We start from the raw sequence: 57,671 nt of genomic DNA, 5'->3' as shown, positions 1-57,671 counted from the left end.
TGGTATTAAACTTAATATTGAACCCACAGTGCATTCGGCAAAGGATATTACAACTAAAATAAAAGCAGAAGTTAGTACATTAGATTACTCACATGAAATACGAAATAATGAATTCACAATTCCAGCATTGCGATCAAGAGAGGCTTCAACAAATATAAGTATTGCTTCTGGAACGACAATGGCTATAGGTGGATTAATAAATTCAGAAGAAAGTAAGACCATTAATAAATTTCCGATACTGGGAGATTTGCCGATAATAGGTTCCTTCTTTAGGCACACAGCAAAATCCAAGGATAAACGTGAACTTATTATTTTGATAACACCGACATTGGTTGGTTCAGATACCCCAGTAAAAATGTCTGATGATATGCATGAATTATATAATAATACACAAAAGGATAATCGCAAAGATGTATCTTTAAATAAAGAATCTGTAGCCGCTGAAAAGTAATAATAAGAGGGTTATTATATATGAATATAGATAATCAGAAAAAAGGAATTATAGTAACGGTATTTAGCACGGCATCGGCAGTGGGAAAAACATTATTATCAATAAATATGGCAGCTCAGTTGGCATATATGGGGTATAAAACATGTTTAGTTGATATGGATTTACAATTTGGTGATGTTGGAAATTACCTGAATATAGAATCACCAGTTACTATATTTGATGCAACTGATAAACTAAGTAAGCAAGGATATGTAGAAATTGAAGAATATCTACATAATTATAGTTATAAAAATGTTAATTTTTCGGTATTATTGGCACCCAATAAATTAGAGGAAGCCTATAATATTTCAACAGAGCATATAAAAAAATGTATTGAAAATCTGCAGAAAAAATTTGAATATGTTGTAGTTGATACAACATCGGCATTTAGTGAAGCTAATCTTGCTGTTATGGATATTAGTACATTAGTTACATTTGTTGGGATTGTTGACTTTATTCCTACAATAAAAAATATGAAAATAGGCTATGATACAATGCGTAATATTGGATATGATAAGCATAAAATACGTTTGATACTCAATCGAAGTGATTCAAAAACAGATATTTCATTAGATGATGTAGAAAAATTATTGCAGGAAAAATTTTATCACATTATTCCCAATGATTTTATGCAAGCACAAAAATCAATCGCTGATGGTATTCCACTGGTAGCTGAAGATAAAGAATCTTTGATACGCGATCGTGTTAGGCAGTTGGTTACTAAATATATGAGTAAAGGAAATGAACCAAGACAGCGCGATAAAACAATAACATCATTTGTAAAAAATATATTTAAATAAAGGAGTGTATAATCGAAATCATGGCAAAATATCAGATAATTTTAGTAGAAAATAATCGATTAATGTTGGAACGTTTATCGAGTGTAATAAAAAATGCCCGTGATTTTGAATTAGTATCAAGATACACAAATGCCAATGATGCTTTAGGTCAATCTATGGTTTTTGCTTCCAATTTAATATTGCTTGATGTTGATGATTCTGAAAATATGCAGTCCGTAAAATTGTTTCGAGAGCAGTTTCCTAACAATACAATTTTATGTTTGAGTACACAATGGAATGCTCAGGCAGCTGCTCAAATGGTACGTGCTGGAGCAGATGGTTATTTGATAAAGCCTTTTACAGCAGATGAACTGAAAAAAGCATTGGAAACTTTTGGCAATAATAATGCTAATAAAGATAATAAAACAATAGCTTTTTTTAGTCCAAAAGGGAAAAGTGGAAAAACAACGCTTATTTCTAATTTAGCAATAAGTTTAGCAAGACAAACACAGGAAGAAGTCGCAATAATTGATGCTGATTTGCAATTTGGTGATATGGCAGTATTTTTTGATCTAAAACCATCAAGTACAATTGTAGAGGCAGTACGTGATATTGAATTTTTATCACCAATTACGCTTAAGTCATATTTTGCAACAATAAATAAAAATGTTTATGCATTATGCGGAACTAAACGACCAGAGTTTGCTGAACAGATAAAAATAAAATCATTTATTGAAATGATAAAAATGGCTCGTAGTTTATTTAATTATATATTGATTGATTTACCGCCGGCATTTACGGCAATATCTACAGCAGCTGCCGAAGAAGCAGACAAAGTGTATTTAGTATCAATGGATAATGGCGGTTTTGAAATAAAACATATGCAGCGGGCACTGGAAATTTTTTGTGATGCCTGGCCGGATAATTACAAGGAAAAAGTTGGAACAATATTTACTCGTATTGAGCCATGTACAAAAGACGCACAAAGGGAATTGGCAAATATTCTTGATTATCCGGTTGAAGCGATACTACCAAATGAATATCGTTTGGTATCATCAGCAGCTAATGATGGGAAAATGGCTGTTGATGTTAAACCTGACTCCAAATTAGGTGAAAGTATTGAGATGCTAAGTGATATTATCTGTAATAAAAACTATATGAGGTGGGAAAAACGATGATTTTCCCAATACTTTTTTTCGGCTTAATATTTTTTATAATAATGATGTTGCTTATAATTAGCATGAAAAATACTCATATAGTAGTTAAAGAGCGAGTACAGGATTATTTAGCTGATAGACCTGTTGCGACAATGAAACAAGAAAAGCAAAAAAAATGGCGTAAATATCTTCAAAAATTGGCTAAAGTACTAGAGCAGGTGCGCCAAACTAAAAAGTTTGATTATTTGATGCAAAGGGCTGGAATACCTTTAACTGGTGGAGAAATTGTTGCATTTACATTGATAGTAGGTTTTTTAGCCGCTGTTTTTGTAATGCTGATAACTCTTAGATGGCAATGGTCAATTATATCATTTTGTATAGCAGTAATACTAATAGTTTTATATATAAAAATAAAAATTACCCGTCGTTTGCATGCTTTTACTGAGCAGATGGGTGATACATTACTGATGATTTCCGATGCGATAAGAGTTGGTTTTAGTTTTATGCAGGCAATTGATTTTGTCGCTAAAGAAATGGAGGCACCAATTGGTGAAGAATTTTCCAAAGTAATCGCCGAAACTCATATTGGTACACCATTAGAAACGGCACTTAATAATATGGCAAAACGTGTTAAAAGTGATGATTTTGATTTGATGGTAGCAGCTGTTTTGATACAGCGTCAGGTTGGTGGAAATCTTGCGTATATACTTGATACCATTAGTGCAACGATAATGTCACGGATTAGAATGAAACGTGAAGTAAAGACATTAACTGCGCAAGGACGATTATCAGGGGTTGTATTGGCATTATTACCGATATTTCTAGCGGTAATATTATATATTATAAATCCGCAGTATTTACAGCCTTTATTGACAACACCTACTGGTCATATGGCAATTGGTGGTGCGCTTATATCAGAACTTGTTGGTTTTTGGGTAATTCAGAGAATTGTTGATATTGATGTTTAAGCATGGCTTATGCATGTTATTATATATAATAAATTTATAAGGAGATGTTTGTATTGTTTACTATTTTAACTCATTTAAAAAATCGTTATTTTACACAAAAAGGTCAGGGGATTGTTGAATATGCTTTAATATTAGCAGCTGTAGTTGTATTAGCTGGATATTTAGGTGCTAGTGGAACACTAGGAAGTGCAGTAGAAGGGGCTTTCCAAGGGGCTGCTAATGCATTGACTGGTAAGGAATAGTGGTTGATCTTAAGTAACAAGCGGGTGAAGTGATTTAAGTATAAGTGGTATTGATATATATCAATACCACTTATACTTAAAATTATATAGGAGAAAATTATGCAGGTACGCCAAAAAGGACAGACAATAGTAGAGTTTGCTCTGGTATTGCCTGTATTTATGCTGTTTTTTTGGGGAATCATTTATATGGGAATGCTTTTTTCCGATTATTTGACTTTATCGGAGATAGCAAGAGACAGTACACGTTATGCTGCTATTACAATGACTGACGAAATGAACGTGAATGAAATAAAAGAGAAATATCAAGATAGAAAATTAGTAACTACTTTATATAAATGGGATCCAAAAGCTGACAATGACTTTGCAGTTATAAAACAAGGTGATAGCGATAAATATGTGGAAGTAATATTAACAGCACATCATGATGATTCCGGTGATATTTTAGGATTTATTATTCCAAAACAAATATCGGTAAACTGTAAAATGCGTCGGGAAATTCAATAAATATGAAAATGATACAGTAAAATAAAACTGTTTGATATAAAATAAGAGGAGCGGTAATATGTCATTGCTGAAACGCTTGGGAAAAAAGAACGAAATTGACGAAATCGGGCAAATCTTTGGTAAGCGTAATCCCAATAATAATGATGACACTTATCAGCAAATTAAATCAGAAATACATCAGCGTATTGTCGAGAATCTTGATGGTGGACAGCGAATATTATTGGAAAAGGCTTTTACTGACAAAGCAGAAAAGACAAAGCTGGAGACAGTAATTGCTGAATACAGTCAGAAGGTAATGGAGGAGCATCCTTTTGCGTTGCCACGGGCGGATAGAAATTCGCTTGTAAGTGATGTAAGTGATGAGATATTTGGTTTAGGACCAATTGAACCATTTCTAAAAGATGATACAATAACAGAAATAATGATTAATGGGCCAAAAAAAATTTTTATAGAAAAAATGGGCAAATTGCATTTGACTAAAGTTTACTTTCAAGATAATACGCATCTTATGCATATTATTGAAAGAATATTAACCCCACTGGGTAGACGTGTTGATGAATCATCACCTTTAGTTGATGCCCGTTTGGCAGACGGTTCACGTGTAAATATAATAGTACCGCCACTTGCCCTTAATGGTCCGTGCGTAACTATTAGAAAATTTTCTCGTAATCCACTTACTATGGAAAATTTAGTTAATTTTGGTACTTTAGATGAAAATATGTCATTTTTTTTACAGGCATGTGTTAAAGCTAAGCTTAATGTTTTGGTATCCGGTGGAACAGGGTCAGGTAAAACGACGACATTAAATGCGCTGTCATCATTTATACCCAATAACGAACGTATTGTAACAATTGAAGATGCAGCTGAATTACGCTTACAGCAAAAACATGTTGTAACATTGGAAGCACGTCCGGAAAATATTGAGGGAAAAGGTGCGGTTACAATAAGAGATTTGGTGCGTAATGCATTGCGTATGCGTCCTGATAGAATTATTGTTGGTGAAGTTCGTTCTGGTGAAGCACTTGATATGCTTCAGGCAATGAATACTGGTCATGATGGTTCGCTAACAACAGCGCATGCCAATAATCCACGTGATGCTTTGCGCCGCTTAGAGACAATGGTGCTTATGGCAGGCGTAGAACTACCAGTACGGGCAATCAGAGAGCAGATATCATCAGCTATTGATTTAATAATGCATCAATCACGTATACGTGATGGCAGCCGTCGGATTACTTATATATCAGAAGTGCAAGGTATGGAAGGTGATGTTATAATACTTCAGGATATATTTCGTTATGTACAAACAGGAATAGACGAAAATGGTCGTGTTGAAGGTAGATTTACAGCAACCGGAATGCAGCCAGGCTTTTTAGAAAAATTTCAAATGAATGGAATTGAAATGCCATTGGATATATTTGATAGTGATGATATTTTTTAGATAACAGGAGAATATTATGCAAATATTGCTGATTTCAATAGCTTTCGGGGTAGTATTATTTTGTATTATTGCATTGTTGCTATTGGCAAATACTGATAAAACTAAAGTACATAAACGCTTAAAATCGTTTAATATACGTGTTGTTGACAGTGAATGGAAAAACAGACATAAAAAAATAAGATCACTGCCTGAAGAACAATCATTATATGAACGTGTAGTTCTGCCTATATATAAAAATATACAGGAGACTATTTTTATGTTTACACCACAGTCTATTGAAAAACTACTTACTGATCGTATCATGCAGGCGGGGAAGCAGTATAAGTGGCGTGTAAATACAGTAGCCGGTTTTTGGCTGTTATCAATAATTGTTGTGGGGAGTATTAGCAGTTTTTTTATTTTAAAAAATATAAATTTGTTATTTATTCAAAAAATGGTCATGATAATTACAGCGTTTGTTATTGGTGGTTTTTTACCGTTTATGATTTTTAATATTATTATACAACGTCGCTATAAAGAAATTCTTAGACAGCTGCCGGAAGTGCTTGATTTGCTTTGTGTTAGTGTACAGGCAGGATTGTCTTTTAATGCGGCACTTTTGCGAATAACTGATAAAATGCAGGGTGTTTTTATTGAAGAATGTAAAACTATTTTACATGATATAAAAATAGGGGCACCGCGCAATGTGGCATTACAAAGTATGGCAGAACGATGTAAAATACAGGAGATTCAACTGTTTACAACAGCGGTTATTCAAGCGGAGCGGCTGGGAACAAGTATGGGAAAGATTTTAATTGAACAGGCTGATAATATGAGGGAAAGACGTATGCAGCGGGCAAAAGCAGAGGCATTAAAGGCACCCGTAAAAATAATTTTCCCCTTAGTATTATTTATATTTCCAGCAATTTTTGTTATAACATTATTGCCATCATTGTTGGGGTTCGTTGCTAAAATGGGTAAATGAAAGGTAAGTTATGAAGTTAATAAAAGCGGTGTGCAATAATAAAAAAAAGTATCTGTACCTTCAGCTGGAGGTGGCAGATACTTTTTTTAAGAGATTTAAGGGACTGATGGGACGGTCACGCTTACCGTTGGGGCAGGGAATGCTATTACAGCCTTGTAATAGCATTCATATGATGTTTATGCGTCAATCGCTGGATTTGGTTTATATTGATAAAGGTAATATGATAATAAAAAAAGTGCCAAATATTAGACCATGGATTGGAGTTAGCATGTGCAAAAAGGCAGATGCTGTAATTGAAATGCCGGTGGGAAGTATTGAATATTATGGCTATGAGGTTGGTAATATATTAACTTTTATAAAATAAGGTTATTCGTCATCATCAACAAGTTTAATGGAAGAACCACCAGAGCTTTTATTATCGGAATACGCTTTATATACATAGGTGCCGGATACCTGCGAGTAAAATGTTTTGGCATAGATACTGCCACGAAAATCAGCCCGATTTTCATTTACCCATAATTGAGCATTAGGCGTATAAATTACACCACGATATATGCCGGAAGAACTAGGATTATAATTAACTGTAGCACCAAGATAATATATAACTAAGGGGCGTACTGTATCAGCCGAAACATGCAGATTAATCATGCCGTCTTTGTTGGCATAAACTACGTATAATGGTTTATTTTGCAGAGCAGGATCATTTGATCCGGGGAGTGCCTGATTAATATTTATGGTAAGATTAGTACCGTTTAGATAAACTATATTACCGGTTAAATCATTAGAATAAACATTTTGTGAACTAGCAACATGTTTATTATCAGCATTTTCAATTAATGAATTATAGGCATAGGGAGTATTATCAAAATCAGGCATTTTATCGAGAGAAACAATTGGGGTAAGCGAATGTTCGCTGTTACTGGCAGATATTTCTTCAGATGTATAAATGCTATTGGCAATTTCCGTATTAGAGTTACGATTATTATTATTTTGGGAAGTAATGTTGTTTTTTGATGCGGGGGGATAAATCGGATATTACCATCAAAAGTTGTATTATAGACATTATTTTGATGCCCCTGATTAACATTCATAGATTGAGAAAATGTGATTAAATCTTTAAATGGCCAACCGGATTCACTAGCGACAAGCGCAGTTGAGCGTGCGGATATTTTCATTTCATTATAGCCAAATACACGGAAAAAATATAAGGGAACATTTTCTGTTAAGGTTAATTGTAATTTTGTGGAGTTATCTTTATGAGTTATTACAGGATAAGGGTTAGTTGCAGGAATAGGATTATTAAAACCGGGATTATTTTTTAGATTTTTTTCAATGTATTCATCTGTAATTTGAGATAAGTCAGATGATTGAGGGTTGTTCTCGTATTCTTTGGCACTGGCAAGTATGGCTGCATCAGTCATATTTTGTAATTGCGATTTGTGAAAGTATACGTTGCCGAAATCAACAGAAATTCCAGCAGCTAAAATTAATAAGGGGAGTATGAACGCAAACATAACTACAGCAACACCTTGCTGTGATTTTAAAATATTACTAAATAATTGTTTCATTATATTCTCCTAAATAATATAATAAGTTTACTGCTAGATTAATTTTAACATATTTTGATTTTTAATATTAGAGGAATTTTATCAAATGGAAAAATTTATTATAATAAAATATATAATAGAATTTTTATTATTTTTTTTGTTGGCATATCTATTTGCTTGCATTGGCAATATATGGATTCAAACTTTATATACTGATAATAAAAAACTGCTTTCATTTGCTGGGAAATCGTTATATAGTAAAAAAAGAATATATTTTATTACATTGATGATGTCGATTATTTTTGTACGAGTGGCTTTTCAGGAAGATATTTGGCTGGGACTACTGAAGATATTTCTAGGCTATGTATTAATATTAATAATTTATACGGATTTTGAACAGCAGGTTATTTTTGATAAAATGATTGCAGCGGTTATTTTGGGAAGTTTTTTTGATTTTTTGTATCAACCGCCTGTATTGATGGACAGATTTATGGCAGCAATAGCTGGGGGTGGACTATTTTTGCTATTAGCAGTATTATTAAGAGGAGCAATTGGTGGCGGTGATATTAAACTAATATTCGCACTGGGCCTATTGCTGGGAACAGAACGCTTGATTTTAGTTATAGTTATTGGAATATTATTGGGTGCAATAGCTGCACTTGTACTGCTTGCGTCAAAGCAAAAAAAACGTTCAGATTACTTTGCCTATGGACCGTATTTTGCTTTGCCAGCATTAATATTTTATATAGTATTATAGCTGTTTTTGAACTTGCAAGAGCCAAGTGACTGTGCTATAATCAGGAATTGATAGTTTATGATAAGTGAGGTGCGTAAAAGTGAAACAAGGAATACATCCTGAGTATAAAGAAGTAACTGTTGTTTGTGGTTGCGGTAATACTTTTAAAACTGGATCAGTTAAAGATGAACTTCGTGTAGACGTATGTTCTAAATGTCATCCATTCTATACAGGTCGCCAGCGTGAATCTGCTGCCGGTGGTAGAATTGAAAAGTTCAACAAACGTTACGGAAAAAAATAATATTTATTATGGGCGGCAGAGCAGCGATGCTCTGCTACATTTATATATAGAGTAATTTAAAGGAGCACTATAGTGAAGGACAAAAGCTGTAATAAAATGACTATAGGCGGACAGGCCGTTATTGAAGGTGTTATGATGCGTGGCAAGGACTATGTGGCTACAGCGGTGCGGGAGCCTTCTGGTGAAATAAGCATTCAGAAAAAACCAGTCAATTCATTGGCTGATAAATATCCAATATTAAAAAAACCATTTATTCGTGGCGTATTAGCACTTGGCGAATCACTGGTGATGGGCATGAAATCTTTATCGTATTCAGCTAAAATGGCTGGTGAGGAAGAAGACGACACGTTGTCTGATAAAGAAATGATTGGGACGATATTAGTATCTTTGGCGGCAGCAATTATCCTATTTGTGGTAATACCAACGGCGGCAGCCAGATTTTTTCCTACGACTAATCCTTTTTATATGAATTTGGGCGAGGGCGGATTGCGCCTGATTATTTTTTTGATATATATTTATGGAATTTCAAGAGTAAAAGATATTTATCGTGTATTTCAATATCATGGAGCAGAACATAAGACAATTTTTGCTTATGAGTCTGGCGTGGAACTTACACCAGCCAATATCAGGCCATTTTCAAGATTTCATCCGCGTTGTGGTACATCTTTTTTGCTTATTGTTATGTTGGTCAGCATTGTGACATTTGCTTTTTTAGGCTGGCCGGATTTGATATATAGAATATTATCACGGGTGATTTTGCTGCCGGTAGTGGCAGGGATATCCTATGAAATCATAAAGTTTTCTGGTAAGTCGAAAAATCCGATAGTGCATATTGCGGTATTACCGGGGCTTTGGCTGCAAAGACTTACTACCAAAGAACCAGATGATTCAATGTTGGAAGTGGCAATAAAGGCAGTTGAAGCCGTTGTAATCGAAGAAGAAATGACAGCTAAATGCCAGGCTGAAGAAATACCCACGGATAATGTTTCTTTGGTTGAGCCATTAAATAACAATTAATCAGAAGGGGAAAAGCGTTCGTGTTAGAAAAATTAGATGCAATTGAAAATAAATATTTGGAGTTGGAGTCACTGATAAGTGATCCTGATGTTTTGACAGATATGCCGCGTTGGCGTAAATACAGTCAGGAACATGCGGCTTTAACAGAAATGGTTGGTAAATATCGCGAGTATAAACGTGTTGTGCAGGAACTGCAGGAAAATAAAACAATGCTGGCGGAAGAAAGCGATCATGAATTTAAAAAGATGCTGGAAACAGAAATAGCATCTTTGCAAAAACTTAAAGATAATTTTGAGGAAGAACTGCCAATACTACTTCTGCCTAAAGACCCCAATGATGATAAAAACGTCATTATTGAGATTCGTGGCGGCGTTGGCGGTGATGAAGCAGCACTTTTTGCTGGTGATTTATTCCGTATGTATTCCCGCTATGCTGAAACTAAAGGCTGGAAGACAGAAATTATGGATTCTAATGCTACTGAATTGGGCGGGTTCAAAGAAATTTCTTTTAGCATAGATGGCTATGGAGCTTATAGCTGTTTTAAATATGAAAGTGGTACGCATCGTGTGCAGCGTGTGCCCGAAACTGAATCAAGCGGACGTATCCATACCTCGGCAGTAACGGTTGCTGTATTGCCGGAGGTGGAAGATGTTGAGATAGATATTAAACAATCTGATTTGCGTATTGATACATATAGAGCCAGCGGTGCCGGTGGACAGTATGTAAATAAAACGGATTCAGCGATTCGTATAACACATATGCCTACAGGTATTGTAGTTCAGTGTCAGGATGAAAAATCACAGCTGAAAAACAAAGAAAAAGCGATGCGGGTATTGCGTGCCAGAATTAATGATGAAGCGCAGCAAGCCCAAAAAAATGAAGTGGCTGCTGAACGTAAGAGTCAGGTTGGCTCAGGCGATCGCAGCCAAAGAATACGAACCTATAATTTTCCGCAGGGACGAGTGACCGACCATCGTATTGGCCTTACCCTGCATAAGCTTGACAGTGTCTTAAATGGAGAGCTTGGCGAACTGATTAATGCCTTGATAACAGCAGATCAGACAGAAAAACTCAAGCAGGTTAAATAATATGCAAAAAACGACAAAAATCTGGACAATCGGTACTTTATTAAAATGGACGCAGGATTATTTTGCTAGTAAAAACATCGAATCAGCTCGTATAGATGCCGAGGTATTATTGGCACATTTACTGCAAAAAGAACGTATATACTTATATGTGCATTTTGATGAGCCTTTGCAGGAAGAGGAACTGACAGCTTTTCGTGAGTTAGTGAAAAAAAGAGCGATGCGGGAGCCGGTTGCCTATATCATTGGGAAAAAAGAATTTATGGGCATGACATTTATCGTTAATAAAAATGTATTGGTGCCAAGACCAGAAACAGAACACTTGGTAGAAGCGGTAAGTGAGCGTTTGCCAACAAATAAGAATAATGTTATTGCTGATATTGGCACGGGCTCAGGCGCGATTGCCATATCGCTGGCCAAAATATGCAAAAGTATAAAAGTATATGCCGTTGATATTTCTGAGCAGGCCCTTATAGTAGCAAGAGAAAATGCCAGCGTCTTACAAGCAGATAATATTGAGTTTTGTCAGGGTGATTTATTAACACCGTTATCTGGGCTGGAGAAAAATTCGTTACAGGCAATCGTGTCTAATCCACCGTATATTCCCCAAAGTGATATGGCGGATTTAGAGCCGGATGTGCGCGAATATGAACCGCATAATGCCTTGACTGATGATAATGATGGTTTTGATTTTTATCGGCGATTATTAGGTGAAAGTCAGGCTTTGCTGCGGGAAGATGGCTTTTTAGCATGTGAAATAGGTATAGGACAAGCTGAAGAAATAAAAAAAATAGCACAGCAGAATAATTGGGGACGCTGTGAAATAATAAAAGATTTAGCAAATATAGAGCGGGTAATAATATTATGGAAACAAAAATAATTGATGTACAGGATAATGAAGAAGCAGGTATACAAGAAGCGGCAGAGCTGATAAAAAAAGGTGAAGTTGTAGCTTTTCCGACAGAAACAGTATATGGACTTGGTGCCAATGGTCTTGATGAAACGGCTGCGGGGAAAATATATAGCGCAAAAGGACGACCATCAGATAATCCTTTGATTTTACATATAGATAGTATAAAAATGTTGTCAATGATAAGTAAAAACATACCGCACATGGCAATGGAAATCATGGCGGCATTTTGTCCGGGACCGATAACAATGATTTTACCGAAAAAGGACACTGTACCTGACTGTATCACTGGTGGTCTTGATACGGTGGGGGTTAGAATGCCGGATAATGATATAGCCAGAAAACTTATAGAGTTGTCTGGTGTGCCAATAGCGGCACCAAGTGCCAATATTTCAGGACGACCTAGTCCGACAACAGCTGCGGCTGTTTATGCAGACTTACAAGGACGGATACCGTTGATTTTGGATGGCGGTGGTTCAAGTTTTGGTGTGGAATCGACAATTGTTGATTGTACTGAAGATAAACCAATTATCCTGCGTCCGGGGGCAATAACCAAGGAAATGCTCGAAGAGATTTTTCCGGAAGTAAGTATCGACCCTGCTTTAACGCAAAAAGATAAGGTACCTAAAGCACCAGGCATGAAATATCGTCATTATGCACCGCAGGCACCGATGGTTTTATTGCAAGGCAGTCAGATGGATATGCTCGGAGCTTTTGCCAAAGAATTAGCACGCTATAAAAAAGACGGAAAAAAAGTTGGTATATTGGCTAGTCATGAGGTAATTAACCTGCTGGGACATGATATGGTATTCGATTATGGCAGCCAAAGAAAGTTAGCGGATATTGCGGCTAATTTATATAATGGATTGCGGTTTTTTGATGATAAAAATATTGATATTATTTTGGCTGAGGGTACTACAGAAAAAGGCATGGGACTGGCAATAATGAATCGTATGAAAAAGGCTAGTGGACAGACGATTATTAATGTTGGATAACGTATCTTTAACTGATAATATATTTGCCATATTGCGTAGCAGTGTGGTAAAATTAGCATAAAAATGATAGGTGGTGTACAAGCATCCTTAGGGGATGCTGATTTTTATGAAACTTGTTATTGGCTGCGATCAAGGTGCATTGGAGTTAAAAGAGCATGTTAAGGAAGTGCTAAAGGAATTTTCTGATATAACTGTTGAAGATGTAGGAACTTATACAACAGACTCAGTAGATTATCCTGATATTGCGGAAAAGATTTGTGAAAAAATAACTTCAGGACAAGCCGATAGAGGCATTGCCCTTTGCGGAACAGGTATAGGTATATCTATTGCCTGCAATAAGGTGAAGGGCATTAGAGCCGCATTATGCCATAATGTATTTACAGCTCGGATGTCACGCCAGCATAATGATGCCAATGTATTGGCTATGGGTGGACGAGATATTAGTTTTGGACCAGCTACAGAAATGGTACAAGTATGGGTTAAAGAAGAATTTTTAGGCGGACGCCATGAACGTCGCGTAAATAAGATTATGGAAATACAAGATAAATAAAAATTATTAGTGTAAAATAATCACTAATAAAACGCAGCTGGCTTAGTCAAAGTTGTGTTGCTTCATTTGGGAGGATATTAAATGAATTTAGTAGACGATTTAGCAAAAGTTGACTTAGAAATAAAAAATGCAATAAATGCAGAACTTACTCGTCAACGCAATAAACTAGAATTGATAGCTTCGGAGAATATAGTAAGCACGGCTGTAATGCAGGCACAGGGCAGCGTTCTGACTAATAAATATGCCGAAGGTTATCCAGGAAAACGCTACTATGGCGGCTGCGAATGTGTAGATGTTGTAGAACAATTAGCTATCGACAGAGTAAAAAAAATATTTGGGGCTAATTATGCTAATGTGCAGCCACATTCAGGGGCACAGGCCAATACAGCCGTGTATTTTGCGCTGCTTAATCCTGGTGATACCATTTTAGGTATGAACCTTACTGATGGTGGACATTTGACACATGGCAGCCCTGTAAATATTTCCGGTACATATTTTAATGTTATTCCGTATGGCGTTGATAAAGAAACCGAACGAATTGATTATGATAAATTACAGGAGTTGGCTGCTGAACATCATCCTAAGATGATTGTTGCTGGTGCCAGTGCTTATGCACGTATTATTGATTTTCAGCGTTTAGCAGCTATAGCTAAATCGGTAAATGCTTATTTGATGGTGGATATGGCTCATATTGCTGGTCTTGTTGCGGCAGGTCTTCATCCAAATCCTATTGAATATGCTGATGTTGTTACCTCTACCACTCATAAAACCTTACGTGGTCCACGTGGTGGGATTATCTTATGCCATGATGCTGAATTTGGCAAGAAATTTAATAAAGCTATTTTCCCTGGAACACAGGGTGGCCCATTAATGCATGTAATAGCAGCTAAGGCCGTAGCCTTTAAGGAAGCCCTCAGTGATGAATTTAAAGAATATCAGCGTCAGATAATAAAAAATGCCCGTGTTCTGGCTGACTCATTGATTAAAAATGGTTTCCGTATTGTGTCAGGTGGCACAGATAATCATTTAATGCTGGTAGATTTGCGCAGCAAAGATATTACAGGTAAAGAAGCTGAAAAATTACTTGATGATATCGGTATAACTGTAAATAAAAATACCATACCATTTGAACCATTAAGCCCATTTGTAACGAGTGGTATAAGACTTGGAACACCAGCACTGACTACACGTGGCTTTAAAGAAGCTGATATGGAAGAAGTAGCAGCAATTATTGCTTCAGTACTTGATAACCCGACTGATGAAAACGTGCATGAACAGGCTAGAGCTAAAGTAAAAGTTTTATGTCAAAATTATCCATTGTATTAACAATAGTAGGAGATAGAAAATGATAGAAGATTTAAATGTAAGTGTAATAGATCATCCTTTAGTGCAGCATAAATTAACTCTTATGCGTATGCAGGAAACAGGAACAAAAGATTTTCGTGAATTGCTGGAAGAAATATCGATGCTTATGGCTTATGAAATAACCCGCGATTTGCCATTAGTGGACATGGATATAACAACACCAGTAGTAAAATGTAAATCGAAAACACTTGACGGTAAGAAGCTAGGTCTTATTCCAATTTTACGCGCTGGTTTGGGTATGGTTGACGGTATTGTAAAATTAATTCCTACAATTAAAATTGGACATGTAGGAATGTATCGCGATCCTAAAACATTGGCGCCAGTAGAATATTACTGCAAATTGCCTACTGATGTTGCTGACCGTACACTTATCGTTGTCGATCCGATGCTGGCAACCGGTGGTTCAGCAGCAGCGGCTCTTTCCTTATTAAAAGAAAAAGGCGCTAAGCATATCATATTCTTATGCTTGGTATCAGCACCGCAGGGCATAGAAGCCTTAAATAAAGCACATCCGGATATCAAAATTTATACTGCATCAGTAGATCAAAAGCTTAATGAGCATGGCTATATTGTGCCAGGCTTAGGCGATGCTGGTGATAGATTATTCGGTACACTGTAATTAAAGTGTAGCGGAAAATTAAATTTTAATTTTTAAGATAGGATGTAAATCAAAAATGTGATTTGCATCCTATTAATAATATGGAGAACAATATGAATGAGTACAGCCGTCCTGGTTGGACGGAATATTTTCTTGATATCGCTAAAGCAGTAGGGCGTCGTTCTACCTGTTTTCGCCGACGTTATGGTGCCATTATCGTAAAAGATAATATAATAATAAGTACAGGCTACAATGGCGCACCGCGTGGTAAAGATAACTGTATTGACACAGGCGTATGCGAACGGGAACGTCAGCATGTCCCTAAAGGAGAGCGGTACGAACTATGTGTTGCAGTACATGCCGAGCAAAATGCTATAATCGCAGCCGATCCCGTCAAAATGAAAGGTGCCCAAATATATATTGTCGGCTATAATGCTGATGATAGCTTGGCATCGGGGAAACCGTGTCTTTTATGCCGTCGTATGATATGTAATGCCATGATTGATAAAGTAATATATTTAGAAACTGATGGTGCGGTGGTAGAAGTTAATCCGCAGGATATATATTGAGTAATAATATCATATAGAAAGAAGCATAATATGCGTTCTACTGTATTTAGTAAAGGAAGTGCGCTATAAATGTCGACAGGCTTTTTGGCATTTATCATAGCGTTGGTAATAGTGCTTGCTATAATGCCAATGGTGATAAAATTTGCTATAAAAACAGGTGCGATAGATGCACCAGACAAAAGAAAAGTCCATCATAAGCCAATACCGCGTATAGGTGGTTTGGGAATATATGCTGGTTTTGTGATTACGATAGCAATATTAACTTTTTCCACGGATTTACTGAGCGGTCATGAAAATGATCTGCTGGGGTTGCTGCTGGGAGGAAGCTTTATTGTACTGGTAGGGATAATTGATGATTATACAAATTTACCAGCTAAAGTAAAATTATTAGGACAAATTGCGGCAGCCTGCATCTTGGTATCTTTTGATGTTAGAATAGATTTTATAACAAATCCATTTGGCAATTGGATTTTTCTTGAATACCTGTCAGTGCCGGTAACTATCTTTTGGATAGTTGGTCTTACTAATACAATAAATCTTATTGATGGACTTGATGGATTAGCAGCCGGTGTATCAACAATAGCTGGCATAACACTATTATTGGTGGCCTATCAGCAGCAAGATGCGTTTATTGTAACGATAACAGCTGCGATTGTTGGTTCAGCTTTGGGGTTTTTACGTTATAATTTTAATCCGGCCAGAATATTTATGGGGGATACCGGCAGTATGTTTCTAGGGTTTATACTAGCGGGAATTTCCATAATTGGAGTAGTAAAAAGTGCTACGACTATTGCACTCATTGTACCAATATTGACGTTGGGCCTGCCAATACTCGATACTACGTTTGCTATAGTACGCAGATACAGAGGTGGTATTCCTATTTTTAAACCTGATAAGGGTCATTTGCATCATCGTTTACTGGATTTAGGATTTACGCAACGTCAGGCAGTATTATTAATGTATGTATTTAGCAGCTTTTTAGGTTTAAGTGCTATTGCCCTGACCCAGGTAAATGAATATGCCGGAGCGGTAATATTATTATTTATTCTTTTGGTTATTATTTATGGCGCCAAAAAAATAGGTATATTTCATACTAAAAATAATCTACATGTATGATAATAATAAACAGTAACATTAGCAATAAAATTAAGAAAAAGCCTTAGAAGTGACCCCCGGCTAGCTTAACCGGTAGGAGGAAATAGCATGGAAAAAAAAATCAAAGTAATGACTGTTTTTGGAACTAGGCCTGAAGCAATAAAAATGGCACCAGTTGTATTAGAATTGGCAAAACATGAGCAGATTGAGCCGATAATTGCAGTGACGGCGCAGCATCGCGATATGCTTGACCAGGTACTGCATTTATTTGCGATAAAACCTGATTATGATTTGGATATTATGGCCAGCGGTCAGACATTATTCGATATTACAACAAAAGCCATGAATGGCTTAGATAAAGTATTGAGCAAAGAAAAACCAGACATTGTACTGGTACATGGTGATACTACCACTACGTTTGCTGGTGCTTTGGCATCGTATTATCATGAGACAGCTGTGGGACATGTTGAAGCTGGTCTGCGAACGAATAATAAATATTCCCCGTTTCCTGAAGAAATAAATAGAAAACTCACTGGAGCATTAGCTGATTTACATTTTGCGCCAACGCAGATGGCCTGTGATAATTTGTTAAAGGAAAATATACCTAAGGATAAAATTTTTATTACAGGTAATACCGTAATTGATGCTCTGCATATGACTGTTCAGGATAATTATATTTTTGCCGATGAATTATTGCAGTCAATTGATTTTGAAAATAAACGCATTATATTAGTTACGACCCATAGACGAGAAAATTTAGGTGAGCCAATGCGTCATGTTTATACGGCATTAAAACAGATTGTAGCTGAATATGATGATGTTGAAGTTATTTTCCCTGTACATAAAAATCCCAAAGTCAGAGAAGTGGTTAATTCTGAACTTGGCAATTTGGAACGTGTACATTTAATTGATCCACTCGATTATGAGCCATTTGCTAATTTAATGCATAGAGCCCATTTGATATTGACTGATTCTGGTGGTATTCAGGAAGAAGCTCCATCATTAGGGAAACCAGTACTGGTATTGCGTGATACCACAGAACGTCCTGAAGCGGTAGAGGCTGGTACAATAAAACTTGTTGGAACGCAAAAAGAACGTATTTACAATGAAGTGAAATTCTTGCTTGATGATAAGCAGGAATATAATCGTATGGCCGGAACATCAAATCCTTATGGCGATGGAAAAGCTGCACAGCGTATTGTACAGGCGATTCTTAAGTTTTACAATAAATGATATTACTGGGAATAGTAACACTGTAGAGAACTTAAACTTTCAGGTGAAGTAATTCACCTGAATAAGGACTCTAGATTAAAAAGAAAATAGATACCAATCGTTTAAAAAAATGTTTCAAATAATACTGAAATATATTTTATTAGATAGTAAATAATTAGAATTTTTCAAAATGCGGCATTTGAGTAACCATTAAATTTTATAAAAGAAGTAGAACATTTTAAAATATAGAATGTTTTATATAACTATTTTGGCAAATATAAATATGATTGCCAATAATAAATATCTTCTTGCCCAAAAGGAATTTACAATAGTAATTGATTTTTTATTTAAAAGACAAAGGATGTGTTATTATGAATTTAAAGGTTAGAATGTATATTTCATATGCAATAGTTATTGTATTGACGGGGATTGTCGGTGTCTTTTCATTGTATTCACTGAATAATGTTAATGCTCGTCTTACTGAATTAGGCACGGAGCGGGTGCCTAGGATTATGCTGATGGCTGATATAAACCAGGAAGTGAGCAGTTATTTAGCCGCACAACAAAATATTTTATTACATACAGACAGCAATGCTGTCAATGAAATGAAACAAAGTGAAAAAAATATTGATAGTAATTTTAAAAAGCTATATGATACTTCTTTAGCATCTTATAAGCCAAAAATCGAAAGTACACAAGGAAAATGGGTAGCATATAAAAAGGCGTCAAATGAACGGGTTCGGATGGTATTAGCTGGGCAAGACCATGAAAGTCCAGCTGTTGAGGCCAAGAGTGCTGAAGTAGAAAAAATAGGTAAAGATTTAAATAGTGATATAGATGGTTTTTTTAAGGCCAGCGTGGTAGCTACTGATAAAAATGTAGCTGATGGTAAGGCTGAATATACAAAAGCAAAATGGATGACAACAGTAGGTTTGTTTATAGTTTTAATATTGGGCATGATTATAGCAACAATCGTTACACGCTATATGGATAAATTTATCAAAGGCTTTTTAGAAGTATCACAAAAAGTTGCTGAGGGTGATTTGAAACAGCGAATTGAATTTGCCTCAGAAGATGAATTTGGACAAATGGCACAGGCATATAATAAAACTATTGATAATATAAAAAATCTTATACAGAGCATCCAAAAAACCGCAAATGAGGTAGTTAATACGGTAAATCAGGTGGCTACAGGCGCTAATCAATCGGCTGATGCCATTCAAAATATTGCCCAGTCAGTATCAGTTGTTGCAGAATCAGCAGATAAACAGGCACAGGGAATTAACGAGTCTACTAATAATACAGAAAAAATAACGAATTACATAAAAGCTGTTTCTACAGATACGGAAGCAACAGCTGCAGATGCCGAAAAGGCACTTATGACAGCCAATGAAGGTACACAGATAATGTTTTCGACAATCGAACAAATGAAGGTTATAGAAGATACTACGCAGCGATCTTCTACCGTGGTATCAACATTAGGGGAGCGTTCTAAGGAAATAGGCCAGATTGTTGATACTATATCAGGAATTGCCGGTCAAACTAATTTATTGGCACTGAATGCAGCCATTGAGGCAGCACGTGCTGGTGAACAGGGAAAGGGTTTTGCTGTTGTAGCCGAAGAAGTAAGAAAGTTGGCTGAACAGTCGCAGGATGCTGCGCAGCAAATAGCGGAGCTTATTGGCAGAATTCAAACAGAAACGCAGGAAGCCGTGGATGCAATATCCTCAGGAACTGGGGAAGTACAGCAGGGGATAGATTCAGTAAATAAATCAGGAAAAGCCTTTTCTGATATTATGCAGACAACAGCTGCGGTAGCAATGCAAGTTAGGGAAATGTCGGAAACGATGAGTGAGGTAGCTAAAAATGGTGAAAATGTATTAGCACAGATGCAGGGTGTTGATGATGAAACCAAAATAGTGGCGCGTGAAATGGAAACAACCTCAGCGGCAACGCAGGAACAATCTGCTTCAATGGAAGAGATTGCTGCATCATGTCAGAATTTACGTGATTTAGCTGATAAGTTGTTTGTACAAAGCAACAACTTTAAGATTTAAAATTAAAACTGACCAATATACTGTTTTTAGTATATTGGTCAGTTTTTTAGTAAATTAAAAAAAGTAAAAAAAAATATAAAAACTAAAAAAAATAAAGTATAAAAAATTAAACCTTAATATATTTGCATATTTACAAGATTACAGATAAAATTAAGCGCGGTATTGGAATTAGTCTTTTAATAAAAGCGGTTTGACAGTTTATCGATAACAATATAATATCTAGTATATTGATTTAAGTAATTATTTATTGAAATTAAAGGCAGAGAGGTTGTATTGAGATGAAGAAAAAACTAAATTTTATAATGATGGCTGTATTAGCCGCAATGATGTTATTGTTGGCCGGATGTGGACAACAGAATGCGACAAAGAAAACAGATACAGCTGCTGCACAAAAACAGACAAAAATCATAGTATCAGCCGCTGCCAGCTTAAAGGATGTAATGCAGGAATTAGAACAGGTTTATAAAAAAGATAATCCTAATGTAGAAATAGCTGTAAATTTAGCATCGAGTGGTTCATTGGAACGACAGATAGAACAAGGTGCTCCAGCTGATATATTTATCTCAGCATCACCAAAACAAATGAATGCCTTAGAAAAAAAGGAATTGTTGGCACCTAAGACACGCAAGGATCTTTTAGTTAATTCTATTGTTCTCATTACACCTAAAGCCAATAAAGCAGGTATTGCAGGCTTTGCCGATTTAAAAACAGATAAAGTACAAAAAATTGCTATGGGTGATCCTAAAAGTGTGCCAGCAGGCCAATATGCACAGCAAAGTTTTACCAGCATGAATTATATTGATGCCATAAAAGGGAAATTAGTTTACGGTAATAATGTGCGTGCGGTACTTACCTGGGTAGAAAATGGTGATGCTGACTGTGGCGTCGTTTATAAAACCGATGCAGCCGTATCCGATAAGGTAAAAATTATTGCTGATGCCCCAGCTGATTCCCATAAGCCGATAATTTATCCAGTAGCTATATTAAAATCAACAAAAGAGGTAAAAGCGGCGCAAAGTTTTGTTGATTTTTTGCAAAGTGAAGCAGCAATGAAAATTTTTGCCAAGTATGGTTTTGCTGCTGCCAAATGATAATGGATTATTCGCCGCTTATAGTATCGCTTAGAACAGCTTCTTTAGCAACTGTAATAGCCTTTATAACGGGAATTTACGCTGCTTATATAGTAATTAACATAAAAAAATGCAAAGGGCTTATAGATGCTATATTAACGTTGCCATTGGTTTTACCGCCAACAGTTTTAGGATTTATTTTGTTATTTGTTTTTGGTAAAAACAGCTTTGTTGGACAGATATTAATGCACCTGGGCTATTCTTTGGTTTTTACCTGGGAGGCAACTGTACTAGCAGCAGTAGTTGTAGCTTTTCCGCTTGTATATAGGACGACACGCGGTGCTTTTGAACAGATGGATAAAAATATAATTTATGCAGCCAGAACATTAGGGATATCAGAATGGAAAATTTTTTGGCGAATAATTGTGCCGAATACACGGCATGGAATAATTGCTGGAATTATCCTGGCGTTTGCCCGGGCACTTGGTGAATTTGGGGCTACTATTATGGTTGCCGGCAACATTCCGGGGATGACGCAGACCATGTCAACGGCAATATATTCAGCAGTGCAGGCGGGTGATGATGCAGCGGCAGTTTTTTGGGTATTAGTTATAATGAGCTTTTCTTTTGTAGTCATCATGCTGATGAATTTTTGGCTGCAAAGAAATGATAATAATAAAATGGGACTTTCATTGGGAAATGGCGGTTGATATGCTGAAGGTAAAGATAGAAAAACAATTAAATGATTTTTATTTAGATGTTGATTTTACTGTAGCTGATGAAACTATGGCAATATTAGGGGCTTCAGGCTGTGGTAAAAGTATGACTTTAAAATGCATTGCCGGTATAGAAACGCCTGACAGAGGCTATATTGAATTTAACGGCAGAGTTTTCTTCGATAGTAAAAAAAATATAAACTTATCACCGCAGCAGCGTCGTGCCGGTTATTTATTTCAAAATTATGCCTTGTTTCCCAATATGACAGTGGAGCAAAATATTGCTTTTGTAGCTAAAGGTTCTAATGAAGAAAAAAAAGCTATTGTGGAGCAAAATATTAATCGTTTTCATTTGCAGGGATTAGAAAAATCTTATCCGACTAATTTATCGGGAGGACAGCAGCAGCGTGCAGCTTTAGCCAGAATACTGGCAGCACAGGCTGAATTGTTAATGCTTGACGAACCATTTTCAGCACTGGATAGTTATTTAAAATGGGAATTAGAATTGGACCTAGCTGGGCTGCTCGAGAAATATAATAAAACAACCTTATTTGTATCGCATAATCGCGATGAAGTATATCGTTTATGTAAGAGAGTAGCTGTAATGAATAAGGGCGTTATCGAGGTTGTAAATGACAGATATACTATCTTTGATAATCCCCAGACGGCTGCGGCAACAGTATTGACAGGTTGTAAGAATATGTCAGCAGCCAGGAAAATTGATGATTTTCATTTATACGCCATAGACTGGCAGCTGGAGCTTACAAGTTTGTCAATTATTCCAGACGATTTGCAGTATGTTGGAGTTAGAGCGCATTTTTTTTTAATTGAAAGAGATGACAGCGCTGTAAATTCTTTTCGGGCTCATGTGGATAAAGTTATTGAAAATCCGTTTTCTTTTATTGTTATGATTCGCCCTTATAATACCGGCTGTCAGCGGATGCTGCGCTGGGAATTAAGTAAGAATAAATGGCAGCAATTACAAAACAAGGATATATATGTAAGTATGCCGCCGGAAAAAATTATATTATTAACGAAGTGAGGAATTTATAATGAAATTAAGTGCAAGAAATCAATTAAAGGGAACTGTGTGTGCTATTGATGCCGGTAGCGTAAACGATGTTGTTAAAATCAAATTAGCCAGCGGCGATATAATCAGTGCCACAATAACGAAACAATCGGTTGAAGAGTTAGGTTTGGTAGTAGGCAAAGAAGCCTATGCAGTGGTCAAGGCCAGTTCAGTAATGGTCGCTGTGGAGTAATAGTAATAGTGTGGCTGTCGCGGTTTTATAAATATGTGTGACAGCCATATTTTTTACGTTAATATAGGGCTTATTGAATGAAATTTTCTGTAAATATATATTGTTTACTTTTTTATTAAAATTATTGTATAATAAAAGTAATCGTTTACAAAAAATACAAGGGAGTCATTATAAATGGAAGCATAGGTGTGACGGCAGCATATGGTCTGTACTTTGCGATAAAGGCAGCACCGGAAACATCTTTCGAAGAATTTTATAAATATGTACAGGAAAAAGCTGATTATCTTAATACCAGCAGACCGACAGCAGTAAATCTGTCATGGGCATTGCAGCGAATGTTTAAAAAGATAGAAAATGTGAAGAAAAATAATATTGCAGATATAAAAAAATATTGCGTCAGGAAGCTAAAATAATTTATCAGGAAGATGAGGATATTTGACGCAGTATAGGGGAAAATCTTATTGTTTTATTAAAAGATAATATGGGGAGACTGACGCATTGCAATGCCGGTCAGATGGCTGCATTCAGATATGGAACGGCAATGGCACCAATGTATCTGGCTAAGGAAAAAGGCTGGCATTTAAAAATATATTCCGATGTATATAGCAGCACCTACATCAAGCATAGATATGGTAGCAGTAACAGGCGAGGATATTCCAATAGAAGAACGCAATGCCAAAGAAGTTACTTGCCGTTTTGGGGTATGGAAGGCACCAAAAGATGTTAAGGTCTATAATCCATCTTTTGATGTGACCCCGCATGAGAATATAACAGGAATAGTTACGGGAAAAGGCATAATATATCCACCGGTTGCCGAAAATTTGCAGAAATTATTTAAGATAGAAAAATAACAGAGGAAAGGTGCAGCCGTATGCTTGAAGCTAAGAAGCAGCAATTAGTGGAAATAGCTCCGCCGATAGTATATGAAGTAGTATATTATGGTGGAACAGCATGGATGGCGCCTTATGGTCGGCCGGGAACAAGAGAATTGGCACAATCGGTAATTGAGCCGCTCCAAAAAAAGTGACGCCTGCCTGCTGGTCAGTCACGGTGTTATGACCGTAAGCACTACTATTCAAGATGCTTATCTAAAAGCAGAATATGTAGAAGAAATAGCGGAAATATATTATAGAACTTTAAGCGTTAATCAGGATAAAGAACCAATTGTTTTGCCGGAAGACGAATTGCAAAAATGGCAATATCCTTCGTATATAAAACTTTAGTAAAGAGGCTGTTACATGTTAATAAAAAATGTACAACGGCTTTATATTTTATGGTTTAAAGCCGTCCCTTAAGGGAAGGTGGCACTGCCAAGCAGTGACGGAAGGGTTATGCCCTACCCTAAGCTAATTATTAATTAATCTCTTAGTCAGCTAAAGCGCAAAGGGCTATAATATGCAGGGGATCCGTTGGGGGTGAAGCATTAAGAGTATGCATGCAAGAACCTCTTAAAAATTATTTTATTTGCTAGCTGATTTTTTATAACATGAAGATAAGTGATCATCGACAATGCCCACAGCCTGTAAAAAAGAATAGATTATAGTCGGCCCGATAAATTTAAAATCACGTTTTTTTAAGTCCTTACTTATCTGCTCGGAAAGTGGGGTAGAAGCAGGAACTTCTTCAAGGGTATGCCAAATATTAACGATTGTTTGCCCAGCGGTGAAATGCCAGATATATTCATTAAAACTGCCAAATTCTTTTTGGATGATGATATATTGTTGGGCATTATTGATGGCAGCGTTGATTTTTAATTTATTTCGTATAATGTCTTTGTTGTTTACAAGCTTGCTAAATTTGTCAGCATCATATTTAGCTATTTTATGATAATCCCAATTAGTGAAAGCTTTTTGCAAGGCTGGGCGTTTTTTCAAAATTGTCGACCAGCTGAGTCCGGCCTGCATTAATTCTAATATTAGAAATTCAAAGAGTTTGTTATCGTCGTGAACGGGGATACCCCATTCATTGTCATGGTATTCTTTTTCTAAGGGGCTGTTTTCAGCCCAAGGGCAGCGTTTAAGCATAGTATTTTCCCTCTTAAATATAAAAAAATAAAGCTTTAGCATTTGCTAAAACTTTTCTTTAGTATTAATGGTGGGCAGGGATGGATTCGAACCATCGTAACCTCGCGGTGACAGATTTACAGTCTGTTCCCTTTAACCACTCGGGCACCTACCCATATTAATAATGGTGACCCTGGCAGGACTCGAACCTGCGACCTTTTGATTCGTAGTCAAACACTCTAATCCAGCTGAGCTACAGGGCCATATTAAGTTGTTGGAAATAAAATGAAATGGTGGGCAGGGATGGATTCGAACCATCGTAACCTCGCGGTGACAGATTTACAGTCTGTTCCCTTTAACCACTCGGGCACCTACCCATATAAAAATGGTGACCCTGGCAGGACTCGAACCTGCGACCTTTTGATTCGTAGTCAAACACTCTAATCCAGCTGAGCTACAGGGCCATATTCATTTCGTAACTGCGAGAATTATTTTATCATAAATAATAAGCGATGTCAATATTTTATATTATTTATTTTTCGAAATGGCAAAAAAAAAACCTGCCCCTTATTTTAGAAGCAGGTCTTCTAAAAAAATATTACTGTGCAATAGCGTTTACTTTATGTGCTAAGCGAGCTTTGCGGCGAGCTGCAGCATTTTTATGATAGATATTATCAGCAGCAGCTTTATCTATTTTTTTGCAAGCAACAGCTAAAAGTGATTTAGCGTCTTCAGCATTGCCAGCTTTAACTGCATCATTAACCTTACGGAAAGCTGTTTTAACAGTAGATTTTACTGCAACATTTTTCGCACGGCGTTCAGCATCAGTTTTTACGCTTTGAATAGAAGATTTAATATTTGGCAAGAAATTCACCCCTTTTTACATAATATTTCATTTAAATATTTTAGCACGTAATATCATTGATTGCAAGAAATTATATTCAATAATTAGGACGAGAATAAAAAATAGTGTAGAAATATTTCAAGAATTTTTAAAGAGAAATATTTCAATATAAAATATTTTATATGATTTTACAGGTAAATTTATTATATATGTCAAACACAATATAGGGTATAATTATATGAAGAAATAATAAAGCAATTTTGCGATGGTAATCATAATAAAGGAATAGGATTGGTATAATGGAGCAGGAACTGCAAAATACAGATGAGTTAAATGGAAATACTGAAGAAATATCTATTGCTGAAAATACTGATAAAAAATACAATATTATTAAGGAACTAAAAAATAATGACTATGGCAAAACGCTGCTTGCCGCGACCAAAGATACCGGCGATTTTTTTGTTATAAAGCATATTAAGGCAGTTGATTTAGCTTATGCCAGCCTGAGTAAAATTATTGATACGACGCTGCCAAAGGTTGTTTTTTGTCAGGAAGATAAAGAACATGGTGAAACGACGGTGGTTGAAGAATACATCAATGGACAGACGCTTACTGAATGGATGGAAAAGCGTGAACTTGAGCCGATTGGTGATGCACTGGCAAAAAACATTTTTCGTCAGTTAGCCAATGGATTAAAAACCCTGCATGATAATAATATAATGCATCGTGGAATTAGTCCCGACAACATAATGATTGCTGGCGGTGATGTTAAATTCGTCGGGTTAAGTCATGCTGTGATTGGAAAAACTTATGACGATGTCCCCGAATATAAGGGGAAACTGGGATTTGCCCCGCCGGAACAGGAAGTATTAGGAAAAGCTGATTACCGCAGTGATATTTATTCACTGGGGATGACCATGCAAAGTTTATTAGGTGCAGATTATAAGGGTAAATATAAAAAAATAGTAAAACATATGTTGGCAATAGATCCTGATGAACGCTATCAAAATGGAGACCAATTAAAAAAAGCAGTACAAAATGCAGGTATGCTTTCACTGCGCAAAATTATAATTGGCGTGGCGGCGTTATATATTTTGGTATTAGCTGGATTATGGGTTATAAATACGTGGTTTAACCCAGTTAAAAAAATGGAAGCACAAAATAAATTTGAGCAGGAACAAAGTCAGGCCCAGACCGAGGCAAAGAATATTGCATTTAATAAAGCAATGGGCAATGTTGGTGACGGCAGTGCCGATGGTAGTCAGGCACAATACAGTGATGGCGATAACCAGATGGCTAAAGGCAAGCTGGCCGTATCAGTTGCATTTCCGGGACGGCCGCAGGAAAAAGGTAATAATGCCGTTATTATAAATATGGGAAAGGTTTCTGAATTATCAGGTGCAGATAATGCGCAAGGTGATGAGCCTGTAACATTTCCTGATAATGCCAAACTGGAAGTAACAATAAAAAATAATACAACAAGTGATATTAAAAATCCGGTAATACGATTTGTACCATATTATATAGATTTATCAAATATTAAAGATACACCAAATACAATAACTAAGCATCTGGCTGGCGCGGTAGAATGCCAGAGGGATATAAGTATTCCGGCTGGCGGTGAGGAAAAATTTACCTTGTCCCTAAAAAATGCTGTATTGCTTTATCCGAAAAAAGAAAATACAATGCTTAAGGTAATTGTGCGTTCAGACAATTATCCTAACACTGGTGAAAATATAAAGTTTAGTTTTCGCTGATACTAAAAACTAAATAAATACATACGAGGAGCCACTGCATATTGATAAATATGAGCGGCAGCCTCGTTTTTTGTTATATAAAAGCAATAAAAGTATATAAAAACAAACATTGTTAAAATATAAAATAATTGTAAAATGTAACATAGTACAAAAAATACTTAATGTTTGATTTAAGTGAATATCATGTTAATATAAAACTTATGTAATATTTTATAAATAGTAAGGAATGATAAAATGGCAAAGAAATATCATCAAGGCAGTGATTTGCGCTGGATAACAATAACAACACTGTTGTTGGCGATAGGGGTTATACTGCGGCTCATTTCACCTAATATTGGAGGGATATCACTTAATTGGAACATAGTGATGTATGTAACAGCTATTTTATTGTGCCGCCCAACCTTAAAACAAGGTCTGGGTATTGGCATTGTTTCAGGCATAATTGCCACAATGACATCAAAGGCAGCACTGCCTTATGCCAACTTATTGAGTGATCCGGCAGCGGCCTGGAGCTGCGCCCTGTTGGTTAAAACACGTATTTTTAATATAAAAATAAGCCGTATTTGTATAGAACCAATGATTGTTATTTTTATAACTACATTTATCAGCGGTGGTATCTTTGTAAGCTTAACTAAAATTGTTTTGGCACTGCCAATGTCATTATATTTATATGCAATGCTGCCGGCAGTACTGTTAGTAGCAGCATTAGGAGCCTTGGCCGGACAATTATTTTATTTTCCGGCGGCGCGGATTTTTAATAGTGATGGCAGTGAGAAGAATTTTCTCTTGAAAAACATTAATTTAAATATTAGCAAGGGAGAATTTTTTGTCATAACTGGTGTTAATGGCAGTGGAAAAAGCACGTTGCTGTTATCGTTGGCTGGTGCAAGACCTTCTTATTTTGCTGGATTTAAGGATTCGCAGTTATTTATAGATGATATAGATATTATAAAGAGCGATAGTGCTGTTTTAAATAAAAAGATTGGCGTGGTAATGGCTGATTATGAAGCACAATTAGTAACGGAAACAATAAACGACGAAATTGCTTTTTCTTTGGAAAATGCCGGCTTGTCACCTGCAGAAATAATAAAAAAACGCGCAGAGGTATTGCAAAAGGTAGGGCTGAAAAATCTGGGCAACAGGCAGATAACCTCTTTATCGGGCGGGCAAAAGCAGCGTCTTGTATTGGCGGCAATTTTGGCTATGGATACTGAAGTTTTAGTGCTGGATGAACCGGTTGCTGCTGTAGATCCCGAAGGGGCCAGAGAGATTTATGATTTATTATATAAATTAAATAAACACGATAATAAAACCATTATTGTTGTTGAGCATGATTTAAAATATGTCATGGATATGATTTCCCATATGGCTGTACTGGAAAATGGACAATTGATGTTCACAGGTGAAAAACAGGATTGCCTTAAATATATGTATACAAATAAAGTATATGCGGAAGTAATACCACTACGCTGGAAAATACGCTGGGAAATGGAGCAGGGTTTATGCTGAAATTAGAAAATGTTTCATTTGCTTATGCTATCAATAATAAAATATTTGATGATATTAATATTGAAATAGATACTCAGGAGATTGTTGCTATTGCTGGACGCAACGGTACGGGGAAAACTACTTTGACTCGTTTGATTATGGGACTATTGCATCCGCAGGCTGGTCGAATAAAGCTTGATGAGATGGTTATCAGTGATAAACCGCCATATATTATTGCCAAAAATATTGGTTATGTTTTTCAAAATCCCGACCATCAATTATTTGCCTCTACAGTTTACGAAGAAGCTGCTTATGCCCCCAAGCAATTGGGCATGACAGAAGAGGAACGGGATAAATATGTAAAGCAGGCACTTATTAACACCGGCCTTTGGGATAAAAAAGATTTTATGCCGCAGACATTGTCGTTAGGCGATAAACAAAGGCTTTCGATAGCGTCAGCACTGGCGGCAAATCCCCGCATACTGATTCTCGATGAACCAACATCAGGACAGGACTGCCGGGAACGGACTGTTTTACTGCGTCTTATGCGCAAGCTTAATAATAATGGACTGGGAATTATATTAGTGACACACGACATGGATATATTAGCTGAACATGCCCATAAAGTAGTAGTTATTGCTGATAAACAGATAGCGTACGCTGGAACGCCGCGCGAGCTGTTTAGTGATGAGAAAAAAACAATAGAACTAGGGCTGGAATTACCAGAGACGGTGCGTATAAGTAAAGAAATGGAAATAGAACTCAGTCTTACGCCGCAGGAACTGTATGAAAAAATAACAGCCGGGAGGAAGAAAAATGCCTGAAAATAAAAAAAATGCGGCTTTAGCCGCATTAACGAAATTATTGATGGCAATTACTGTATCTATTGCTGTGCTTTGGACAAATAATTTATCAGCCCTATCAATATTGACAGGCTTGGAAATAATAATTGCCTTAGCGGCCAGAAGTAAACCTTTATGGAAAGGCTTAGGCGGACTGGCTTTTTTTGCTGTGATCCTGGCCGTTATACAGCTGTTGTTTTCTGCGCCATTTTCGGTGGCAATAGGTTCAGCATTTAAAATGTTTATAATGGCTGTATCATTATTAATACTTGTAGCGACATCCTCAACGCAGGAGATAACAGCTTCTTTGGTTAAGCAATGCCATTTGCCATATGAATATGCATTTATGATAACAGTGGTACTGCGCTTTGTGCCGGATTTGCTGAAAGAAAGTAAGGCTGTACGGGAAGCTCAGGCGTGCCGGGGCTTCCATCCAGCGAAAAATCCGCTGCGGCGAATAATAGACTATATGATGATAATAAAGCCCATGGTATTCAAGGCGATAGCACGCAGTGAAAATATGGCCATAAGCTTGGAATTGCGAGGCTTTTCCCATAAAGGAAAAAGAACTTTTTTAGCATCGAGAAAATTAGCATGGCTTGATTATAGTGTACTAGTAATAAATGCCCTAATATGCATTATAACAATAAAATCTTTTTGAAAACTTATTTAATGATAAAGCGATAATTATTGGAATTTAATTGGAATATTTCCTGTTCATTTTTTATTATTGTAATATGTTCTTTGGCAAATTTTATAGTCAGCGGTATTGTTAAAACAGCTGTATCACTTAGCGGGTGACGTTTAGTATCAGGAGTAATAACAGTTTCTTTATTGTCTTTTACAGCAATAATGCTAGTGGTTGTTTTGCAGCTGGAAAGCAAACCTGTTTCAGAAAAACAAAGTGAATTTTTGTCAGCACTTACATCTACGCTGTTAGGATTAAATGTTTTTATACTGCCGATAGGAGTATTTATTTTCTGCGGCAGTGCTGGCTCAATAGAAGCTAATTGACCATTTTTATAAAATGATAAGCCGCACTTAATTTTTATTTTGCCGACACTGGTAGTTAATTCTATTTGTTCAGCTGGTTGCAGGGTGAGGCTTTCTAATTCGCCTGTTTCATAGAAATGAAAACACATGGGACGAGCTGAAAAATTACCACAGGCAAAAGAGAAACTGGATTTATCAATAAGAGCAGCCTCGTTTTTTTCACTCCAATAAGCACTGATTTGTCCGTTTAGAGGGAAAACACGGCAGATATTGCCATTGGGATAAAAAGTAAGCATTTCAGTCAAGATTTTTCCCCAGGGAGTAGATATAGTAGTACGTTTTTCTAAGTAAACAGCTTTTAAATTGCCATTATCATAAAATTTTATTGATGGCGATGCTTTACGGCGGGAATTCTCACTGAAATATGGCAGGATAGAAAAGTTATCCATATATATGGGACTTTTTTCGCGGCAGATACAGGCAGCTAATTGACCATTATTATGATAGGCAACATTATAGCAATTGTGTAATGTGCCATATTGAGTAGTGATATCCATAAAAAAATCTCCTTTCAATAAGAACGGGAATAATCAGCGCACTTTTTGCTAATGGAAGCAAGCAGGGCAGAGCCGCTTTTTTTTGTGCTGATTTCTAGACTGTTTTCATAATCACTTGATTTAAGCCAGGCCGGAATATGTGAACAAATTAAATCCAGACGAAAAAAGGGTGTACTGTCAATAAAATTGCGCAGAGCCTTTTTAGAAGAGATATCAGGATAAGCAGCCTGTAATTTTATCAAATCAAGGTAGTAAATGCCCTTTGTCGTTTCAACCGGAGCGGTTGGAACCGTGATATTACTGTTGATTTGGTGCAGATTGTTATAGATATCGAGAATGATTTTGTTTAACATATCATTATCGAGGCAATCAATTTCAAAAATAGCGAACATCATACGGTCAAAGACGTTGTATATAAGGCCATTAATTGACTGTGAAGCAATTATTTTGCAGTCGTCAAGTTTTACGATTAAATTACGGGTGTGGTCACGAATTTCCTGAGGGGTTTTTATTGAATGGAAATTAAATGGGAATCGTTTGCGGATATTCCAATTATTACCATCCTGCTCAAAAATAATTACATGAGAAAGACTTATAAAATCCGTCAAATTATTATTTTCATCACAGGTGACAGCAATTTTTTTGTTCATAATGAACACTCCTTGTGATATTAGTATAATAATAATTTACTTATGGCAGATAAAATTGTCAATAGAGCCTTATTTTATAGGTTTTTAGATAAAAAATGTATTTATATGTATTTCCTAATAAAACATTTGAATTGTAACTGTAAAGAAGAATTTTTATAAGAATAATACGGATATTATTTAAGAAAAAATTTATATAAAAATTATTGGAAAATATGTATTGACTAATAATAAATATAGAATATAAATAAAGATAAAAATTTTTATAAATATTATAGGTTAAAAAAAATAATAAAAAGACATTTTCGGATTAAAAAATAAACTGAAAAAAATTAAATATTATATATGTACATTACTGTAATAAAAAGAAAGAATATTTCAATTATTACCGGCTGATAACTGGAATAAAAGTCTATTGACAATATAGAAGTATTAGATTATAGTTACAACATCGACATGGTTAACAACTTAATACATGAATATAAATTATGTTATCATATATAATGATTAATATAATTTTACACAGGACAAAGAGGTCCCGCCTAAATACAGGTGGGGCCTTTTTGTTACAAATACTTTGTCGATTGTATATTTTATATTGATAATAAATTGGAGGGCTTTTCATGAGACAGGTTGCTATTTATGGTAAAGGCGGAATCGGTAAATCAACGACTACGCAAAATCTAAATGCTGGTTTAGGGGAAATGGGAAAAAAAATCATGATTGTTGGCTGTGACCCTAAAGCGGATTCAACCCGCTTGATTTTAGGCGGCCTGGCTCAACAGACCGTACTTGATACATTGCGTGAAGAAGGCGACGATGTAGATCTTGATATGGTATTGAAAGAAGGATTTGAAGGAATAAAATGCGTTGAGTCTGGCGGACCGGAACCGGGGGTTGGCTGCGCTGGCCGAGGTATAATAACTTCAATAAATCTTCTTGAACAACTGGGCGCTTATGAATCTGATCTTGATTATGTTTTTTATGATGTATTAGGTGATGTTGTTTGTGGTGGTTTCGCAATGCCGATTCGCGAAGGAAAAGCTAAAGAAATTTATATTGTATGCTCAGGAGAAATGATGGCTTTATATGCAGCCAATAATATTTCTAAAGGTATTATGAAATATGCTGAAACTGGTGGGGTTCGTTTGGGCGGACTTATCTGCAACAGTCGTAATGTTGATGGCGAAGCTGATTTGGTTCAAGCAGTTGCTAAAGAACTGGGAACCCAGATGATTCACTTTGTACCACGCGACAATATGGTACAAAGGGCAGAAATCAACCGCCAGACTGTTATTGAATTTGATGCCAAATGCAATCAGGCTGATGAATATCGTACACTTGCCAATAAAATCGATGGCAACGACATGTTTATTATTCCTAAGCCATTAACACAGGATCGTTTAGAAGCATTATTGATGGAACATGGTTTAATGGAATAAAAAATTGTCGAAGATGCACTTGCAATAGAATAATATACAACAAGAGAAGGACAAGGATAAAAACTTTGTCCTTCTTATATAAAACAGATGAGTTTAAATAATAAATACCTACATTAATATATAGGAGTGTTAAAAATGAGCGACTTATTAATGATTCGTGCTGTTGTAAGACCAGAAAAATCAGCCGCTGTATTGTCAGAACTTTTAGATGCCGGTTATGTTGGTGTAACAAAAGAGGAAGTTTATGGCCGTGGCCGCCAAAAGGGTATTGTAGTAGGGGAAGTTCATTATGATGAATTACCGAAAGAACTTTTGATAATTATAGCTGAAGCTAAAGATAAAGAAGATATTGTAAGAATTATTATGAAAAACGCCCGTACCGGGGAAAATGGTAATTTTGGTGATGGCCGTATATTTGTTACCGAGGTAGAAGAAGCATATACAATAAGTTCCGGTAAAGCCGGATTGTAAGGGGGCTTTACAATGAAAGAGATAATGGCCTTTTTGCGCATGAATAAAATTAATGATACTAAAGCGGCCCTGGCAAAAGCAGGGTATCCATCGTTTACAGTATCAAAGGCAGTTGGCCGCGGTAAAAAACCTTTGGCAACTGAGGCGATAAATGTTATCGTCGAAAATGAAGGAGAAGTACCAGCTAATGCTATTGGTGTTCATCTTTCAGAAGGAATGAGATTAGTGCCACGTCGTTCATTTTCCTTGATTGTTGATGATGAGCAGGTAGAGCTCGCTGTAAAAACGATAATAAATGAGAATCAGACAGGACAGCCTGGAGATGGAAAAGTTTTTGTGATGCCTGTAACTGGTGGTTATAATATCAGAACCGGCCAGTATCAGGAAACAGAGATGCAAAAGTTAGGAGAGGATTAAAATGGATGCACGCGAGGCTGTTTTAGATAAGTATTCCGGTCGTGTTTTTAAAAATAGAAAAGATCATATTGTAGAGCTTGATGAAGCGGGAGTTCCTAAAGAAATTGCCTCTAACAGCCGTTCAGTGCCAGGCCTGATGATAAACAGGGGCTGCTGCTATGCAGGCTGTAAAGGTGTTGTTTTAGGACCATTGCGTGATACGGTAGTAATTACCCATGGACCTATTGGTTGTGGTTATTATACCTGGGGAACCAGACGCAATAAAGCTGATGCACCTGATGGACGCAATTTTATTCAATATAGTTTTTCAACTGATATGCAGGAAACTGATATAGTTTTTGGCGGTATGAAAAAATTGCATCAGGCCATAAAAGAAGCAGTAGAAATATTTCAGCCTAAAGCTGTAATGATTTGTTCTACCTGCCCGATAGGTCTTATTGGTGATGATATAAACGCTGTAGCGGCTACTGCTGAAAAAGAATTTGGCATAACCTGCATAGCTTACAGCTGTGAAGGTTATAAAGGGGTCAGCCAGTCAGCCGGCCATCATATTGCTAATAATGGACTAATGAAGAGGGTAATAGGCTCAGCTAAAGACGAGATTCCCAAAGAAAAGAAAACATTCCGTTTAAATATTTTGGGTGAATATAATATTGGCGGTGACGGCTGGGAACAAGAACGTATTTTGAAAAAAATCGGCTATGAAGTTGTAGCTGTTCTTACCGGTGATGGTTCTTATGAAGCATTGACCCATGCCCATACAGCCAATCTTAATCTGGTGCAGTGCCATCGTTCCATAAATTATATTGCTGAAATGATGAAAACTAAATATAACATCGATTGGATAAAAGTAAACTTTATCGGTATTGATGAAACAATCCGCACCTTGCGCGAAATTGCTGATTATTTTGATGATGAAACTATCAAAAAACGCACGGAAGAAGTAATTGCCGAAGAACTTGAAGAAATTGCTGAAGAAAGAGAATTCTACCGCAATAAATTAACAGGTAAAACCGCTGGTATTTTTGTTGGTGGTTCGCGCTCGCATCATTATCAGCATTTATTAATGGATTTTGGCGTAAAAACAGTAATTGCCGGCTATGAATTTGCCCATCGTGATGATTATGAAGGACGCGAAGTAATACCGGACATTAAACTTGATGCCGATAGTAAAAATATTGAGCAGATAACAGTAGAGCCAGACCAGCAGCTTTTCCATGTTGCTCTTGATAAAGCCCGCTTTGATGAACTACGCAAGAAAAATGTTGAGCTTGAATATTATAAAGGAATGTTTAAGGATATGGGCGATGGAACCATAACCATTGATGACTTTAACCATTATGAAACAGAAAAAGTATTAGAGATATTTAAACCTGATATTTTTTATTCTGGTATCAAAGATAAATATATGATTATGAAAAAGGGTGTTCCTTCTAATCAGCTGCATTCCTATGATTATAGTGGACCATATGCCTGCTTTAAGGGTTCAATAACTTTTGCCAGAAATACCTATTTGAGTATTTCTACACCAGCTTGGAATATGATGACACCGCCATGGCGGACAAAGTCAACATTAGAAGGTACGTTAGGAGATGAAAATTATGCTTGATATGACACCAAAAACGATAACAGAAAGAAAATCACTGCGAGTAAATCCAGCAAAAACGTGTCAGCCGGTAGGTGCAATGTATGCCGCGCTGGGGGTACACCGCTGCATGCCGCATAGTCATGGCTCGCAGGGCTGCTGCTCCTATCATCGTACTTTTTTATCCCGTCATTTTAAAGAACCGGCTATAGCAACAACAAGTTCATTTTCTGAAGGTGCCTGTGTATTTGGCGGCGGCAGCAATTTAAAAAAAGCAGTAAAAAATATTTTTGATATATATAATCCTGATATTATTGCTGTCCATACTACCTGCCTTAGTGAAACAATTGGTGATGATTTAAATGCATTGATTCGTGAGTTGGAAATACCTCAGGGGAAATTGGTAATTCATACCAATACACCAAGCTATAAAGGCTCACATGTTACAGGGTTTGGCAATATGATGGCAGGCTTTATAAATTATCTTAGTGAAAAATCAGCTGTAAGCAATGGCAAAATAGGGATATTCCCCGGTTTCGTAAATCCCGGTGATATGCATGAGTTAAAACGTATGGCTAAATCGATGGGTGTTAAATATATAATGTTTCCAGATACAGATGGTACTATGAATACGCCGATAACAGGCGATTATCAGATGTACCCTAAAGGAGGAACAACAATAGATGAAATACGCCAGCTGGGCGGGGCTAAACACATATTGGCTTTAGGTGAGCTGACCAGCATGATACCAGCCATGGAAATAAAGAAAAAATGTGATGTTGATTCTACAGCACTGCCATATCCTATTGGTGTAGAGGCTACTGATAAATTTCTTATGTCATTGTCAAAACTCAGTGGTAAGGCAATAACCGAAGAATTGGAAGAAGAACGCGGTCAGCTTTTGGATATAATGGTTGATTCACATGCTTATTATGGTGATAAACGGGTGGCGATTTCTGGTGATCCTGATACAGTATTGGGATTGGCAGCATTTTGCTTGGAATTAGGGATGAAGCCCAAGTATATGCTTACAGGCACACCGGATGAAAAATTTACCAAATTAGCTAAAGAAATGTTATTAAAATATGGTGTAACTGACTGTATAGCCAAGGCTAATGCTGATTTATTCGAACTGCATCAATTGATGAAAAATGAAGCTGTAGATTTACTGATTGGCGGCACCCATTGTAAACAGATTGCCAAGGCCGAAGATGTACCATTTGTACGGGCAGGTTTTCCTATTATGGATCGCTATGTACATTCTTATATGCCATTAGTCGGTTATCGTGGTGCAATGAGATTAGCTGAATTAATGGGCAATGCGTTGATGGATCGGCAGGATCGTGATGCTGAGGATAAAGACCTGGAAATGGTAATGTAATAAAAAAATTAGCTTAATACTATCTTAAGGATACTATTAATAGTTTTTTTTACTACAAGGTTTAATAATTAAAGATTGGCTATTGTGTTTTTGTAAAAAAATGTGTATAATAAGAAACAATTAAAAATGGCATGGGTAAAAGACCCCCTGATACAATGATGTATTTATGTATTAGGGGGTCTTTCTGTTTAAAAATATAATAGCTGTTAGCTGGAAAGGGATGTGGGGAATATGAGTGAAGGTATTTTAGAAGTACGAAAAAAATCGATAATGGTCAAAAATACCGGCTGCAGTGGCGATGGTACTGGTATTGACTGCGAAAAAGCCAGTGTGTCTGGGGCTGTAAGTCAAAGAGCCTGCGTTTATTGCGGGGCACGTGTTGTGTTAAATCCAATAACAGATGCATTTCATATAATCCACGGTCCTATTGGCTGTTCTAGTTATACCTGGGATATAAGAGGCAGCCTGTCAAGCGGTAGTGAAATATATCGCAATAGTTTTTCTACGGATTTACGGGAGAAAGATATAATTTTTGGCGGTGCAAAAAAATTAACGGCAGCTATTGACGAAGTTGTCGACAAATATTCAGCCAAGCTGATATTTGTTTATGCAACCTGCATCGTCGGGGTAATCGGTGATGATGTTGAGGCTGTATGCCGCGAAGCTGAAAATAAATATAAAATAAGAGTTATACCAGTTAAAGCCGAAGGTTTTTCCGGCACTAAAAAGCAAGGCTATAAATTAGCTTGTGATGCAGTTATGAAATTGATTCGTCCCTATAAAATTACTGACAAAAAAGGTCAGCATGGTTTAAATATTCTGGGGGATTTTAATCTGGCCGGTGAGATGTGGCTGATTAAAAATTATTTTAAAAAAATTGGAATCGAGGTAGTTTCTACTTTTACTGGTGATTCATCCCATGAAAATTTGCTAAAAGCTCCTCAAGCTGCACTTAATGTAGTACAGTGTGCCGGTTCATCAATGTATCTGGCGAATCAGATGGAAAAGGAATTTGCGATTCCGTTTATGAAGGTGAGTTTTTTTGGTATTGAAGATACCAGTGCATCTTTAATGCAGGTGGCTCACTTACTTGGAGATGAGCAGGTAATAGCCAAAGCCGAAGCGTTTACCAAAAAAGAAAGTGCCAGGCTGCGAAAATTTATGGCTCAATATAAGCCAAAGCTGGCAGGTAAAAAAGCCGCTATTTATGTTGGCGGTGGATTTAAGGCTATTTCACTTATCAGACAGTTCAATGAGATGGGCATAGAAACAGTAGTCGTTGGTACACAGACTGGACGTAAAGATGAATACGAAATTATCCAAAATATTGTAAACGATGATACAGTAATTCTCGATGATGCCAATCCGGCTGAATTAGAATATTTTATGAAGATAAAGCATGCCGATATATTAGTCGGCGGTGTAAAAGAACGCCCATTAGCTTATAAATTAGGAATAGCCTTTTGTGATCATAACCATGAACGTAAGCATGCTCTTGGTGGTTATGAGGGTGTAGAAAACTTTACTAAAGAAATAAATTTAAGTATAAATAGTCCTGTCTGGGAATATATGACAGCAATTTAATTATTAATTATAGACAGTTCGTGTTGTACTAGTTAATAAACTGGTGTGACTTTTAAAGCCGTCTCGGCACGGTGTGTACTGTATCTCTAGAATGCTAAAGCATTAAGAGCTACAGCATAGGGAAGGTGGCTTGACAAAGTCAAGTCGGAAGGGTTAACCCCTCAGGCAGCTTTGCTGCCAGCTCCACACACCTGTGTACTATATTTCTAAGCGCTAAAGCGCAAAGAACTATAGCATACAGGGGAGCCTTTCAGGCATCAAAAATTTAACTAACAAAATGCGAAGAGCGTGTATTTATTGGTAAAAAGGGGAGAGGGCTATGGAAAGTGCCGTTAATTTAAATATAAATCCTTGCAAAATGTGCGTACCTTTAGGTTCGGTAACAGCGTTATACGGCATTGCCCGTTGTATGTCAATTCTGCATGGCTCACAAGGCTGCAGCACATACATTAGACGCCATATGGCAACCCATTATAATGAACCGGTGGATATTGCATCTTCTTCATTAACGGAAGAAGGAACCGTTTTTGGCGGTGAGAAAAATCTATTGATTGGTCTGGAAAATCTTATTAGACTGTATGAACCCGAAGTTATTGGTGTATCGACAACATGTTTAGCTGAAACTATTGGTGAAGATGTAGCCGCTATAATTAAGAAGTTTTATGAGCAGCATCCTGACTGCAAGGCAAAAATTATACCTGTATCGTCACCAAGTTATGCCGGAACCCATTTTGACGGCTTTTTTCGTGCTTTACGGGCTATTGTTGAAAACGTTGAAATGGATGGGAAGAAAAATAATAAAATAAATATTGTTACTGGTATGATATCACCAGCAGACACAAGATACTTAAAGGATTTACTCGATGAGATGAAGGTGGAGTATATTTTGCTGCCGGATATATCAGAAAATCTTGATGGTGTTCATGGAGAAACTTATGAACGTTTGCCAAAGGGCGGAACCCCTATCAGTGAGATCGCCAAGATGGCAGGTGCCCGTTATACTATAGAATTATCTACTTTTAATAGTGATGATTTTTCACCAGCTGTTTACTTACAGGAAAAATATAATGTTCCCTATTGTCGTCTTGATCTGCCAATCGGTATAAAAGCCGTTGATGCTCTAGTCAATAAATTAAAGGAACTTGGCGGTGTCGTTACCGATAAATTACGCCGGGAACGCGGACGTTATCTTGATGCCATGATTGATTCGCATAAATATAATGCTATGGGCAGGGCAGCTGTATTTGGGGAACCCGATATGGTTAAAGGCATAGTTAATCTTTGTTGTGAAAATGGGATAGTACCTGTTGTTTGTGCTACTGGCTCAGTTTGCCATGATTTTTCAGAAAAACTGCAGAATCAGGTAAATAAAGCAGCTGAGGTTCAGTTGGTAGAAAAAACAATCATAAAAGATGATGCGGATTTTACTAATATTGAAAATTATATTGCTGACTGCAAAGCAAACATAATGATAGGCAGTGGTGATGGTCATCGGATCGAAGAACGTACAGGAATTTCGTTGCTGCGCTGCAGTTTTCCTATTCATGATCGAATTGGCGGACAGAGAATCCGCATGCTGGGCTATTCAGGCTCAATGAAAATGCTTGATGATATAGCCAATATATTGTTGGCAAAATTGGAAGGGAATTATCGGCAGGATATTTATAATAAATATTTTCAGACAGAAAATGAAAATAAACCGATATCTAATATTGTCAGTATAAAAGAAAAACAGCTTTTGCAGGAAAAAACACTCAAACATCCTTGCTTTACCTGTGGCGGTGGTAAATATGCCCGTATGCATCTGCCAATAGCACCTAAATGCAATATTCAATGTAATTATTGTGTGCGTAAATATGATTGTGCTAATGAAAGCCGTCCTGGCGTTACAACAGAAATATTATCACCGCAGCAGGCCTTGGAAAAGTATATGCTGGTCAAAGAAAGAGTCCCCAATTTGACTGTAGTTGGAATTGCTGGACCTGGTGATGCTTTAGCTAATTTTGAGCAGACACGAAAATCTCTGCAATTGATTCGTGATTATGATCCGGAAGTAACATTTTGCTTATCGACAAATGGCTTGATGCTGCCGCAATATGCACAGGATATTATAGATTTGGGCGTTACACATGTTACAGTTACCTTAAATGCTGTAGATCCTAAAATCGGCGCCAAAATTTATAAGCATGTTGATTATATGGGAATGCGCTATACCGGTGAAAGTGCAGCTGGCATACTTTTAGGCAACCAGCTCAATGGTATTCGTTATCTGACACGGCATGGCATTATCTGCAAAATAAATATTGTTATGCTTAAAGGAATAAATGAAAATCATATTACTGATATTGTAAAAAAAGTAAAAGAACTTGGCTGTGAGATAACAAATATAATGCAGCTTATACCGGTAAAAGGTAGTGCCTTTGAAGATATGCCGCTTGTATCCAATAAAGAAATAATGCAGATGCGCAAACAATGCGGTGAACATATGAAACAGATGTATCATTGTAAGCAGTGCCGCGCCGATGCTATTGGGACTTTGGGGAATGATATATCCATAGAATATCGTACTACTGCTGTTAAAGCTGGGGACAAGCTGGACAGTCCTGGTCAGCGATTTGCGGTAGCTACTAAGAGTGGCATGCTTGTTGACTGTCATTTTGGTCAGGTTGATGAGTTTTATATTTATGAAAGTGATGGCGTGAATATTCGTTTTATTGAAAAGCGTAATATTGATAAATATTGTGAAGGTAAAGAGTCTTGCGATGATAAAGCCGGAAAAATTGAAAAAATATTATCAGCAATAGATGATTGTGGTACGGTCATTGCGCTGCGTATAGGTGAAACACCGAAAAAACGGTTGGCAGCAGCAAACATAAACATAATAGAAACATACGATAGAATTGAAACGGCCGTAAAAAAATCGGCAATACAGCAAAAAGATACCAGTAAAACTTTAGTTAAGGCTTTATAGCAGGTATGTCTTCTAAGGGGGCGGTAAATATGATAACGGATGTTACCCTGTGTTATAGGGAAAAGGCAAAGCAATATGAGCAGCGCCAGATTTTGCAGGCGTTAAAACGATTACCCATAGACAGTATAGAAATGAGCATACCAATTTGGGAAAATATTTCTTGGGGTCAATTACCACATCATAGATATGCCCTGCGCATTACAGAATATAAAGATATAAAAAAATACCAGGGGTTTTCTCGGTATATTTTATCTGATGACCTTAAACATATGGCAGGCTATAAGCAAAGTATAATTTTCAATGCTGATGGCAAAAAAATACAGCAGCGTATTACTGGTGATGCGGGTTTATCGGTAATACAGATGCAAGATGTATTTAAACAATGGCATAAAACTGAAATAATATCGTTTGAACCGCTGGACTTATCAGGTCAGGCCACAGCTTTGGCTGTTTCCTGGCTGGAGAGTGGCGGACAGAACATTGTCACTGCCTTTAATGGTCTTGGCTGTCATGCGCCATTAGAAGAAGTTCTACTGACAATGCATTTGGAAAATATAAAAAAAATAGAGGGGAATCTTGATTTTACAGTACTGCAAAAAATATTGCCAATATCAGCCAATAAGCCAATTGTTGGTAAATCAATATTTGCCGTAGAGTCAGGAATACATGTCGATGGCATATTAAAAAATCCCCAGCTGTATGAACCATATCCACCGGAGCTTGTTGGCGGACAGCGACAAATAGTTTTAGGAAATATATCGGGAAAAAATTCTATAGAAGCTAAGCTGAAAGAATTGAAAATCAATTATGCTCAAATAGATAACGCGGCTATTTTAAAACGGGTAAAAGAAAAATCACGCATGTTGTGCAGAGCCATTACTGACAAAGAATTTTTTGATTTAATTGGCTGGAAAGGCAATGTTTAAAATGATGAATGAAAAATATTGTCTTATAGATACAACATTGCGCGATGGTGCCCAAAGTCCTCTCATCATGTTTAGCGATAAAGAAAAAATTTCAATAGCAGAAATGTTGGATAAAAAAGGCGTTTATCAAATTGAGGCAGGTATTCCAGCAGTGGGAAAAGCCGAGCGCGATATGATAAAAGAAATCAAAACAGTTTGTGAAAAAGCTAAAATATCGGTTTGGAATCGATTGAATAAAGATGATATACAAGCATCGTTAGAGTGCCAAGCCGATATTATTCACATAAGTGTGCCTGTCTCCTATCGGCAGATACATGATAAACTGCAAAAAGATGAAATATGGCTCATGGACAAAATAGAAGAAATTTTAACATATACAGTATTATATGCTGAGGAAATAACTATTGGAATGGAAGATGCCTCCAGAGCAGATGTTGATTATATGATTAATATTATAAAAAAAGTACAGCAATTTGGCGTAAAGACAGTTCGTTTTGCTGATACTGTAGGTATAATGACACCAATAGTGGTTTTCCAGCAGATAAAAGAACTAATAGAAAATACAGCAATAAATATAGAATTTCATGGTCATAATGATTTGGGGATGGCTATAGCTAATTCAATTGCAGCGGTAGAAGCAGGTGCCTGCTTTATTGATACCACTGTTAATGGTATAGGTGAACGCTGCGGTAATTGTGATATGGATAAATTCATATTTGCCGCTTCAACAATATTTGCTAACAAGAAAATGAGGGGATAAAGGGTGAACAAAATGGATAAGACAGATAGAGCAATATTAAAAAATTTGCAGAAAAATGCCCGTATGACAATTTCGGATTTGAGTGCAGCTATTTCATTATCAATGCCGGCTGCTAGTGAGCGCTTGCGTAAACTGGAAACATCAGGTGTTATTAAACAGTACACAGTGGTTATTGATCCGGAAAAGGTAAATAAAAATTTAACGGCATTGATGTTTTTGCGGTTTGATAATACCCATAATGGTGAAGAATTTGCTGAATATGCCAAGACTGAAAATGAGATAAATGAGTGTTATTATATTACCGGTGAGTATGACTATTATTTGAAAATAGTAACAGAGGATGCCCGCACTTTAAAGGCATTACTGGCACGCATTAAAAATAATCCTGGTCTTGTAAAAACATCAAATCTTGTAGTATTGTCCAATATAATTGATAATGTGTCGGTCTTATCAGAATAAAATATTTAGTTGTAAATAATGGATGTGTTTTAAATAAATTATATATGGATGTATAATTGATACCTTATAAAATTAAAATTTTATAAGGTATTTTGCTTGTGTTGAAAACGTTGCAATTATGAGGCAGCATCTTAATGGTAGCTTGATTATCATAATTTTAATAAAGTATGTAAAGCGAGGGAAAAACTGTTATAATAATAGATATTGCATTGATAGAAGAAAAACTGCCTTGTATAATATAGTATACAGGGATGAGATGGAGGAATATAAATGGCAAAAATTATATTAACGGGTGACCGACCAACGGGCAGACTGCATATAGGTCATTATGTCGGCTCTTTACGCGAACGTGTAAAATTACAAAATTCAGGTGAATTTGATAAAATATTTATAATGATAGCTGATGCTCAGGCATTAACCGATAATGCCGATAATCCAGAAAAAGTGCGGCAAAATATTATTGAGGTAGCACTTGATTATTTAGCTTGTGGACTTGACCCAGAAAAATCAATTATTTTTATCCAGTCACAGATACCACAATTATGTGAGCTGAGTTTTTACTATATGAATCTTGTTACAGTATCACGTTTACAGAGAAATCCCACGGTAAAAGCGGAAATTCAGGCAAGAAATTTTGAAGCCAGTATCCCGGTTGGTTTTTTTACATATCCTATCAGTCAGGCAGCTGATATAACTGCTTTTCAGGCAACAACTGTACCAGTTGGCGAAGACCAGATGCCTATGATTGAGCAGACCAGGGAAATTGTTCGTAAATTTAACATAACCTACGGTGAAGCACTTACTGAGCCCGATATCTTACTGCCAAGTAATGAGGCTTGTCTGCGTTTGCCGGGACTTGACGGCAAGGCTAAGATGAGTAAATCACTTGATAACTGCATTTATTTATCGGAAACAGCTGATGAAATCAAGAAAAAAGTAATGAATATGTATACTGATCCTGAGCATATTCGTGTTGCTGATCCTGGCAAAATTGAAGGGAATACCGTATTTACATATCTTGATGCTTTTTGTCAGCCAGAACATTTTAGCAAATACTTGCCTGACTATAATAATCTTGATGAGCTTAAAGCGCATTATCAACGCGGTGGCTTAGGTGATGTTAAGGTTAAGAAATTTTTATATGCAATTCTTATGGAATATTTAGAGCCAATTAAGAAGCGTCGCACAGAATTTGAAAAAGATATTCCTGCAGTATATAAAATGCTGCAGGAAGGTACGCGTAAAGCTGAGGCTGTAGCGGCACAGACTTTGGCTGCTGTAAAAGACGCTATGCGTATAAATTATTTCGACGATGCGGCATTAATTGCCGAACAGGCGAAGAAATTTCAAAATAAATAATGATTAATAAAAAATTGGAAGAACTGATATAGTTCTTCCAATTTTGCTTAAGAAAGGATTAGATATGAAAAAAAAATTAAGTATAACAATTGTAATGATATGTTTTTTAGCAGCTGCCTTTACACAAATTGCGATGGCCAATGGCATTACTAATTATCCGCCATTATGCAGTGCACAATTTTGGCAGGATAAAATGTCAGACGGTAAAAATATAGTGTTAAATGACACAGAAAAAACGGCATTTAATACATCAATTATAAAAAAAACGAGCAGCATGGCTGATTTAAAAAATTATCCACTGACGATGAGCCGCGCAGATATTAAAAATATGGCACAAGCATCAGCTGTTTTTCCCAATAATTCTTATGATGAAAATGGCCAATTATTGTCTGCCAATGAAAAAAATGAGCTATTGGAAAAAATGAATTTGGCTAATTTACCGCAAACGCAAAATTTATTAATGGGTATAGTTGTAAAACATAGCAATATAAGAACAATGCCAACATTGAGTCCGGTTTTTTCCGTGCCATATGCCAGTCAGTTCGATATGTTTCAAGAAACGGTCGCAGATGCTAATGAGCCGGTAATAATATTAAATACAAGTACTGATAATAACTTTTATTATATACAGATGTATAATTATCGTGGCTGGATTGCCAGTGCGAATGTAGCTATTGTACAGGATAGAAACAAGTGGCTTAATTATGTACAGCCGGAGAATTTTTTAGTAGTAACAGGTAAATCATATACATTGCCCAATAGTGGAGAAAATATATTTTATCAAATGGGCAGTAAAATAGTATTCACACAGAAAAAAGGCAATATTTATAGAGTGATTGTACCGCAGCGTGATGATTATGGCTATTTGCAGGAAAATAATATTGATATTACGCTGGATGATAATTTGCATGAAGGGTTTTTGCCGTATACGCGCAATAATATAATTGCTGAAGCCTTTAAATATTATGGCGAACCCTATGGCTGGGGCGGACTCAAAAACAGCGTGGACTGCTCGAGTTTTATTGCTAATATTTATCGTACAGTAGGTATTTACCTGCCGCGTAATGCCGATGAACAGGAACAGACTTATGGTAGACATTATGATTTTTCGGGACTAAACGAAGCGCAGATTTATCAAAATATACTTGATAACTGCAAGCCGGGTGACGCTTTGTATATGGATGGGCATACCATGCTGTATTTAGGCAATATTAATGGGACACCATATATAATCCATGCCTTGGGCAGTTATACAAGAGTCAGTGATGGCAGTTACAGCAAACAGCGTATATTGCGCGTAGTTGTCAGTGATTTATCACTGCATTTATCTAGCGGTAATAGCTTTGCCGCGGCATTGACATCAGCGGTATCTTTTCATTAATAAACAAAACACCATCGGAAAAATTCCGATGGTGTTTTGTTTTACTTATGTTCTTTGCCGGTCATAGTAGAAATTTTTATTTTTAAGACAGTGGTTTTTTCACAGGCTTTTTCAATATAGCCCATGCCCTTGTCATAAAATTCAGGACTGTATTTTTTTATTAAAAGAGTCAGCGCTGCTTTTTTTTCGGGAATATCCGTTAAGACTGATATTGTGCCAAAAGCTATAGCGGATTTAAACTGACTGGTAAATTTAGCGGCATCAGTTGCAGCACTTTCTACGGTAGAGAAGCAGACATTGGAATTTACTTTGATATTATCTAATTTCATACCCTCAGCCGCACAATGCAGATAAATATTATCAGTGCCATCATAGGCAAAACTGATAGGAACGCCATAAGGAATATTTTCATTGTTACTGGTTGATAAGGTTCCATATAAAGCGTTATGTAGTACGGATTTCGTATTGTCATCAGACATTTGACGGTCTTTGCGGCGCATTTCTTTTATCATTATATGACGCTCCTTAAAAAATAAATTCGATATTGCTTAGACGATGTTTTATTTCCTTAATAATAGCCATTTCATCCTGTTCAGTATCAGCTTCAAAAGTCACTGACATACGTACATAAGGACCGGCATCATCCCATGGTACAGTGGAAATAAGCTGCTGTTTAATTAAAAACTCACAAAAATCTTCAGCTGATGTAAATTTTATGCCACTTTTAGTTCCTTGGGGAATTTTCACATAGATATAGAAAGAGGCTTTAGGTTTTTGGGCAGCAAAGCCAAGTTCTTTTAATGCTGTTACCAGTAAATTATGACGACGGGAATATTTTAAGGCAGTTTTTTCAGTGATTTCAGGATGGTTAAAGCAATAGATACCAGCTTTTTGAATAGCAGCAAATTGACCGGAATCATTATTGTCTTTTACGGCAGCGAAGCCTTTTATTACTTTTTCATTGCCGCAGATAAAAGCTAATCGCCAGCCAGTCATATTAAAGGCCTTGGATAGCGAATGAATTTCTACGCCGATATCTTTAGCACCTTCAATAGATAAGAAGCTCAATGGTTTTTCACCATCAAAGGTAAGGGCAGCATAAGCGGCATCAGATACGACAATGATATTATGTTTTTTGGCAAAGACTACGACTTTTTCGAAAAATTCTTTGGTGGCCACGGCACCGGTAGGATTATTAGGATAGTTTAAATATAATAATTTGGCTTTTTGGCACTGTTCTTCAGTTAAGGAATCAAGATTAGGCAGAAAATTATTTTCTGGTAAAAGCGGCAGATTGACAACTTCACCGCCTAGACCTTTAGTAGCGCTGCCCATGACAGGATAGCCTGGTACGGTCATAATGGTGATATCGCCTGGATTAATAAATGCTTGTGGCAAAAGAGCAAGTATTGGCTTGGAACCAATACCATGGTTGATTTCGTTTACTGGATCAAGGCCGTCGACATTAAATACGTCAGACATATATTTAGTGGCAGCATCTTTAAATTCCTGCAGACCATTATCGGTATAAAAGCGGTTTTCTTTAAGTTTAGCCTGTTCATAAAGAACTTCAACAACAGTATCATCTGCTTTCCAGTCTGGTTCACCGACGCCTAAATCAATTAATGGTAGATTGGGGTTTTTAGCATGGGCTTCTCGTTTAGCACGTTTTATTTTTTCGAATTTATATAAAACGGTACCCTTACCAAATTTATTGCCGCCGATACGGTCAGCGAAAGCTTCTTGGATAAAATCATTTTGCATGAAAAAAACTCCTTTATAATTATTTGTATCATACAAGTAAAAGTGGTGGTTAATGAGATAACAGTGATTATTGACTGGCCTTAGATAAAGCCTCTACCAATAATTCAAACGAGTTCATTACTTCCCTAACATGGCCTTTAGGGAGATTAGTGATGACTTTTTTGTAATAGTTTTCTATATCTTTTTGCAATAGCTGTGCAGCAGCAAGACCGCTGTCAGTGAGTTTTGCTTCTACTATTCGTTTATCATAGTCGGCTTTAGTACGGATAATTAATTTATCGCGTACAAGATTATTCATTATCCGAGTGATGGTACTGATATTTAAATGCAGATGCTGGCTTATTTCATTAATAGATAAAGTCTTGAACTTATATAATTCCAGCAATATATAACACTGGGAATTAGTTAGGCCGTGCGTTCTGATTTGTTCGCGCTCCAGCATTTGAAAAGTACGTACAGTCTTACGCAGTAATACGCCAATATCTTGTACACATCGCTGGTATTTTTCTTCACTACTGATAATAACTCTCACCTCTTGTATAGTTGTAACATACAAATATTTATATGTCAAATAAAAATATAAAAAACTTCCCCATAAATTAGCTTTTCAATTGTAATTTATGGGGGAATTTAAGCGTTAAAATATTTTATTTAGTTATTTTGATAAGAGATTTATATAATAAGTAAGCATTTTTTCCATGCCAAGATTAGCTGATTTTTTTAATTCTAAATAATCTTTTGCGGGATTTTCTTTTATTTCTTTCATAGCACTGACAAGAAAATCAGTAAAGATATTGACTTTGGAAATACCTTCGTTTACGCATCTTTTTAAATTTTCTTCACCGGTACCAGAGCTACCATGTAAAACAAGTGGAATAGTAATAGCAGCGGCTAATTCATGTAAGCGTTCAAAATTAAGCACCGGATTTTTATTGTTTTTATATACACCATGAGCTGTGCCGATAGAAACTGCTAGGGAATCAATATTGGTATGTTTAACAAATTCACGGGCTTCTTCTACAGTAGTATAGATAGAATCTTCAGCTTGGGCGGCACTGGGATTTTCTTCATTGCCGCCAACATGGCCTATTTCAGCTTCAACAGTTACATTATTAGCATGGGCTAAAGCTACGATTTCTTTAGTTATACGGATATTTTCTGTTAAGTCATACATGGAAGCATCAATCATAACAGAGCTGAACCCCAATTTTATAGCATCTTTTAAATAATTGATGTTAGTACCATGATCAAGATGCAGGGCAATTGGAACATTTACCTGCTTGGCAACCATTTTACCGATAACAGCTGCTTCTTCTAAAGTAATAACATGCTTGTGGGCTTCGGCAAATGACAGTAGGATTGGTGTATTTAATTTTTCCGCAACTTGGACAAAGGTTCTTGCTGAGTCAAGGTCGATAAAATCAGGGGCAACTACGCCGTAATTACCATTTTTCGCTTTTTGTAATATTTCTTTTGAATTTACTAACATAATCATTACTCCTAAAAATTATTTAACCAGTGGTAATGATTTTTTTTATTAGTATATAATACCAATGGTAAAAAGTCAATAAAAAAGACAAAAGTGTGTTGAAAAATTACTAGCACACTTTTTTTATATTGTGGAAATGATTCTAAAACGGCTTTTATAGGCATCTGCTTTGGCGGTAGCATATTGAATGATATTGCCGGACTTATCGTAGGTGATAATACGGGTAACTGATAATGGAGCATTTTTTTGTAAGTTTAGATAGGTTGCTTCTTGTATATCGGCTTTTTTTACTTCAATAGTCTTATCTTCTTTAAAAGGAATAATATTATTATTTTCCAAAATACGAAACAGTGAAATATTGGTAAAATCGGTTTGCATTAGCTGTGGACAAAGATTAAGTGGAATGTAATCATCGGATAATGAATAAAGCTCATTATTGACATAACGCAGGCGTTTTAGATGAAATACCAGTTCATCTTCTTTAAGATTCAGGCAGGCGGCGATATCAGCATGGGGAACTTCAATATCTTGCTGTAATACGGAACTCTTGGTAATTTTTCCAGCAGAGGTAAGGACTTGAAATAAGCCTAACCCATGATTATTGGCATTGGAATAATCAATTGGAACTTTGTTGCCAATATAAAAGGAGCCGCGCCCCTGGATACGGGTGATTAAATTATCTTTTTCCAGATTTTCTAAGGCTTTTCTGATAGTCGGGCGGCTCACGTTAAAATTTTGGCACAATTCTCGTTCACTGGGTATGGGGGCAAAGTATTCCAATTCAGCGAAATTATCCAATAGTTTTTTTTGTATTTTTGCGTGTAAGGGCATTGTTTTTTCAGTTTCCATATATAATTATTCTCCAAGATTTAATGTAGATAATAAAAACATTGTTTTTATTCTATTATAAATAACAGATATTAGCAATATTAACAAAAATGCTTTGAAAAAAGTGAATTTAAATAAAATAAAAAATATTATAAAAACATATTGCATATAATTTTTACCTATGGTAATATTTATCTAAACCAGTGGTAAACATGATGGAGGAATTATGATGACAAAAGTTAAATGTCCTTTTTTAGTTGTTAATCCAAAATCTTATTTGTATGGAATAAAATCCTTAGAGTTGGCAAAAGCTGTTGACAGGACAGCAAAAAAAAGTAATTTGCAGATTTTTTTCACCTGTCCGTTTACTGATATTCGTTATATAAAAGAAAATACTAATACGTTAATAGTAACAGCGCAGCATATGGAAGCATTAAAACCGGGGCGTGGTATGGGACATATATTACCAGAGTCATTGCAGGCGGCTGGTGCTGGTGCGGTATTTTTAAATCACGCTGAAAATCCTTTGACAATGGCAGAACTTACAAAATGTATTAAGCGTGCTAAAGAATTAGATATAATTACGATTGTTTGCGCCGATTCTTTGACGGAAGCGATAGCTATTGCCAAACTAGATCCCGATATTTTATTATGTGAGCCAACGGATTTAATTGGTACAGGGAAGGTCGCTGATAATAGCTATATATTAAAAACAACGGAAAAAATAAAAGAAATAAATCCCAATATTGCGGTAATGATTGCTTCAGGAATAACTACGCCTGAAGATGTATATAATGTTATAAAACTTGGCGCAGATGGTACGGGGGCAACGAGTGGCATATTAAATGCGCCAGATCCTGCTGCTCGTGTTGAAGAAATGATAGAGGCAATATTAAGAGCAGAAAGAGAAAAAAATTAATTGGAGTGTGAACAAATATGACGGTTTATAAGGAAACGATTAAACTGGAATCACATGGACAACGGCCTACTTTTATTGATATTACTAAGAGTGTAAAAAAGGCTATTGAAAACAGCAGGATAAAAAATGGAATTTGTACGGTAATATCACCGCATACAACCTGTGCTGTTTTTTTTGAGGAATTCGTACATGATTATGATGAAAATGGCGATGAATTTTTACAAGTAGATTTAAATAATGTACTTAAAAAAATCATACCGGATAATATTGAACAGGGGCAGTATAATTATCCCGGCGAAAAACATTTTGCAGAAGTTGAATCATGGCCGGAAGCGGAATTTTATTTACCAGGCGGCGACCGTAGTGCCCTTTTGAACTGTGATGCCCATTTAAAGGCAACGCTTATTGGCTCCAGTGAAACTTTTGAAGTTGATGAAGGCAAGCTTGGAGTGGGGACAACGGGCTATGTTTATTTTGTTGATTTTGACAGGGCCAGACCGCGTCCGCGTAAATGTAAGATTATCATTATTGGTGAATAATAAAAAAACCAATTGTTCTATTATTTTTTTAGATAGAGCGATTGGTTTTTTTTTATATAAAATATTTTATTTTTCCTCTTTTATATTATGATAGAAGAATGTATAATAGGTGAGCAATATATTCTAATTTTATTAATAGAGGTGCTTGACTATGCGGCGTAAGGTCGTTTTGTTATGTTTAACGTTTTTAGTTTTTTTCTCACAATCTGTATTTGCCTTTAGTTTTATAAGTGATAATTCACAAAAAATTATTGAAGACACATGGAATGCCCAAACTATGAATCAGCTTGAGGATGGTGTTGTGGCTGTACCGCAAACGGCTATTGATAATTATCTGCAGTCAGTTTTAGCGGAATATCCGGAATTTAAGCAGGTAAAGCTTAATATTCATGCGGATAATAAAATAGAAGCTGATATTGATACAGCAGCTTCGGGAAAAATAAAAGTGGAAGGAACAATTACTGCCTTTAAACAAAATAAGGATATGTCTTCGATGACCGTCCATATTGATAAAAAGGAATTACTTAATCGTCCGGTTACTTCCTGGCTTTTTTCACGTATGAGTATTGGTATGCTGATGAAATTGTTTGGCAATCCCCTAAGTGATAATCAATATGGAGTAGCAGTAGAAGCAAAAGATAATAATTTAATAATAAATTTTAAACCATTTATTGATAAATCATCATTGAAGCAAGTGGAAATAATGGGCAACAGTTTAGTTGACGCTGTAAACATTGATGATATAACAAGTGCTGAAGGAGTATTATATTTACACACTTCAATTAATGGCGGCAATATGCTTATTAACACAATAAAAAATATTTTATAATAAAAATGATGCTTACATTTAGTAAGCAGCATTTTTATTATTTTTTAATCCATATGCTCAATGACATAGTCAACAGGACGGCTCCAATTAACATAGACATTGGTATGTTCCCATAAACGTGTTAAGGCCAATTTGAAGTTATCAAGATTATCTAGTGGATTTATAGTAATCGATGTGAAATCATGCATTGTTTTATGAGGAATTTGCAAAGTAAGACTTTTAGCTAAGAAATCTGTTACGGATTTTTTTGCTTGTTCTGATTTTAAGAAGATAGCAGCTTTTTTTTCTTCAATATAATATTCAATATAGCCAATATCATTATAAGTTTCAAAATCATACCAATTAACAGCAACCTGAAATGTATTATTCATTTAAATAAATACCTCTTTCGATAATATAGGATTATATACAATAAAAAATAGCAGTGGTAAGATGCGATAGTGATTGTGAAAAACTACACTAATTTTACCAAAAATAATTCAGTAGCACAACTGTATAGAATTTAAGTATATTTGTCAAGTCTTGCACGGCATATTTATTTGTGCTATTATAAATTACAGAAATAACGTATATCTCAGGCCTGTAGTGTTTGTAAGCTTTTTAATTATGTCTAACCTTACTCTTTCCCAAAAAGGAACCTGATTTTGACTTATAGCTGCTGGATCACCTTGTAGTGAATAGCAAAAGTATTGTCTTAAGGTACCGCCCTGCATATATGCAGGTCTAGGCATGTAGAAAGTTACGGCATTTTGGGCCTATAAAGAACACCATCCAATTGGATGGTGTTTTTTATTTATTTTTAGGCAGTTAATTTTAGTTGCAAGAAGGAAATAGAATAGTAAAGAGGAATTTTATAAATTGAACCAATTTTCTTAAAGTTAATATTTTTTGACAAAGGATTTGTACTAAATATTTTAATGCCATGGAGGAATTTATGATGGAATTTGATATAAAGACTTATTTTGAAACGATTATGTCATCTTCTAATGATGCCATAATTATAAAAGATATGAATTTTTCTGTGAAATATTGGAGTAAAGGAGCAACTGTTATCTATGGGTATTTAGCCCAGGAAATTGTTGATAAGCCGATAAAATTATTAATACCGAAAGAAACAAAAGATCAGCTGCTATATATTGAATCCAATATTATCAATAATCAGCCGATAAAAAATTTTATTACAAAACGGCAAACCAAGGATGGAAGAATAATAGATATTTCACTAACTGTTGTGCCGGTATACAATAATGAAAATAAGCTTATTGGGGCAGTAAGCATTGGCCGGGATATTACTGAACAGCTTAAGTTAGAAGAAAAATTGCAGAAAAAAAAAGCGGCGATAAATTTTATTGCCAAAAAATTACAGCTGCATAAAAAATTGTTTTTGTATGCTAACAATGGTTTTATAGTAACGGACAGTCAGGGCAGTATTTTAGATGCCAATAAGGCTTTTTTAGCATCATGCGGCTATATATTAAATGAAATACAAGGGAAAAATATAAAGTTTTTTAAAACGAAAAGACATAATGCACAATTTTATGATGATATGATTGATAAATTAAAAAAAGTTGGAAACTGGAAAGGTGAAATTTGGAATAAACGTCGTAATGGTACTTTTTATTTAGAAGCAGTTACGATAGGGGTTATTCGTAACAAAATAGATGATGAAATAGAATATTATTATGCTATAACCAATGATTTAACAGAACGATTAAAATATGAATCAGAACTTTACCATCAGGCTTATCATGATGCGTTGACAGGACTGCCCAACAGGCGTTTTTATTATGAATATTTAAAAAAAGCACTGATGCGGGCCAAGGTAGAAAATAAAATGCTGGCAACATTCTTTTTGGATGTAGATAATTTTAAAAATGTTAATGATAGTTTGGGGCATGATGTTGGTGATATTTTACTGCAGAAGGTGTCAGAGCGATTAGCACATACTATTAGGAAAAATGATATTGTTGCTCGTATGGGGGGCGATGAATTCACTTTAATTATAGAAGATGTTGCTGATACAGATGCGGTGATTACTGTTGCCAATAAGATAATAGATATTATTCAAAAACCGTATTATCTTGTAGAGAAAACAATATTGGTAACATGCAGTATTGGGATTAGTATATATCCTTATAATGGCAGCGACATTATGGAACTAACTAAAAGTGCGGATGTAGCATTGTATAGGGCTAAAAATGCGGGCAAGAACCGTTATTGTATATATCGTGATGAATAATTAATGAATATAGTAAGGGATAAACAATGAAAAAATATTATGGCAAAGTAATGTTGTCATTACTGACGTGTCTATGGTACAGCTCTAATAATGCCTTTGCCTATACTGCTATATCTGTACCGCAGAATGCAAAATTGCTTATTGATGAAGCATAAAATATTTTTATATCAGTGGTAATGATTTTGATGCCGGTAATTTTGTAACAAACTTGCATCCGACGCTGATGATTACTTTGGGAATATCTTTTTATGTACTGCTGGCTATTTCGTATCTAGTCGATATTTATAGAGGACAGATAAAGCAGGGCAACGATGTAATCGGTTTTTGTTTGTATATTATATTTTTCCCTAAGCTGATATTTGGCCCGTTGATGAGATATGTGGAATTTGAGCAGCAGGTTTATGGAAGAAAATACTCATTACGTTTATTCTCAACAGGGGTTTGCCGCTTGGTAAAGGGAATGGCAAAAAAATGGATTATAGCTGATACTATCGGCTTGGTCGCTAATCAGGCTTTTGCGATGAATAATGAAACAATATTGCCGTTTCCTTTAGCATGGCTGGGAATCATATCATATGGACTACAGTTTTATTTTGATTTTTCCGGGTATTGTGATATGTCTATAGGCATGGGCTATATGCTGGGGTTTAAGCTGCCGGAAAACTTCAATTATCCTTATATTACTAAATCGGTAAGAGAATTTTGGCGTCGTTGGCATATTACTTTGGCAGATTGGTTCAAGGAATATGTTTATATTCCACTAGGTGGCTCAGTGGTAAAAAATAAGGATATCTTAATACGAAATGTGTTTTTAATATTTATTTTATTAGGGATATGGCATGGCCTTAATTCAACATTTATCGTATGGGCAATTTATAATTTTTTATTTACGTTAATGGAAATTTTAGTGGAATGGGACAAACGAAATATTGCTGATTTTTATCGACATATATATTTCTTTATATTTGTTGTACTCTCAGGAATCTTGTTCAGGTCAGAATCGCTGTTGCTGGCGGGGCGATATTTTGTGGGCTTAATAGGTGTCGGGGGATTTGATATGCATTATGCTGTCCAATTCATAAGTGCCTATGGTATATATTATATAATTGCGCTATTATTTTGTCTGCCAATATCACGTCGTATGAATACATTGCTGATAAACAATGTTTTTAAGTCATGGTATACGAATTTTGTTATGATTATATATCCGGTTTGTATGCTGGTATTATTTGTTATAGCATTGTCATATTTAATGATAGGAACTAAAATATCATTTGTTTATTTTAGCTTTTGAGAAAAAGAGTTGATAAAATATGGTAAAAAAATTTTTTCGCATGAAAATAGTTGCAGCTGTATTTATTGTTGTATTTTGGTGTAGTTTTTCGCTGATGAATATGGTAAGCAGCTTGGGGCGGATAGACAATTTTTATTTGTCTGAGGGAACAATTTTGGTAAATAGTTCAACAGAAAAATTAGTCCCATTAAAAGAGTATGTTGAAAAAAATGTTTTTGAATATGATAAATTCAGGTATGTATATATAGCGGCAGAAAAAGTGATGCTGCTTCGGGA

General features: G+C 36.0%; 65 protein-coding genes, 4 tRNA genes and 1 other RNA gene (2 of these 70 cut by a window edge). 54 read left to right on the top strand and 16 right to left on the bottom strand.

Annotation, left to right across the window (positions count from 1 at the left end; all coding sequences use genetic code 11):
- The 9 genes from HNR32_RS00965 to HNR32_RS00925 all read left to right on the top strand — a co-directional run.
- A protein-coding gene (locus HNR32_RS00965; protein ID WP_231038217.1) for a type II and III secretion system protein family protein crosses the window boundary here: on the top strand, positions 1–451 show its end. Its footprint begins 821 nt before the window's first position; 451 of the gene's 1,272 nt are visible here — the last part of the coding sequence; the start codon falls outside the window, past its left edge; it ends in the stop codon at positions 449–451.
- A gap of 20 nt (positions 452–471) precedes the next feature.
- The gene (locus tag HNR32_RS00960; RefSeq protein WP_183858899.1) at positions 472–1,290 is read left to right on the top strand and encodes a CpaE/TadZ family protein; all 819 of its coding nucleotides are present in this window, start codon (positions 472–474) and stop codon (positions 1,288–1,290) included.
- A 20-nt stretch (positions 1,291–1,310) separates the two neighbouring features.
- Positions 1,311–2,447, top strand: a complete 1,137-nt coding sequence (locus tag HNR32_RS00955; protein WP_183858898.1) for a CpaE/TadZ family protein — start codon at positions 1,311–1,313, stop codon at positions 2,445–2,447.
- Positions 2,448–2,509: 62 nt separating this feature from the next.
- Positions 2,510–3,394: a type II secretion system F family protein gene (locus HNR32_RS00950; protein ID WP_183858897.1), complete on the top strand. Its 885-nt coding sequence runs from the start codon at positions 2,510–2,512 to the stop codon at positions 3,392–3,394.
- 53 nt (positions 3,395–3,447) lie between these two features.
- A complete protein-coding gene (locus HNR32_RS00945) occupies positions 3,448–3,636 on the top strand; it encodes a Flp family type IVb pilin (protein ID WP_183858896.1) in 189 nt (62 codons plus the stop codon).
- A gap of 99 nt (positions 3,637–3,735) precedes the next feature.
- On the top strand, positions 3,736–4,140 hold the full coding sequence (locus HNR32_RS00940; protein ID WP_183858895.1) for a TadE family protein: 405 nt from the start codon (positions 3,736–3,738) through the stop codon (positions 4,138–4,140).
- Between the two features lie 58 nt (positions 4,141–4,198).
- Positions 4,199–5,578, top strand: coding sequence for a TadA family conjugal transfer-associated ATPase (locus tag HNR32_RS00935; RefSeq protein ID WP_183858894.1), 1,380 nt, complete (start codon positions 4,199–4,201; stop codon positions 5,576–5,578).
- Positions 5,579–5,594: 16 nt separating this feature from the next.
- Complete coding sequence (locus HNR32_RS00930) at positions 5,595–6,542, top strand: type II secretion system F family protein (RefSeq protein ID WP_183858893.1); 948 nt, start codon at positions 5,595–5,597, stop codon at positions 6,540–6,542.
- Between the two features lie 10 nt (positions 6,543–6,552).
- Positions 6,553–6,906: a DUF192 domain-containing protein gene (locus HNR32_RS00925; protein WP_183858892.1), complete on the top strand. Its 354-nt coding sequence runs from the start codon at positions 6,553–6,555 to the stop codon at positions 6,904–6,906.
- 2 nt (positions 6,907–6,908) lie between these two features.
- Here HNR32_RS00925 and HNR32_RS00920 read toward each other — a convergent pair whose 3' ends face one another.
- Both HNR32_RS00920 and HNR32_RS00915 read right to left on the bottom strand, forming a co-directional pair.
- Positions 6,909–7,418, bottom strand: a complete 510-nt coding sequence (locus HNR32_RS00920) for a hypothetical protein (RefSeq protein WP_183858891.1) — start codon at positions 7,416–7,418, stop codon at positions 6,909–6,911.
- The gene (locus tag HNR32_RS00915; protein WP_183858890.1) at positions 7,376–8,110 is read right to left on the bottom strand and encodes a pilus assembly protein TadG-related protein; all 735 of its coding nucleotides are present in this window, start codon (positions 8,108–8,110) and stop codon (positions 7,376–7,378) included. The genes HNR32_RS00920 and HNR32_RS00915 overlap by 43 nt, the downstream gene beginning before the upstream one ends.
- An 85-nt stretch (positions 8,111–8,195) precedes the next feature.
- Here HNR32_RS00915 and HNR32_RS00910 point away from each other — a divergent pair, with 85 nt between their 5' ends.
- The 21 genes from HNR32_RS00910 (at position 8,196) to HNR32_RS13785 (ending at position 24,850) form a co-directional block, all read left to right on the top strand.
- Positions 8,196–8,846, top strand: coding sequence for a prepilin peptidase (locus HNR32_RS00910; protein WP_183858889.1), 651 nt, complete (start codon positions 8,196–8,198; stop codon positions 8,844–8,846).
- 79 nt (positions 8,847–8,925) lie between these two features.
- Positions 8,926–9,126 (top strand): 50S ribosomal protein L31, encoded by a 201-nt coding sequence (gene rpmE / locus HNR32_RS00905; protein WP_183858888.1) that lies wholly within the window; start codon positions 8,926–8,928, stop codon positions 9,124–9,126.
- Positions 9,127–9,222: 96 nt separating this feature from the next.
- A complete protein-coding gene (locus HNR32_RS00900) occupies positions 9,223–10,143 on the top strand; it encodes a DUF1385 domain-containing protein (RefSeq protein WP_183858918.1) in 921 nt (306 codons plus the stop codon).
- A 20-nt stretch (positions 10,144–10,163) separates the two neighbouring features.
- Positions 10,164–11,231, top strand: a complete 1,068-nt coding sequence (gene prfA / locus HNR32_RS00895; RefSeq protein WP_183858887.1) for a peptide chain release factor 1 — start codon at positions 10,164–10,166, stop codon at positions 11,229–11,231.
- A gap of 1 nt (position 11,232) precedes the next feature.
- Positions 11,233–12,108 (top strand): peptide chain release factor N(5)-glutamine methyltransferase, encoded by an 876-nt coding sequence (prmC, locus tag HNR32_RS00890; protein ID WP_183858886.1) that lies wholly within the window; start codon positions 11,233–11,235, stop codon positions 12,106–12,108.
- Entirely contained in the window at positions 12,093–13,133 is a 1,041-nt protein-coding gene (locus HNR32_RS00885; protein WP_183858885.1) for an L-threonylcarbamoyladenylate synthase, read from the top strand. Before prmC ends, HNR32_RS00885 begins: the two co-directional genes overlap by 16 nt.
- Positions 13,134–13,239: 106 nt before the next feature.
- Positions 13,240–13,683 (top strand): ribose 5-phosphate isomerase B, encoded by a 444-nt coding sequence (rpiB, locus tag HNR32_RS00880; protein WP_183858884.1) that lies wholly within the window; start codon positions 13,240–13,242, stop codon positions 13,681–13,683.
- Positions 13,684–13,764: 81 nt separating this feature from the next.
- Positions 13,765–15,009 carry a serine hydroxymethyltransferase gene (glyA, locus tag HNR32_RS00875; RefSeq protein WP_183858883.1) on the top strand — a complete coding sequence of 415 codons (1,245 nt, stop codon included), beginning with the start codon at positions 13,765–13,767 and terminating at the stop codon, positions 15,007–15,009.
- 19 nt (positions 15,010–15,028) lie between these two features.
- Positions 15,029–15,667 (top strand): uracil phosphoribosyltransferase, encoded by a 639-nt coding sequence (gene upp, locus HNR32_RS00870; RefSeq protein ID WP_183858882.1) that lies wholly within the window; start codon positions 15,029–15,031, stop codon positions 15,665–15,667.
- A gap of 92 nt (positions 15,668–15,759) precedes the next feature.
- Positions 15,760–16,215, top strand: a complete 456-nt coding sequence (locus HNR32_RS00865) for a deoxycytidylate deaminase (protein WP_183858881.1) — start codon at positions 15,760–15,762, stop codon at positions 16,213–16,215.
- Between the two features lie 69 nt (positions 16,216–16,284).
- Positions 16,285–17,331 carry a glycosyltransferase family 4 protein gene (locus HNR32_RS00860; protein WP_183858880.1) on the top strand — a complete coding sequence of 349 codons (1,047 nt, stop codon included), beginning with the start codon at positions 16,285–16,287 and terminating at the stop codon, positions 17,329–17,331.
- A gap of 87 nt (positions 17,332–17,418) precedes the next feature.
- Positions 17,419–18,543, top strand: a complete 1,125-nt coding sequence (wecB, locus tag HNR32_RS00855) for a non-hydrolyzing UDP-N-acetylglucosamine 2-epimerase (protein ID WP_183858879.1) — start codon at positions 17,419–17,421, stop codon at positions 18,541–18,543.
- Positions 18,544–18,893: 350 nt separating this feature from the next.
- On the top strand, positions 18,894–20,579 hold the full coding sequence (locus HNR32_RS00850) for a methyl-accepting chemotaxis protein (protein ID WP_183858878.1): 1,686 nt from the start codon (positions 18,894–18,896) through the stop codon (positions 20,577–20,579).
- A 278-nt stretch (positions 20,580–20,857) separates the two neighbouring features.
- Positions 20,858–21,670 carry a molybdate ABC transporter substrate-binding protein gene (gene modA / locus HNR32_RS00845; protein WP_183858877.1) on the top strand — a complete coding sequence of 271 codons (813 nt, stop codon included), beginning with the start codon at positions 20,858–20,860 and terminating at the stop codon, positions 21,668–21,670.
- Between the two features lie 2 nt (positions 21,671–21,672).
- On the top strand, positions 21,673–22,359 hold the full coding sequence (gene modB, locus HNR32_RS00840; RefSeq protein ID WP_183858917.1) for a molybdate ABC transporter permease subunit: 687 nt from the start codon (positions 21,673–21,675) through the stop codon (positions 22,357–22,359).
- Positions 22,316–23,407, top strand: a complete 1,092-nt coding sequence (locus HNR32_RS00835) for a sulfate/molybdate ABC transporter ATP-binding protein (RefSeq protein WP_231038216.1) — start codon at positions 22,316–22,318, stop codon at positions 23,405–23,407. Before modB ends, HNR32_RS00835 begins: the two co-directional genes overlap by 44 nt.
- A 10-nt stretch (positions 23,408–23,417) precedes the next feature.
- Positions 23,418–23,627 carry a TOBE domain-containing protein gene (locus HNR32_RS00830; RefSeq protein ID WP_183858876.1) on the top strand — a complete coding sequence of 70 codons (210 nt, stop codon included), beginning with the start codon at positions 23,418–23,420 and terminating at the stop codon, positions 23,625–23,627.
- 188 nt (positions 23,628–23,815) lie between these two features.
- Positions 23,816–24,040, top strand: a complete 225-nt coding sequence (locus HNR32_RS13800) for a hypothetical protein (RefSeq protein ID WP_196611243.1) — start codon at positions 23,816–23,818, stop codon at positions 24,038–24,040.
- Positions 24,041–24,223: 183 nt separating this feature from the next.
- A complete protein-coding gene (locus HNR32_RS13795; protein ID WP_196611242.1) occupies positions 24,224–24,478 on the top strand; it encodes a translation initiation factor eIF-2B alpha/beta/delta subunit family protein in 255 nt (84 codons plus the stop codon).
- A 20-nt stretch (positions 24,479–24,498) separates the two neighbouring features.
- Positions 24,499–24,654 carry a hypothetical protein gene (locus HNR32_RS13790; protein ID WP_196611241.1) on the top strand — a complete coding sequence of 52 codons (156 nt, stop codon included), beginning with the start codon at positions 24,499–24,501 and terminating at the stop codon, positions 24,652–24,654.
- Positions 24,632–24,850 (top strand): class II aldolase/adducin family protein, encoded by a 219-nt coding sequence (locus HNR32_RS13785; RefSeq protein ID WP_196611240.1) that lies wholly within the window; start codon positions 24,632–24,634, stop codon positions 24,848–24,850. The genes HNR32_RS13790 and HNR32_RS13785 overlap by 23 nt, the downstream gene beginning before the upstream one ends.
- A gap of 237 nt (positions 24,851–25,087) precedes the next feature.
- Here HNR32_RS13785 and HNR32_RS00815 read toward each other — a convergent pair whose 3' ends face one another.
- The 6 genes from HNR32_RS00815 to rpsT all read right to left on the bottom strand — a co-directional run bounded on the left by HNR32_RS00815 (position 25,088) and on the right by rpsT (position 26,495).
- The gene (locus HNR32_RS00815) at positions 25,088–25,651 is read right to left on the bottom strand and encodes a DNA-3-methyladenine glycosylase I (protein ID WP_183858875.1); all 564 of its coding nucleotides are present in this window, start codon (positions 25,649–25,651) and stop codon (positions 25,088–25,090) included.
- A gap of 68 nt (positions 25,652–25,719) precedes the next feature.
- Positions 25,720–25,805, bottom strand: a tRNA-Tyr gene (locus tag HNR32_RS00810).
- A 10-nt stretch (positions 25,806–25,815) separates the two neighbouring features.
- A tRNA-Arg gene (locus HNR32_RS00805) sits at positions 25,816–25,893 on the bottom strand.
- Between the two features lie 28 nt (positions 25,894–25,921).
- Positions 25,922–26,007, bottom strand: a tRNA-Tyr gene (locus tag HNR32_RS00800).
- A 9-nt stretch (positions 26,008–26,016) separates the two neighbouring features.
- Positions 26,017–26,094: transfer RNA gene (locus tag HNR32_RS00795), tRNA-Arg, on the bottom strand.
- A 134-nt stretch (positions 26,095–26,228) separates the two neighbouring features.
- Positions 26,229–26,495: a 30S ribosomal protein S20 gene (gene rpsT, locus HNR32_RS00790; protein WP_183858874.1), complete on the bottom strand. Its 267-nt coding sequence runs from the start codon at positions 26,493–26,495 to the stop codon at positions 26,229–26,231.
- A gap of 278 nt (positions 26,496–26,773) precedes the next feature.
- On the opposite strand from rpsT, the gene HNR32_RS00785 reads away from it, so the two are divergent.
- The 4 genes from HNR32_RS00785 to HNR32_RS00770 all read left to right on the top strand — a co-directional run bounded on the left by HNR32_RS00785 (position 26,774) and on the right by HNR32_RS00770 (position 31,222).
- Positions 26,774–28,231 carry a serine/threonine-protein kinase gene (locus HNR32_RS00785; RefSeq protein ID WP_183858873.1) on the top strand — a complete coding sequence of 486 codons (1,458 nt, stop codon included), beginning with the start codon at positions 26,774–26,776 and terminating at the stop codon, positions 28,229–28,231.
- A gap of 234 nt (positions 28,232–28,465) precedes the next feature.
- Entirely contained in the window at positions 28,466–29,740 is a 1,275-nt protein-coding gene (locus HNR32_RS00780; protein WP_183858872.1) for an ABC transporter ATP-binding protein, read from the top strand.
- The gene (locus HNR32_RS00775; protein ID WP_183858871.1) at positions 29,734–30,543 is read left to right on the top strand and encodes an energy-coupling factor ABC transporter ATP-binding protein; all 810 of its coding nucleotides are present in this window, start codon (positions 29,734–29,736) and stop codon (positions 30,541–30,543) included. Before HNR32_RS00780 ends, HNR32_RS00775 begins: the two co-directional genes overlap by 7 nt.
- The gene (locus HNR32_RS00770) at positions 30,536–31,222 is read left to right on the top strand and encodes an energy-coupling factor transporter transmembrane component T family protein (protein WP_183858870.1); all 687 of its coding nucleotides are present in this window, start codon (positions 30,536–30,538) and stop codon (positions 31,220–31,222) included. The genes HNR32_RS00775 and HNR32_RS00770 overlap by 8 nt, the downstream gene beginning before the upstream one ends.
- A 4-nt stretch (positions 31,223–31,226) precedes the next feature.
- Here the strand turns inward: HNR32_RS00770 and HNR32_RS00765 are convergent, their stop codons facing one another.
- Together HNR32_RS00765 and HNR32_RS00760 are read right to left on the bottom strand one after the other, a co-directional pair.
- Positions 31,227–32,111 (bottom strand): hypothetical protein, encoded by an 885-nt coding sequence (locus HNR32_RS00765; RefSeq protein WP_183858869.1) that lies wholly within the window; start codon positions 32,109–32,111, stop codon positions 31,227–31,229.
- Positions 32,112–32,125: 14 nt separating this feature from the next.
- A complete protein-coding gene (locus HNR32_RS00760) occupies positions 32,126–32,761 on the bottom strand; it encodes a Fe-only nitrogenase accessory AnfO family protein (protein ID WP_183858868.1) in 636 nt (211 codons plus the stop codon).
- A 620-nt stretch (positions 32,762–33,381) separates the two neighbouring features.
- Here HNR32_RS00760 and nifH point away from each other — a divergent pair.
- From nifH to HNR32_RS00700, 12 genes are all read left to right on the top strand, one after another.
- Entirely contained in the window at positions 33,382–34,200 is an 819-nt protein-coding gene (nifH, locus tag HNR32_RS00755) for a nitrogenase iron protein (RefSeq protein ID WP_183858867.1), read from the top strand.
- A 135-nt stretch (positions 34,201–34,335) separates the two neighbouring features.
- Positions 34,336–34,671, top strand: a complete 336-nt coding sequence (locus HNR32_RS00750) for a P-II family nitrogen regulator (RefSeq protein WP_183858866.1) — start codon at positions 34,336–34,338, stop codon at positions 34,669–34,671.
- A gap of 12 nt (positions 34,672–34,683) precedes the next feature.
- Positions 34,684–35,088: a P-II family nitrogen regulator gene (locus tag HNR32_RS00745; protein ID WP_183858865.1), complete on the top strand. Its 405-nt coding sequence runs from the start codon at positions 34,684–34,686 to the stop codon at positions 35,086–35,088.
- A gap of 1 nt (position 35,089) precedes the next feature.
- On the top strand, positions 35,090–36,697 hold the full coding sequence (locus HNR32_RS00740) for a nitrogenase component I subunit alpha (protein WP_183858864.1): 1,608 nt from the start codon (positions 35,090–35,092) through the stop codon (positions 36,695–36,697).
- A complete protein-coding gene (locus HNR32_RS00735) occupies positions 36,681–38,054 on the top strand; it encodes a nitrogenase component 1 (RefSeq protein ID WP_260162422.1) in 1,374 nt (457 codons plus the stop codon). The genes HNR32_RS00740 and HNR32_RS00735 overlap by 17 nt, the downstream gene beginning before the upstream one ends.
- A gap of 231 nt (positions 38,055–38,285) precedes the next feature.
- Entirely contained in the window at positions 38,286–39,638 is a 1,353-nt protein-coding gene (gene nifE, locus HNR32_RS00730) for a nitrogenase iron-molybdenum cofactor biosynthesis protein NifE (protein WP_183858863.1), read from the top strand.
- Positions 39,639–39,957: 319 nt separating this feature from the next.
- Positions 39,958–42,609 (top strand): nitrogenase cofactor biosynthesis protein NifB, encoded by a 2,652-nt coding sequence (nifB, locus tag HNR32_RS00725; protein ID WP_183858862.1) that lies wholly within the window; start codon positions 39,958–39,960, stop codon positions 42,607–42,609.
- Positions 42,610–42,638: 29 nt separating this feature from the next.
- Positions 42,639–43,535 (top strand): homocitrate synthase/isopropylmalate synthase family protein, encoded by an 897-nt coding sequence (locus tag HNR32_RS00720; RefSeq protein WP_183858861.1) that lies wholly within the window; start codon positions 42,639–42,641, stop codon positions 43,533–43,535.
- Positions 43,513–44,295, top strand: coding sequence for a hydroxymethylglutaryl-CoA lyase-like TIM-barrel protein (locus HNR32_RS00715; protein WP_221300526.1), 783 nt, complete (start codon positions 43,513–43,515; stop codon positions 44,293–44,295). The genes HNR32_RS00720 and HNR32_RS00715 overlap by 23 nt, the downstream gene beginning before the upstream one ends.
- Before the next feature lie 12 nt (positions 44,296–44,307).
- A complete protein-coding gene (locus tag HNR32_RS00710; RefSeq protein WP_183858860.1) occupies positions 44,308–44,754 on the top strand; it encodes an Lrp/AsnC family transcriptional regulator in 447 nt (148 codons plus the stop codon).
- A gap of 270 nt (positions 44,755–45,024) precedes the next feature.
- Positions 45,025–46,113, top strand: coding sequence for a tryptophan--tRNA ligase (gene trpS / locus HNR32_RS00705; protein WP_183858859.1), 1,089 nt, complete (start codon positions 45,025–45,027; stop codon positions 46,111–46,113).
- Between the two features lie 64 nt (positions 46,114–46,177).
- On the top strand, positions 46,178–47,494 hold the full coding sequence (locus tag HNR32_RS00700; protein ID WP_183858858.1) for an NlpC/P60 family protein: 1,317 nt from the start codon (positions 46,178–46,180) through the stop codon (positions 47,492–47,494).
- Positions 47,495–47,535: 41 nt separating this feature from the next.
- Here HNR32_RS00700 and HNR32_RS00695 read toward each other — a convergent pair whose 3' ends face one another.
- The 5 genes from HNR32_RS00695 to HNR32_RS00675 form a co-directional block, all read right to left on the bottom strand.
- Positions 47,536–48,006, bottom strand: coding sequence for a pyridoxamine 5'-phosphate oxidase family protein (locus HNR32_RS00695; protein WP_183858857.1), 471 nt, complete (start codon positions 48,004–48,006; stop codon positions 47,536–47,538).
- 13 nt (positions 48,007–48,019) lie between these two features.
- The gene (locus HNR32_RS00690; protein ID WP_183858856.1) at positions 48,020–49,258 is read right to left on the bottom strand and encodes an LL-diaminopimelate aminotransferase; all 1,239 of its coding nucleotides are present in this window, start codon (positions 49,256–49,258) and stop codon (positions 48,020–48,022) included.
- 67 nt (positions 49,259–49,325) lie between these two features.
- Positions 49,326–49,814: a MarR family winged helix-turn-helix transcriptional regulator gene (locus tag HNR32_RS00685; protein ID WP_231038215.1), complete on the bottom strand. Its 489-nt coding sequence runs from the start codon at positions 49,812–49,814 to the stop codon at positions 49,326–49,328.
- A gap of 99 nt (positions 49,815–49,913) precedes the next feature.
- Complete coding sequence (locus HNR32_RS00680) at positions 49,914–50,747, bottom strand: class II fructose-bisphosphate aldolase (protein WP_183858855.1); 834 nt, start codon at positions 50,745–50,747, stop codon at positions 49,914–49,916.
- A gap of 123 nt (positions 50,748–50,870) precedes the next feature.
- Positions 50,871–51,596 carry a GntR family transcriptional regulator gene (locus HNR32_RS00675; protein WP_183858854.1) on the bottom strand — a complete coding sequence of 242 codons (726 nt, stop codon included), beginning with the start codon at positions 51,594–51,596 and terminating at the stop codon, positions 50,871–50,873.
- A 208-nt stretch (positions 51,597–51,804) separates the two neighbouring features.
- Between HNR32_RS00675 and HNR32_RS00670 the strand changes: the two genes are divergently transcribed.
- The 3 genes from HNR32_RS00670 (at position 51,805) to HNR32_RS00660 (ending at position 53,862) form a co-directional block, all read left to right on the top strand.
- Positions 51,805–52,494: a triose-phosphate isomerase gene (locus HNR32_RS00670; protein WP_183858853.1), complete on the top strand. Its 690-nt coding sequence runs from the start codon at positions 51,805–51,807 to the stop codon at positions 52,492–52,494.
- 17 nt (positions 52,495–52,511) lie between these two features.
- A complete protein-coding gene (locus tag HNR32_RS00665; RefSeq protein ID WP_183858852.1) occupies positions 52,512–53,033 on the top strand; it encodes a YjbQ family protein in 522 nt (173 codons plus the stop codon).
- 151 nt (positions 53,034–53,184) lie between these two features.
- Complete coding sequence (locus tag HNR32_RS00660; RefSeq protein WP_183858851.1) at positions 53,185–53,862, top strand: hypothetical protein; 678 nt, start codon at positions 53,185–53,187, stop codon at positions 53,860–53,862.
- 44 nt (positions 53,863–53,906) lie between these two features.
- Here the strand turns inward: HNR32_RS00660 and HNR32_RS00655 are convergent, their stop codons facing one another.
- Positions 53,907–54,233 carry a hypothetical protein gene (locus tag HNR32_RS00655; protein WP_183858850.1) on the bottom strand — a complete coding sequence of 109 codons (327 nt, stop codon included), beginning with the start codon at positions 54,231–54,233 and terminating at the stop codon, positions 53,907–53,909.
- 203 nt (positions 54,234–54,436) lie between these two features.
- Here HNR32_RS00655 and ssrS point away from each other — a divergent pair.
- From ssrS to HNR32_RS00635, 5 genes are all read left to right on the top strand, one after another.
- A non-coding RNA gene (ssrS, locus tag HNR32_RS00650) (6S RNA) lies at positions 54,437–54,622 on the top strand.
- Between the two features lie 174 nt (positions 54,623–54,796).
- A complete protein-coding gene (locus HNR32_RS00645; protein WP_183858849.1) occupies positions 54,797–56,101 on the top strand; it encodes a sensor domain-containing protein in 1,305 nt (434 codons plus the stop codon).
- 26 nt (positions 56,102–56,127) lie between these two features.
- A complete protein-coding gene (locus HNR32_RS14005; protein WP_260162416.1) occupies positions 56,128–56,256 on the top strand; it encodes a hypothetical protein in 129 nt (42 codons plus the stop codon).
- Between the two features lie 68 nt (positions 56,257–56,324).
- Positions 56,325–57,395, top strand: coding sequence for an MBOAT family O-acyltransferase (locus tag HNR32_RS00640; RefSeq protein ID WP_183858848.1), 1,071 nt, complete (start codon positions 56,325–56,327; stop codon positions 57,393–57,395).
- Between the two features lie 19 nt (positions 57,396–57,414).
- Positions 57,415–57,671: the 5' portion of a hypothetical protein gene (locus tag HNR32_RS00635; protein WP_183858847.1), read on the top strand. The gene runs 55 nt beyond the window's last position; only the first 257 of its 312 coding nucleotides appear in the window; the start codon lies at positions 57,415–57,417; its stop codon lies beyond the right edge, outside the window.

Source organism: Pectinatus brassicae, assembly GCF_014201835.1.
In the GTDB taxonomy this organism is placed as follows: Bacteria; Bacillota; Negativicutes; order Selenomonadales; family Selenomonadaceae; genus Pectinatus; species Pectinatus brassicae.
The sequence above is the reverse complement of the archived record's forward strand: the minus strand, read 5'-3'. Positions and strand labels throughout refer to the sequence as shown.

Bases quoted from the DNA above. Each gene is read 5' to 3' on its own strand.
- HNR32_RS00860 (WP_183858880.1), top strand. From the start codon at position 16,285: ATGTCGACAGGCTTTTTGGCATTTATCATAGCGTTGGTAATAGTGCTT.
- HNR32_RS00760 (WP_183858868.1), bottom strand. From the start codon at position 32,761: ATGAACAAAAAAATTGCTGTCACCTGTGATGAAAATAATAATTTGACG.
- HNR32_RS00765 (WP_183858869.1), bottom strand. From the start codon at position 32,111: ATGGATATCACTACTCAATATGGCACATTACACAATTGCTATAATGTT.
- HNR32_RS00745 (WP_183858865.1), top strand. From the start codon at position 34,684: ATGAAAGAGATAATGGCCTTTTTGCGCATGAATAAAATTAATGATACT.
- HNR32_RS00865 (WP_183858881.1), top strand. From the start codon at position 15,760: ATGAATGAGTACAGCCGTCCTGGTTGGACGGAATATTTTCTTGATATC.
- HNR32_RS00935 (WP_183858894.1), top strand. From the start codon at position 4,199: ATGTCATTGCTGAAACGCTTGGGAAAAAAGAACGAAATTGACGAAATC.
- HNR32_RS00925 (WP_183858892.1), top strand. From the start codon at position 6,553: ATGAAGTTAATAAAAGCGGTGTGCAATAATAAAAAAAAGTATCTGTAC.
- wecB (WP_183858879.1), top strand. From the start codon at position 17,419: ATGGAAAAAAAAATCAAAGTAATGACTGTTTTTGGAACTAGGCCTGAA.
- HNR32_RS00930 (WP_183858893.1), top strand. From the start codon at position 5,595: ATGCAAATATTGCTGATTTCAATAGCTTTCGGGGTAGTATTATTTTGT.
- modB (WP_183858917.1), top strand. From the start codon at position 21,673: ATGGATTATTCGCCGCTTATAGTATCGCTTAGAACAGCTTCTTTAGCA.
- HNR32_RS00740 (WP_183858864.1), top strand. From the start codon at position 35,090: ATGGATGCACGCGAGGCTGTTTTAGATAAGTATTCCGGTCGTGTTTTT.
- HNR32_RS00910 (WP_183858889.1), top strand. From the start codon at position 8,196: ATGGAAAAATTTATTATAATAAAATATATAATAGAATTTTTATTATTT.
- HNR32_RS00850 (WP_183858878.1), top strand. From the start codon at position 18,894: ATGAATTTAAAGGTTAGAATGTATATTTCATATGCAATAGTTATTGTA.
- nifB (WP_183858862.1), top strand. From the start codon at position 39,958: ATGGAAAGTGCCGTTAATTTAAATATAAATCCTTGCAAAATGTGCGTA.
- HNR32_RS00690 (WP_183858856.1), bottom strand. From the start codon at position 49,258: ATGCAAAATGATTTTATCCAAGAAGCTTTCGCTGACCGTATCGGCGGC.
- HNR32_RS00785 (WP_183858873.1), top strand. From the start codon at position 26,774: ATGGAGCAGGAACTGCAAAATACAGATGAGTTAAATGGAAATACTGAA.
- HNR32_RS00750 (WP_183858866.1), top strand. From the start codon at position 34,336: ATGAGCGACTTATTAATGATTCGTGCTGTTGTAAGACCAGAAAAATCA.
- HNR32_RS00830 (WP_183858876.1), top strand. From the start codon at position 23,418: ATGAAATTAAGTGCAAGAAATCAATTAAAGGGAACTGTGTGTGCTATT.
- HNR32_RS00735 (WP_260162422.1), top strand. From the start codon at position 36,681: ATGAAAATTATGCTTGATATGACACCAAAAACGATAACAGAAAGAAAA.
- HNR32_RS00680 (WP_183858855.1), bottom strand. From the start codon at position 50,747: ATGTTAGTAAATTCAAAAGAAATATTACAAAAAGCGAAAAATGGTAAT.
- HNR32_RS00645 (WP_183858849.1), top strand. From the start codon at position 54,797: ATGATGGAATTTGATATAAAGACTTATTTTGAAACGATTATGTCATCT.
- prmC (WP_183858886.1), top strand. From the start codon at position 11,233: ATGCAAAAAACGACAAAAATCTGGACAATCGGTACTTTATTAAAATGG.
- HNR32_RS00655 (WP_183858850.1), bottom strand. From the start codon at position 54,233: ATGAATAATACATTTCAGGTTGCTGTTAATTGGTATGATTTTGAAACT.
- HNR32_RS00920 (WP_183858891.1), bottom strand. From the start codon at position 7,418: ATGCCTGATTTTGATAATACTCCCTATGCCTATAATTCATTAATTGAA.
- HNR32_RS00775 (WP_183858871.1), top strand. From the start codon at position 29,734: ATGCTGAAATTAGAAAATGTTTCATTTGCTTATGCTATCAATAATAAA.
- HNR32_RS00660 (WP_183858851.1), top strand. From the start codon at position 53,185: ATGCGGCGTAAGGTCGTTTTGTTATGTTTAACGTTTTTAGTTTTTTTC.
- HNR32_RS00675 (WP_183858854.1), bottom strand. From the start codon at position 51,596: ATGGAAACTGAAAAAACAATGCCCTTACACGCAAAAATACAAAAAAAA.
- HNR32_RS13795 (WP_196611242.1), top strand. From the start codon at position 24,224: ATGTATATAGCAGCACCTACATCAAGCATAGATATGGTAGCAGTAACA.
- HNR32_RS00670 (WP_183858853.1), top strand. From the start codon at position 51,805: ATGACAAAAGTTAAATGTCCTTTTTTAGTTGTTAATCCAAAATCTTAT.
- HNR32_RS00700 (WP_183858858.1), top strand. From the start codon at position 46,178: ATGAAAAAAAAATTAAGTATAACAATTGTAATGATATGTTTTTTAGCA.
- HNR32_RS00815 (WP_183858875.1), bottom strand. From the start codon at position 25,651: ATGCTTAAACGCTGCCCTTGGGCTGAAAACAGCCCCTTAGAAAAAGAA.
- modA (WP_183858877.1), top strand. From the start codon at position 20,858: ATGAAGAAAAAACTAAATTTTATAATGATGGCTGTATTAGCCGCAATG.
- HNR32_RS00835 (WP_231038216.1), top strand. From the start codon at position 22,316: ATGATAATAATAAAATGGGACTTTCATTGGGAAATGGCGGTTGATATG.
- HNR32_RS13790 (WP_196611241.1), top strand. From the start codon at position 24,499: ATGCTTGAAGCTAAGAAGCAGCAATTAGTGGAAATAGCTCCGCCGATA.
- rpiB (WP_183858884.1), top strand. From the start codon at position 13,240: ATGAAACTTGTTATTGGCTGCGATCAAGGTGCATTGGAGTTAAAAGAG.
- HNR32_RS00940 (WP_183858895.1), top strand. From the start codon at position 3,736: ATGCAGGTACGCCAAAAAGGACAGACAATAGTAGAGTTTGCTCTGGTA.
- HNR32_RS00900 (WP_183858918.1), top strand. From the start codon at position 9,223: ATGACTATAGGCGGACAGGCCGTTATTGAAGGTGTTATGATGCGTGGC.
- HNR32_RS00960 (WP_183858899.1), top strand. From the start codon at position 472: ATGAATATAGATAATCAGAAAAAAGGAATTATAGTAACGGTATTTAGC.
- HNR32_RS00770 (WP_183858870.1), top strand. From the start codon at position 30,536: ATGCCTGAAAATAAAAAAAATGCGGCTTTAGCCGCATTAACGAAATTA.
- HNR32_RS00665 (WP_183858852.1), top strand. From the start codon at position 52,512: ATGACGGTTTATAAGGAAACGATTAAACTGGAATCACATGGACAACGG.
- glyA (WP_183858883.1), top strand. From the start codon at position 13,765: ATGAATTTAGTAGACGATTTAGCAAAAGTTGACTTAGAAATAAAAAAT.
- HNR32_RS00915 (WP_183858890.1), bottom strand. From the start codon at position 8,110: ATGAAACAATTATTTAGTAATATTTTAAAATCACAGCAAGGTGTTGCT.
- nifE (WP_183858863.1), top strand. From the start codon at position 38,286: ATGAGTGAAGGTATTTTAGAAGTACGAAAAAAATCGATAATGGTCAAA.
- HNR32_RS00950 (WP_183858897.1), top strand. From the start codon at position 2,510: ATGAAAAATACTCATATAGTAGTTAAAGAGCGAGTACAGGATTATTTA.
- nifH (WP_183858867.1), top strand. From the start codon at position 33,382: ATGAGACAGGTTGCTATTTATGGTAAAGGCGGAATCGGTAAATCAACG.
- HNR32_RS00695 (WP_183858857.1), bottom strand. From the start codon at position 48,006: ATGATAAAAGAAATGCGCCGCAAAGACCGTCAAATGTCTGATGACAAT.
- HNR32_RS00720 (WP_183858861.1), top strand. From the start codon at position 42,639: ATGATAACGGATGTTACCCTGTGTTATAGGGAAAAGGCAAAGCAATAT.
- HNR32_RS00710 (WP_183858860.1), top strand. From the start codon at position 44,308: ATGGATAAGACAGATAGAGCAATATTAAAAAATTTGCAGAAAAATGCC.
- trpS (WP_183858859.1), top strand. From the start codon at position 45,025: ATGGCAAAAATTATATTAACGGGTGACCGACCAACGGGCAGACTGCAT.
- HNR32_RS00955 (WP_183858898.1), top strand. From the start codon at position 1,311: ATGGCAAAATATCAGATAATTTTAGTAGAAAATAATCGATTAATGTTG.
- HNR32_RS00640 (WP_183858848.1), top strand. From the start codon at position 56,325: ATGATTACTTTGGGAATATCTTTTTATGTACTGCTGGCTATTTCGTAT.
- upp (WP_183858882.1), top strand. From the start codon at position 15,029: ATGATAGAAGATTTAAATGTAAGTGTAATAGATCATCCTTTAGTGCAG.
- HNR32_RS14005 (WP_260162416.1), top strand. From the start codon at position 56,128: ATGAAAAAATATTATGGCAAAGTAATGTTGTCATTACTGACGTGTCTA.
- HNR32_RS00780 (WP_183858872.1), top strand. From the start codon at position 28,466: ATGGCAAAGAAATATCATCAAGGCAGTGATTTGCGCTGGATAACAATA.
- HNR32_RS00885 (WP_183858885.1), top strand. From the start codon at position 12,093: ATGGAAACAAAAATAATTGATGTACAGGATAATGAAGAAGCAGGTATA.